The sequence below is a fragment of the Vreelandella olivaria genome, from assembly GCF_023507745.1.
Lineage (GTDB): Bacteria > Pseudomonadota > Gammaproteobacteria > Pseudomonadales > Halomonadaceae > Vreelandella > Vreelandella olivaria_A.
Genome location: NZ_JALPZO010000119.1, coordinates 1 through 47,389, shown reverse-complemented (window position 1 = coordinate 47,389; position 47,389 = coordinate 1). Strand labels below are relative to the sequence as shown.

46 protein-coding genes and 1 pseudogene are annotated in these 47,389 nt (G+C 54.2%); 29 read left to right on the top strand and 18 right to left on the bottom strand.

Annotated elements, in window-relative coordinates:
- Both HP566_RS12360 and HP566_RS21875 read right to left on the bottom strand, forming a co-directional pair.
- A partial coding sequence (locus HP566_RS12360; RefSeq protein ID WP_249977570.1) for an ESPR-type extended signal peptide-containing protein occupies positions 1 to 273 on the bottom strand: 273 nt, incomplete at its 3' end.
- Between the two features lie 89 nt (positions 274 to 362).
- A pseudogene (locus tag HP566_RS21875) lies at positions 363 to 584 on the bottom strand (POTRA domain-containing protein); the annotation flags it as partial.
- Between the two features lie 411 nt (positions 585 to 995).
- Between HP566_RS21875 and HP566_RS21625 the strand changes: the two are divergent.
- From HP566_RS21625 to HP566_RS12355, 3 genes are all read left to right on the top strand, one after another.
- Complete coding sequence (locus tag HP566_RS21625; protein ID WP_284041440.1) at positions 996 to 1,130, top strand: hypothetical protein; 135 nt, start codon at positions 996 to 998, stop codon at positions 1,128 to 1,130.
- 210 nt (positions 1,131 to 1,340) lie between these two features.
- Positions 1,341 to 1,694 carry an isocitrate lyase/phosphoenolpyruvate mutase family protein gene (locus HP566_RS21870; RefSeq protein WP_425348193.1) on the top strand — a complete coding sequence of 118 codons (354 nt, stop codon included), beginning with the start codon at positions 1,341 to 1,343 and terminating at the stop codon, positions 1,692 to 1,694.
- 67 nt (positions 1,695 to 1,761) lie between these two features.
- Positions 1,762 to 2,763, top strand: coding sequence for a class I SAM-dependent methyltransferase (locus HP566_RS12355; protein ID WP_249977569.1), 1,002 nt, complete (start codon positions 1,762 to 1,764; stop codon positions 2,761 to 2,763).
- A 161-nt stretch (positions 2,764 to 2,924) separates the two neighbouring features.
- Here HP566_RS12355 and HP566_RS12350 read toward each other — a convergent pair whose 3' ends face one another.
- Positions 2,925 to 3,830 carry a LysR family transcriptional regulator gene (locus HP566_RS12350; protein ID WP_249977568.1) on the bottom strand — a complete coding sequence of 302 codons (906 nt, stop codon included), beginning with the start codon at positions 3,828 to 3,830 and terminating at the stop codon, positions 2,925 to 2,927.
- Between the two features lie 171 nt (positions 3,831 to 4,001).
- Here HP566_RS12350 and leuC point away from each other — a divergent pair, with 171 nt between their 5' ends.
- The 18 genes from leuC to HP566_RS12260 all read left to right on the top strand — a co-directional run bounded on the left by leuC (position 4,002) and on the right by HP566_RS12260 (position 23,723).
- Positions 4,002 to 5,453 (top strand): 3-isopropylmalate dehydratase large subunit, encoded by a 1,452-nt coding sequence (leuC, locus tag HP566_RS12345; RefSeq protein WP_249977567.1) that lies wholly within the window; start codon positions 4,002 to 4,004, stop codon positions 5,451 to 5,453.
- A 3-nt stretch (positions 5,454 to 5,456) separates the two neighbouring features.
- Complete coding sequence (leuD, locus tag HP566_RS12340; protein WP_249977566.1) at positions 5,457 to 6,104, top strand: 3-isopropylmalate dehydratase small subunit; 648 nt, start codon at positions 5,457 to 5,459, stop codon at positions 6,102 to 6,104.
- 30 nt (positions 6,105 to 6,134) lie between these two features.
- Positions 6,135 to 7,220, top strand: coding sequence for a 3-isopropylmalate dehydrogenase (gene leuB, locus HP566_RS12335; RefSeq protein WP_249977565.1), 1,086 nt, complete (start codon positions 6,135 to 6,137; stop codon positions 7,218 to 7,220).
- A gap of 126 nt (positions 7,221 to 7,346) precedes the next feature.
- Positions 7,347 to 8,459, top strand: a complete 1,113-nt coding sequence (asd, locus tag HP566_RS12330) for an aspartate-semialdehyde dehydrogenase (protein ID WP_249977564.1) — start codon at positions 7,347 to 7,349, stop codon at positions 8,457 to 8,459.
- 218 nt (positions 8,460 to 8,677) lie between these two features.
- Positions 8,678 to 10,462: a type IV pilus assembly protein FimV gene (locus HP566_RS12325; protein WP_249977563.1), complete on the top strand. Its 1,785-nt coding sequence runs from the start codon at positions 8,678 to 8,680 to the stop codon at positions 10,460 to 10,462.
- Between the two features lie 28 nt (positions 10,463 to 10,490).
- Positions 10,491 to 11,426 carry a tRNA pseudouridine(38-40) synthase TruA gene (truA, locus tag HP566_RS12320; protein WP_249977562.1) on the top strand — a complete coding sequence of 312 codons (936 nt, stop codon included), beginning with the start codon at positions 10,491 to 10,493 and terminating at the stop codon, positions 11,424 to 11,426.
- Positions 11,423 to 12,055: a phosphoribosylanthranilate isomerase gene (locus HP566_RS12315; protein ID WP_249977561.1), complete on the top strand. Its 633-nt coding sequence runs from the start codon at positions 11,423 to 11,425 to the stop codon at positions 12,053 to 12,055. The genes truA and HP566_RS12315 overlap by 4 nt, the downstream gene beginning before the upstream one ends.
- Positions 12,056 to 12,146: 91 nt before the next feature.
- Positions 12,147 to 13,400 carry a tryptophan synthase subunit beta gene (gene trpB / locus HP566_RS12310; protein WP_425348192.1) on the top strand — a complete coding sequence of 418 codons (1,254 nt, stop codon included), beginning with the start codon at positions 12,147 to 12,149 and terminating at the stop codon, positions 13,398 to 13,400.
- Between the two features lie 8 nt (positions 13,401 to 13,408).
- Positions 13,409 to 14,212, top strand: coding sequence for a tryptophan synthase subunit alpha (gene trpA / locus HP566_RS12305; protein ID WP_249977560.1), 804 nt, complete (start codon positions 13,409 to 13,411; stop codon positions 14,210 to 14,212).
- Between the two features lie 92 nt (positions 14,213 to 14,304).
- Complete coding sequence (accD, locus tag HP566_RS12300) at positions 14,305 to 15,318, top strand: acetyl-CoA carboxylase, carboxyltransferase subunit beta (protein WP_249977559.1); 1,014 nt, start codon at positions 14,305 to 14,307, stop codon at positions 15,316 to 15,318.
- A complete protein-coding gene (gene folC, locus HP566_RS12295; protein WP_249977558.1) occupies positions 15,311 to 16,618 on the top strand; it encodes a bifunctional tetrahydrofolate synthase/dihydrofolate synthase in 1,308 nt (435 codons plus the stop codon). The genes accD and folC overlap by 8 nt, the downstream gene beginning before the upstream one ends.
- A 42-nt stretch (positions 16,619 to 16,660) precedes the next feature.
- On the top strand, positions 16,661 to 17,344 hold the full coding sequence (locus HP566_RS12290; RefSeq protein ID WP_249977557.1) for an SPOR domain-containing protein: 684 nt from the start codon (positions 16,661 to 16,663) through the stop codon (positions 17,342 to 17,344).
- 3 nt (positions 17,345 to 17,347) lie between these two features.
- Positions 17,348 to 17,932: a CvpA family protein gene (locus tag HP566_RS12285; RefSeq protein WP_249977556.1), complete on the top strand. Its 585-nt coding sequence runs from the start codon at positions 17,348 to 17,350 to the stop codon at positions 17,930 to 17,932.
- Positions 17,933 to 18,048: 116 nt separating this feature from the next.
- Positions 18,049 to 19,572, top strand: a complete 1,524-nt coding sequence (gene purF / locus HP566_RS12280; RefSeq protein WP_249977555.1) for an amidophosphoribosyltransferase — start codon at positions 18,049 to 18,051, stop codon at positions 19,570 to 19,572.
- 36 nt (positions 19,573 to 19,608) lie between these two features.
- Positions 19,609 to 20,808: an O-succinylhomoserine sulfhydrylase gene (locus tag HP566_RS12275; RefSeq protein WP_249977554.1), complete on the top strand. Its 1,200-nt coding sequence runs from the start codon at positions 19,609 to 19,611 to the stop codon at positions 20,806 to 20,808.
- 251 nt (positions 20,809 to 21,059) lie between these two features.
- Positions 21,060 to 21,617 (top strand): cytochrome b, encoded by a 558-nt coding sequence (locus tag HP566_RS12270; protein WP_249977553.1) that lies wholly within the window; start codon positions 21,060 to 21,062, stop codon positions 21,615 to 21,617.
- Positions 21,618 to 21,689: 72 nt separating this feature from the next.
- The gene (locus tag HP566_RS12265; protein ID WP_249977552.1) at positions 21,690 to 22,274 is read left to right on the top strand and encodes a YceI family protein; all 585 of its coding nucleotides are present in this window, start codon (positions 21,690 to 21,692) and stop codon (positions 22,272 to 22,274) included.
- A gap of 120 nt (positions 22,275 to 22,394) precedes the next feature.
- Complete coding sequence (locus HP566_RS12260; RefSeq protein ID WP_425348194.1) at positions 22,395 to 23,723, top strand: MATE family efflux transporter; 1,329 nt, start codon at positions 22,395 to 22,397, stop codon at positions 23,721 to 23,723.
- 57 nt (positions 23,724 to 23,780) lie between these two features.
- Here the strand turns inward: HP566_RS12260 and HP566_RS12255 are convergent, their stop codons facing one another.
- From HP566_RS12255 to HP566_RS12245, 3 genes are read right to left on the bottom strand one after another with little or no spacing between them, the layout of a single operon-like run.
- Positions 23,781 to 24,971, bottom strand: coding sequence for an aromatic amino acid transaminase (locus HP566_RS12255; protein ID WP_249977550.1), 1,191 nt, complete (start codon positions 24,969 to 24,971; stop codon positions 23,781 to 23,783).
- On the bottom strand, positions 24,972 to 25,310 hold the full coding sequence (locus HP566_RS12250) for a 4a-hydroxytetrahydrobiopterin dehydratase (protein WP_249977549.1): 339 nt from the start codon (positions 25,308 to 25,310) through the stop codon (positions 24,972 to 24,974).
- A gap of 24 nt (positions 25,311 to 25,334) precedes the next feature.
- Positions 25,335 to 26,234 carry a GGDEF domain-containing protein gene (locus HP566_RS12245; protein WP_249977548.1) on the bottom strand — a complete coding sequence of 300 codons (900 nt, stop codon included), beginning with the start codon at positions 26,232 to 26,234 and terminating at the stop codon, positions 25,335 to 25,337.
- Positions 26,235 to 26,546: 312 nt separating this feature from the next.
- Here HP566_RS12245 and cobA point away from each other — a divergent pair, with 312 nt between their 5' ends.
- The 4 genes from cobA (at position 26,547) to dcd (ending at position 30,155) form a co-directional block, all read left to right on the top strand.
- Complete coding sequence (gene cobA / locus HP566_RS12240; protein WP_249977571.1) at positions 26,547 to 27,332, top strand: uroporphyrinogen-III C-methyltransferase; 786 nt, start codon at positions 26,547 to 26,549, stop codon at positions 27,330 to 27,332.
- 149 nt (positions 27,333 to 27,481) lie between these two features.
- Positions 27,482 to 28,579, top strand: a complete 1,098-nt coding sequence (locus tag HP566_RS12235) for a kinesin (RefSeq protein ID WP_249977547.1) — start codon at positions 27,482 to 27,484, stop codon at positions 28,577 to 28,579.
- Positions 28,580 to 28,776: 197 nt separating this feature from the next.
- A complete protein-coding gene (apbC, locus tag HP566_RS12230; protein WP_249977546.1) occupies positions 28,777 to 29,577 on the top strand; it encodes an iron-sulfur cluster carrier protein ApbC in 801 nt (266 codons plus the stop codon).
- Positions 29,578 to 29,588: 11 nt separating this feature from the next.
- Positions 29,589 to 30,155 carry a dCTP deaminase gene (dcd, locus tag HP566_RS12225; protein ID WP_249977545.1) on the top strand — a complete coding sequence of 189 codons (567 nt, stop codon included), beginning with the start codon at positions 29,589 to 29,591 and terminating at the stop codon, positions 30,153 to 30,155.
- A gap of 105 nt (positions 30,156 to 30,260) precedes the next feature.
- On the opposite strand, the gene purN is transcribed toward dcd, so the two are convergent.
- Positions 30,261 to 31,004: a phosphoribosylglycinamide formyltransferase gene (gene purN / locus HP566_RS12220; RefSeq protein ID WP_249977544.1), complete on the bottom strand. Its 744-nt coding sequence runs from the start codon at positions 31,002 to 31,004 to the stop codon at positions 30,261 to 30,263.
- Positions 31,001 to 32,068 (bottom strand): phosphoribosylformylglycinamidine cyclo-ligase, encoded by a 1,068-nt coding sequence (gene purM, locus HP566_RS12215; protein WP_249977543.1) that lies wholly within the window; start codon positions 32,066 to 32,068, stop codon positions 31,001 to 31,003. The genes purN and purM overlap by 4 nt, the downstream gene beginning before the upstream one ends.
- Before the next feature lie 199 nt (positions 32,069 to 32,267).
- Here purM and HP566_RS12210 point away from each other — a divergent pair, with 199 nt between their 5' ends.
- Positions 32,268 to 33,380 (top strand): AI-2E family transporter, encoded by a 1,113-nt coding sequence (locus HP566_RS12210; RefSeq protein ID WP_249977542.1) that lies wholly within the window; start codon positions 32,268 to 32,270, stop codon positions 33,378 to 33,380.
- On the top strand, positions 33,377 to 34,081 hold the full coding sequence (gene hda, locus HP566_RS12205; RefSeq protein WP_249977541.1) for a DnaA regulatory inactivator Hda: 705 nt from the start codon (positions 33,377 to 33,379) through the stop codon (positions 34,079 to 34,081). Before HP566_RS12210 ends, hda begins: the two co-directional genes overlap by 4 nt.
- Before the next feature lie 61 nt (positions 34,082 to 34,142).
- On the opposite strand, the gene HP566_RS12200 is transcribed toward hda, so the two are convergent.
- A complete protein-coding gene (locus HP566_RS12200; RefSeq protein ID WP_249977540.1) occupies positions 34,143 to 34,517 on the bottom strand; it encodes a phasin family protein in 375 nt (124 codons plus the stop codon).
- A gap of 329 nt (positions 34,518 to 34,846) precedes the next feature.
- Here HP566_RS12200 and HP566_RS12195 point away from each other — a divergent pair, with 329 nt between their 5' ends.
- Positions 34,847 to 36,223, top strand: coding sequence for a class II fumarate hydratase (locus tag HP566_RS12195; RefSeq protein WP_249977539.1), 1,377 nt, complete (start codon positions 34,847 to 34,849; stop codon positions 36,221 to 36,223).
- Positions 36,224 to 36,241: 18 nt separating this feature from the next.
- Here HP566_RS12195 and HP566_RS12190 read toward each other — a convergent pair whose 3' ends face one another.
- The gene (locus HP566_RS12190; protein ID WP_249977538.1) at positions 36,242 to 37,312 is read right to left on the bottom strand and encodes an endonuclease/exonuclease/phosphatase family protein; all 1,071 of its coding nucleotides are present in this window, start codon (positions 37,310 to 37,312) and stop codon (positions 36,242 to 36,244) included.
- 296 nt (positions 37,313 to 37,608) lie between these two features.
- Between HP566_RS12190 and ubiT the strand changes: the two genes are divergently transcribed.
- Positions 37,609 to 38,106, top strand: a complete 498-nt coding sequence (ubiT, locus tag HP566_RS12185) for a ubiquinone anaerobic biosynthesis accessory factor UbiT (protein ID WP_249977537.1) — start codon at positions 37,609 to 37,611, stop codon at positions 38,104 to 38,106.
- Positions 38,107 to 38,201: 95 nt separating this feature from the next.
- Here ubiT and HP566_RS12180 read toward each other — a convergent pair whose 3' ends face one another.
- The 8 genes from HP566_RS12180 to HP566_RS12145 all read right to left on the bottom strand — a co-directional run bounded on the left by HP566_RS12180 (position 38,202) and on the right by HP566_RS12145 (position 46,856).
- Entirely contained in the window at positions 38,202 to 38,756 is a 555-nt protein-coding gene (locus HP566_RS12180) for a 4Fe-4S dicluster domain-containing protein (RefSeq protein WP_249977536.1), read from the bottom strand.
- Positions 38,753 to 39,346: a Tat proofreading chaperone DmsD gene (gene dmsD / locus HP566_RS12175; RefSeq protein ID WP_249977535.1), complete on the bottom strand. Its 594-nt coding sequence runs from the start codon at positions 39,344 to 39,346 to the stop codon at positions 38,753 to 38,755. Before dmsD ends, HP566_RS12180 begins: the two co-directional genes overlap by 4 nt.
- A gap of 8 nt (positions 39,347 to 39,354) precedes the next feature.
- Positions 39,355 to 40,197 carry a DmsC/YnfH family molybdoenzyme membrane anchor subunit gene (locus HP566_RS12170; RefSeq protein WP_249977534.1) on the bottom strand — a complete coding sequence of 281 codons (843 nt, stop codon included), beginning with the start codon at positions 40,195 to 40,197 and terminating at the stop codon, positions 39,355 to 39,357.
- 1 nt (position 40,198) lies between these two features.
- Positions 40,199 to 40,816: a DMSO/selenate family reductase complex B subunit gene (locus tag HP566_RS12165; RefSeq protein ID WP_249977533.1), complete on the bottom strand. Its 618-nt coding sequence runs from the start codon at positions 40,814 to 40,816 to the stop codon at positions 40,199 to 40,201.
- Between the two features lie 10 nt (positions 40,817 to 40,826).
- Positions 40,827 to 43,280 carry a DmsA/YnfE/YnfF family dimethyl sulfoxide reductase gene (locus HP566_RS12160; RefSeq protein ID WP_249977532.1) on the bottom strand — a complete coding sequence of 818 codons (2,454 nt, stop codon included), beginning with the start codon at positions 43,278 to 43,280 and terminating at the stop codon, positions 40,827 to 40,829.
- A 172-nt stretch (positions 43,281 to 43,452) separates the two neighbouring features.
- The gene (locus HP566_RS12155) at positions 43,453 to 44,370 is read right to left on the bottom strand and encodes a U32 family peptidase (protein ID WP_249977531.1); all 918 of its coding nucleotides are present in this window, start codon (positions 44,368 to 44,370) and stop codon (positions 43,453 to 43,455) included.
- A gap of 9 nt (positions 44,371 to 44,379) precedes the next feature.
- Positions 44,380 to 45,375 (bottom strand): ubiquinone anaerobic biosynthesis protein UbiU, encoded by a 996-nt coding sequence (gene ubiU, locus HP566_RS12150; protein WP_249977530.1) that lies wholly within the window; start codon positions 45,373 to 45,375, stop codon positions 44,380 to 44,382.
- Between the two features lie 86 nt (positions 45,376 to 45,461).
- Positions 45,462 to 46,856, bottom strand: coding sequence for a uracil-xanthine permease family protein (locus HP566_RS12145; RefSeq protein WP_249977529.1), 1,395 nt, complete (start codon positions 46,854 to 46,856; stop codon positions 45,462 to 45,464).
- Positions 46,857 to 47,389 lie beyond the last annotated feature (533 nt).

The following is a 47,389-nucleotide window of genomic DNA, read 5'->3' as shown; positions in this document are numbered from 1 at the left end:
GATTGCAGCGTTTTGACTGGATTGGTCGATGGTGAGCGTATGGTTGTGTTGGCTTAAGGCAGCATCACCCGCGACGACCGTACCGCCACTGGGTAGCTCGGCATACGCATTGGGAGTGATGAGTAGGATCCCTGCGGCTGCTACCGCAGAAGGTACCGTGCCCATGGTTAAACGGCAAAGACAGCCTCGTGCTCTGGACGCAGTCCCTCGCTCGGAAATGGCTTGCCAGACACCCTTACGATGGTTCCAGGCGGTGCGGTAACAACGATTCATGATCACGGCTCCCAGGTGGCTCCCGTGGTTCATCATCGCTGCTTGCGTGAGGAACGGGGATAACGGTAATGGAAATACTGATGAATGCTTCATCCATGCGTACGGTATTTAAGCAAGTGATGTCGTCTACCGCTATCCCTGTAATTAGGTATATTGAGATAAATGCCTGAAGGCTGCGCAGGAATAAGAGCTTGTGCAAAAGGGTAGCCGTTATCGCGGTAATACTGACTGATTCGATTTGCAATTGACGGTATGCCTGCTAAATCCTGCGGGCTGCTTATCTGGTCTTGAACGAGTTGGAGAAGCTCGTTCGTGGTGAAGCGACTGTACCTTCAAGATGAACAGCGTTCAGACTGAACCTACTGGAGCACTACGCGCGTGATGAAGCCGAAACGGAAGCCGATCTGGACCGGGAGATTCGTCGGGTCAAAATGATTCTTTCGCTAGATGCCGCCATGAACAAAGTGGATCGTTTCCTAAAGACGCACCGCCCAAGGATGAGGCGGGGGAAGCGAATCAAGGAAGGGAGGGGCGGGATCTGCCGCTTTGTAGGAGCGACATGGTCCCCTGACTGGCGTTATATGTGCACTTCAATGGCTGAATGCCGATAGTAATATTATCCAGCCAGATGACTGGCAGGGTGAATAAATTGAGACAACAGGCGGTAGAGGTGGCTCAAAATAGGTTTTTCTACAGCCTCGTTATAAGCCAGGGGGGAGGCTGTGCAGCTAGTCTTGTTCGACATAGACGGAACGGTGGTCGAGTCGTACGATTTCGATACCAAATGCTTTCAAGTGGCTGCCAAGGATGTATTGGGTGTGACCATTGGCCTGACTGGGGCCGCTATCATCATGTGACCGATTCGGGGATTCTCACTGAGGTGGTTGAAGAGTTGGGGCTTCAAAATGACAGCGCGCGAATCACAGAGGGAGTTAAAGAAAGGTTCGTGCGTCGAATAGTGGATTACATCTCGTGTCACGATGTGTCCCCGATACATTGGCTTATAATCAGGCCAAGCACAGCGACAGCTTTTTCGTTGCGGCTTCGCCTCCACTACAAAGCTGCGAGTGTTGGCGGCGCTGGGTTTCACCAAGCGTGAGCATCATCACCATGAACCAAATCCAGCGTGGCCTTCGCTTTCAGCAGTTGCACACAGCCAACGGCATCTTTCTCATGCCTACGCTTGGGACGCTGGTAGTGCTCTGATGCTTGCCTCTCTCGGCTTCCCAGCCATAGCAACAACGAGCGCTGGTGTGTCCTTCTCTCGCGGATTTCCTGATCAAGAAGCCGCAGTATGCAGGGAGACGATGCTCGACCGCGTCGGTTCCATTGCTGCGGCGACCCAGCACCGCTCGTGCAGCAGCCCTAGCGAGAGAGTCCCATGGAACATAGGTGTTGAGAACTCACGCGTTGGCGTCTAACCATCAGTTGCAGCGGGTCGTTCGTTACGCAGCCTGCTGCTGAACCGGAGCGTTAAAGAGGTCAAACATGACTGAACCCAAGCAAGAGACTGTCTCACGGTGTGGCCCTTTTGCTGCGATCATCTTCTATATCATTTGCATTCTCTTATTTCCGGCGATGGTGATTGGCTATGTATTCTGGGTTGGTAAGCTCTATGCCAAACGCAACACGGGGGTATCGGGAACAGCCCAGGGGCCGCTATCGGCACGTTGGTTTCAACACCGGCTTGGTGTCCGGTACGACGAGCCCGCGCACCGGTTGCTTATGGTGCTGCCAGGTATTTCACCGTTCGCAGTGTGGCTCCTGTTTGGCTCTCTGCAACTTGCTCATCGCCTGAGCGGCTATGTGCCGCCAATCTTTCGATACCCTTTTGAAGGCGACGTGACGTTTAGCAATCAAGTCTCCGCTCGCCAGACGTTTTATGATGGGGTTGCGGATAAGTACCTGGCTGACATGCCCCAGTTCGTCATTTTAGGCGCGGGCTTCGATACCCGCGCCTATCGATTGCCCAGGCAATGGCGTGGACGATCCTTCGAAGTGGATACGCCGGAAACCATCGCGATCAAGCAAAAGGCTTTGAAAGTTGCCGAAGTGGATTCGGCGGGCGTGACCTTCGTTGCTGCAAACTTCGAAAAAGAAGACTGGTTCAACTGTCTCGTGGAGGCGGGTTTTGATGCTGACAAACCCACCCTCTTTTTGTGGGAAGGTGTAACCCCCTATCTGGACCGGATAGCCGTTGAAGACACACTACGCAAGATTGCTGGCTGTGCACGGGGCAGCGTTGTTGCTTTCGACTATTTCACAACCGAGGTGCTCGAATCGCAATCGTTGCATCTGCGTTTGGTGAGGGCGTCGCTCCAGGCGGGTGGAGAACCGCTGAAGTTCGGTATTGATAGCACTCCGCCAACAAGCGAGCGTCTGGTTGAATTACTGCAGTCATGCGGTCTCACCCTCCGCGAGCAGCACCTCCTTGGGAAAGAGACAGCAGGGAAACGTGCTTTGGGAGGCTACGCAATTGCCGTTGTATGAACTGAGCGTCAGCTGCCAAGCCCCATGACGATATTGGCAGTTGCTCAGTGTGCCTAACCAGTTTGGCGATCTAACACCTATGGGTCTTCTGCCTGTCAATAGGCGGCAATGTTTATATTGGCCGTGCGAGTGGCCAGGACCAAGTCCCTGAGCCAGTGGTGCTAATCTGGGGGAAGGTCAGTGACACGGGTGCTTTCCAACTCTTCGATCATCTTTTTGGCAGCATTGGAGAGGGTCCGGTTGGTGTGAACCAGGTAGCCCAGGGGGCGGTAAATGGGAGCCGTATCAACGCCGATTTCCACAAGCTCGCTATCGATCATCTTTTCCGGCAGCAGGCTCCAGCCTAATCCAACGCCGCACATCATTTTGAGTGTTTCCAGGTAGTTGGTGGACATACTGACGGGCAGCGTAAGGCCCGCTTCCTCAAAGCGCTGCCCGATGAGCGTGCGGGTGAAAGTCTTGGCGCCCGGCAGTACGCAGTTGAACTCACATAGGGTGGCCAGGCTAAGTGGAGCTTCGCTCTGGCGAGTGCGTTGGGCCAGAGGGTGGTCGGCAGCGCATACAAAACAGAGTCGGTCGCGCCATAGCTCAACAACGTTCAGTTGCTCAACCGGGTGGGGGGCGAGTGTCACAATTGCCATTTCAAGTGAGCCATCACGAACGCCCTGGTAGGCTAGCTCGGAATCTATAAAGTGGAGGTCCAGTGCTACTTCCGGGTGGCGCTGGGTATACTGTTTTAATAGAGGGGGTAGCCGGTGCAGGCCGATGTGGTGGCTAGTGGCAAGGGTCAGTTTTCCTCCCACCTGACCGGAAAGGTTTGCCAGTGCCCGACGGCTATCTTCTACGTTAAATAGAATGCGTTGTGCTTTGGGTAATAGCACATTGCCCGCTTCAGTAAGCGCAATGCGCCGCCCAATACGGTCAAATAGTCGTGTGTCTAGCAGGCTTTCCAGCGTGGCGATCCGCTTACTCACGGCAGGCTGGGTAAGATGTAACTGCTCCGCCGCTCTGGAAAAACTCTGGGTTTCCGCTACGGCCAGAAATGCCTGAAGGCTTTGAGTGTCCACGCTGATTGCTTCCTCTGTGTAACTGTTCCTCTATTCCAATTTGGAATCTAAAGTATGAATAACATGAATTGCTTTTATGTGCGAGTCGGGCAACACTCGCTATACCGGTAATAAAAGCAGCACGCAGAGGCTGCCATAACGAACTAGCAGGGCACTGCCCAGGAGAGCCATATGTCAGATCAAACCCTTTACGACAAACTCTGGAATCAGCATTTGGTGAAACAGCGTGATGATGGTACCGCGCTGATTTACATCGACCGCCAGTTGCTCCACGAAGTGACTTCGCCCCAGGCGTTTGAAGGCCTGCGTTTGGCTAACCGCAAGCCATGGCGCCTGGATGCCAATCTGGCAACGCCTGACCACAACGTGCCTACTACAGTAAAAGAGCGCGCTGAGGGCAATAGCGGTATTAAAGATCCTGTGTCGTTAATTCAGGTGCAAACGCTGGACGATAACTGTCTGGCGTTTGGTATCGAAGAGTTCAAGATCAACGATCCGCGCCAGGGGATTGTGCACGTAGTGGGGCCAGAGCAGGGCGCTACCTTGCCGGGCATGACCGTTGTGTGTGGCGACTCCCACACGGCCACCCACGGTGCTTTTGCGGCCTTGGCCCATGGTATTGGTACCTCTGAGGTGGAGCACGTACTGGCAACCCAGTGTTTGCTGGCCCAGAAAATGAAGAATATGCAGGTGCGCGTGGAAGGTCAGTTGGGCCTGGGTGTTACCGCGAAGGATGTGGTGCTGGCGATTATCGGCAAAATCGGTACTGCTGGCGGTACGGGCTATGCCATTGAGTTCGCCGGTAGCGCTATCGAGTCGCTCTCTATGGAAGGGCGTATGACGGTATGCAACATGGCGATTGAGGCCGGTGCCCGGGTTGGGTTGATTGCGGTGGATGACACCACCATTAATTACCTTGCTGAACGCCCCTTTGCACCTACTGCGGAGCAGTGGGAAGCCGCCGTAGCAGACTGGCGCCAGTTGGTGTCTGACCCGGGTGCTCACTTCGATAAGGTCGTTGTGCTCCAGGCTGAGGACATTGAGCCGCAGGTTAGCTGGGGCACCAGCCCTGAAATGGTGGCAGGTATTTCAGGCCAGGTGCCTGATCCAAAAGCGGCCCAGGATGAAACCGTGCAGCGTAGCCACACCCGTGCATTGGAGTATATGGGGTTGCAGGCGAACCAGAGAATCACCGATATCAAACTAGATAAAGTCTTCATTGGCTCCTGCACCAATTCCCGCATTGAAGATTTACGTGAGGCCGCTAAGGTGGCTAAAGGTAATAAGGTTGCTGAGAGCATTAAACTTGCCATGGTGGTACCCGGCTCCGGCCTGGTGAAACGGCAGGCGGAAGCGGAAGGCCTGGATAAGATTTTTATTGAGGCAGGTTTTGAGTGGCGCGAACCTGGGTGCTCTATGTGCTTGGCCATGAATGCGGATAAGTTGGGGGCTGGTGAACATTGTGCCTCCACCTCTAATCGCAACTTTGAAGGTCGCCAGGGTTACGGCGGGCGTACCCATTTGGTTAGCCCTGCCATGGCCGCAGCTGCGGCGATTGCCGGCCATTTTGTTGATGTGCGTACTTTACCCGCTAACGATGCCAGCCATGCCCAGGAGGCCTAAGCCATGAAAAAGTTTGAACGTTTTGAAGGCGTAGTGGCGCCTCTGGACCGTGCTAACGTCGATACCGACCTGATTATTCCAAAGCAGTTTTTGAAGTCGATTAAACGCACCGGTTTTGGTGTTAACTTATTCGATGAACTGCGTTATTTAGATGAAGGCCAGCCGGGGCAGGACTGTTCTCAGCGACCATTAAACCCTGATTTTGTGTTGAATCAGGCCCGCTACCAGGGTGCTGAAGTGCTGCTGGCCCGCCGTAACTTTGGCTGCGGCAGTTCGCGGGAGCATGCCCCCTGGGCACTGGAGGATTTTGGCTTCAAAGTGGTCATTGCACCCAGCTTTGCCGATATCTTTTATAACAATGCGTTCAAGAACGGCATTCTGCTGGTGACGTTGGCAGAAGAGGAAGTTGACCGGCTGTTTGCTGAAGTCGAGGCCAATGAAGGGTATCAACTGGATGTGGATTTGGAACATCAGCGGGTGGTTACCCCGAGCGGTGAAATTCTGGAGTTCGAGGTGGATGCTTTCCGTAAACACTGCCTGCTGAACGGCCTGGATGATATTGGCATTACCCTGCAGGATGAAGATGCCATCCGTAGCTTTGAAGAGAAGCATCGCCAGCAGCGCCCATGGCTGTTCCGCCAGCCTGCGTAAGTATTCAATTATAAGTGCTAAGGATTGAGCATGACTCATAAGGTTTTACTGCTGCCCGGTGATGGTATCGGCCCGGAAATTGCGGCCCAGGCGGCGCGTTTGTTAAAAGCCTGCCAAGATGCGGGTTTGGATATTGCAGTTGAAGAGGGATTGGTGGGCGGCTCCGCCTATGATGTACACGGTGAGCCGCTGCCAGCGGAAACGCTGGAAAAAGCCAAAGCAGCCAGTGCGATTCTGCTGGGGGCCGTAGGAGGCCCCAAGTGGGACAAAATCGAAGACCTTTCCAAGCGCCCTGAGAAAGGGCTGTTGGGCCTGCGTAAAAACCTGGGGCTATTTGGCAACCTGCGCCCGGCGATGCTCTATCCGCAACTGGCCAGCGCGTCCAGCCTGAAACCGGAGCTGGTGGCCGGACTGGATATCATGATTGTGCGTGAGCTGACCGGCGGTATCTACTTCGGCCAGCCCCGCGGCATTGAAGAGCGTAACGGCGAGCGGGTTGGCTTTAACACCTACCTCTATTCCGAAAGTGAGATTGAGCGCATCGGGCGCGTGGCCTTTGAAATGGCCCAAAAGCGCAGTAAGAAGTTGTGCTCGGTAGATAAGGCCAACGTGCTTGAGGTCACAATGCTGTGGCGTGAAGTGATGGAACGCTTAGCACCTGAATACCCGGATGTTGAGCTGTCCCATATGTACGTGGATAACGCGGCTATGCAGTTGGTGCGTGCGCCGAAACAGTTCGATGTGGTCGTTACCGGTAATATGTTCGGTGATATTCTTTCTGATGCTGCCGCCATGCTGACAGGCTCCATTGGTATGCTGCCTTCGGCCTCACTGAATGAAAGTGGTCAGGGCATGTATGAGCCTTGTCACGGAAGTGCCCCTGATATCGCCGGTCAGAACATTGCCAACCCGCTGGCCATGATGCTCTCCGTGGCCATGATGCTGCGCTATTCGTTGAACGAAACCGCAATGGCTGAGCGAGTTGAGGCAGCTGTTGGGCGAGTGTTGGATGATGGACTACGCACCGCTGACATCGCTTCTGAGGGCGTACATCGCGTCTCGACTACTGAAATGGGTGACGCGGTATTAGCGGCATTTGCAGCGCTTTCCTCTTAGTAGAAAATTGGCTAACTAACTGATGCGCAACAGCATCAACTGTCGGCCACCCTTGGGGGGGGGGGGCGACGTCGTGTCTAATATTTGTGTATAATACTGATCTCATTCTTATCTGGAGGACTTCACATGTTGAAAGTCGGTTTCGTGGGATGGCGTGGCATGGTCGGCTCCGTGCTGATGCAACGCATGCAGGAAGATGGTGATTTTAACGGCATCGAGCCGGTGTTTTTCACCACTTCCCAAGTTGGCCAGCCTGGTCCCGATATCGGCGTGGATGTACCTTCACTGAAAGATGCGTTTGCGCTGAATGAACTCAAGGCGCTCGACGTTATCATCACCTGTCAGGGCGGTGATTATACCAAGCAGGTTTACGCTGACTTGCGCAAAAATGGCTGGCAAGGCTACTGGATTGACGCTGCCAGTACGTTGCGTATGGAAGATGAAGCCACTATCGTGCTTGATCCGGTGAATCGCAAGGTCATTGATGCGCAACTGGCAAAAGGCGCGAAAACCTTTGTTGGCGGTAACTGTACTGTTAGTTTGATGCTGATGGGGCTTGGTGGTCTGTTTGAAGCGGATATGGTGGAGTGGATGACCTCCATGACCTATCAGGCGGCTTCCGGCTCGGGTGCCAAGCATATGCGTGAGTTGCTGAACCAGATGGGGCAGTTGCGTGACAGTGTCAGTAGCGAGCTTGCGGACCCATCCAGTGCGATTCTGGATATTGACCGTAAAGTAACGGCGGCCATGCGTGGCAGTGATTTCCCCACCGATAACTTCGCCGCGCCGTTGGCGGGTAGCCTGCTACCGTGGATTGATACCAAGCTGGATAGCGGCCAGAGCCGTGAAGAGTGGAAGGGCAGCGTTGAGACCAATAAGATCCTGGGGCTCGACAATAACCCGATTCCCATTGATGGCCTTTGTGTACGCATCGGTGCCATGCGCTCGCATAGCCAGGCATTCACTATCAAGCTGAAGCAGGATGTGCCGCTGGATGAGATCGAAGAGCGCATTGCCAAGCATAATGAGTGGGTCAAGCTGATTCCAAACGAGAAGGATGCCACGGTTGCTGGCCTGACGCCTGCAGCTGCCACCGGCACTCTGCAAATACCAGTAGGGCGCCTGCGCAAGCTGAAAATGGGGGGGGAGTACCTGTCCGCTTTCAGTGTAGGTGACCAGTTATTGTGGGGAGCTGCGGAACCCCTCAAACGTATGCTCAAGATTTTACGCGAACAATAAGTGGTAGCGTTCGTTACTGGTAGGGCAGGCTAATAAAAGCGGGAGGCTGTGGTCAGCCTCCCGCTTTTTATGTGCTTCTGACTGGCGTGGTATGAGCGTTGATATAGGGCAATGCGCTACTACGTTAGGCATGATAAAAATAATCAATACATGATGTTGAGTGCGCCTCATAGCCGTATTACCACATCATAAGGGAACAAAAGGCAGTAGGGGCCTTCATGAAAAATAAGCTCGTTTGGTTATCATGGCTATCGCTTAGTGCGGTTAGCCCTTTGGTTCTGGCCATTGGGTTGGGGCCGGCCACGGTTAACTCCCCGCTGGATGCGCCGCTCAGCGCAACGGTGCCTTTGCTGGATACAGACCACTACGAGCTGGAGGACCTGCATATTGAGGTGGCTGATGAGGCTGCCTTTGCAGCCCTGGGTTTAGAGTGGACATCGTTGGTTGCAAATATCAGCGCGCAGTTGCAAGAGCGCTCGGGTGGGCGTCATCTGCTACTGGGTTCTTCCCGGGCCATTACGGAACCGTGGCTTGATGTACTGTTGACCATATCTTCCCCTCAAGGGGAGTACTCCCAGGCCTTTACGTTATTGTTTGATCCGCCGGAGCGGCTCGTTGCTAATGCCCCCGTAGCCGACACATCGGCTGGCAGCACGCCGACCCCCGCTCGCCAGGATACACCAGAAGCTGGGCCTGCCCAGGCCGGTAATGTGGCTGATGTGGCAAGTGGCGATACATTGTGGGGTGTGGCCCAGCGGGTAAAGCCTTCAAGCGCAAGCGTGCAGCAGATGATGGTAGCGCTGGTTGAAGCCAACCCTGATGCCTTCCCTGCGGGCAACATTGATAGTATGCGCGCTGGGCAGACGCTGACAGTGCCTGATAGTCAGGCCGTATTGGCGCGTGCCCCCAGTGAGGCTGCGCAAATGCTACAGGCCATGCGTCAGCCAGCGTCTGGTAGTAGTGGATCAACCGCTGTTGACCCGGTATTTCCCCATGTTGAGGCCCCATTGTTCCTGGCTGACTCAAGTCATAGCGAGCAGGTAAGCAGCGACAGCAGAGCGGGAGAAGCAGAGCAGCCCGAAATGGCTCCGGACAGCGAACTGGCTGGTCTTACCTTAAATGACGTGGTCGGGCAGTTACGAGAGAGTCAGGCCATGCTGCAACAGGTGCTGGATGAGCGTGAGCAACTGCGGGCTGAACTTGCTGAGTTGCGTCAGGAGGTGGCCTCCTTGACTGAAGCGCTAAACGTTTCACAGCAAGCAGCCCAGCGGGCGGTGGAGGCGGCACAAACCCTTGCTGCGGCTGCTTCGGCAACTGGGGCGGCTGACGTACCCGGTAATGCCCGTGGTATATCCGAGCGTATGTCAGCTTATCGGTGGCCCCTTGCCAGTGTAGCGCTGGCACTTTTGTTAGGTGCATTGGTATGGTCCCGTAAACGGCGCGAGCGTCAGTGGGAAACCGTCCCCGCGACCTATCCACCACCTTCTGGCGCTGCACCAGCCTCAGCCTCAGCCCCCTCCGCTCGTGAGGTTACTCCGCCCCGTACAGAACCCGTGTTGGATGAAACGCCTCCCATTGCTCCTGACCATGCTACAACCGAAGAGGCGCAGAATAATCCCTCTGACGAGCAAGAGCCGGAACACGTAGCAGTAGGTGAGAGGGAACTGGGCAGTAAGCCAATGTCCGAGGAGGAGCCATCAGCCCCGAATAAGGCGGATGCCATTGCAACCGATGAGGAAGCCCCAGCGAAGGCTGATGAAAACGAAGAGCCGATTGAAGCCGCGCCAGAGGATGGCCAGGGTGCCTACTATATTGATTACCATCCACCTACCTTGAATAGCGAAAAATCTGGCGCTACCGAGCCGAGTCAGGTTCCAACGGTAGAGTTTGAAGGCCAGGGTGAGCGTCCTGTACAGGCAGTCAAGCGGGACCGCCGTATACCAGAAGAGGAGTGGGAGATTGAAGAGGTGGCATTCGAGCCGCAACGTCGGGATAATAGCTGACCTTTAACATCCCAGACGATGTGGCTTAATGACCTTGTTCTACCACTTTGATGAAACGCAACCGCTGTCAGGCCGCCTGGCGATGGGAGTCGAATACGATGGTTCCCGCTTTTGCGGTTTTCAGCGCTTAAAGCACGCAGCCTCTATTCAGCAGGCGGTTGAAGATGCCCTGGAAAAAGTCGCCGGAGCCCCGGTGCGTATTCATGCCAGTGGGCGTACCGACTCTGGCGTACATGCGACTCGTCAGGTGATTCACTTTGACCCGCCAGTAAAGCGTACTGAAAAAGCCTGGATTTTTGGCGCCAATACCAACCTGCCCAGAGATGTTGCGATTCGCTGGGTAAAGCCCGTTTCCGATGATTTCCACTCCCGCCTTGGTGCGCTGGCACGCCGCTATCGCTATATATTGCTCAACCAGATCAGTCGCCCGGTTTTGGAGCGCAACAATGTTACCTGGTGTCGCGACCCGCTGGATGCGGGTGCAATGCATAGAGCTGCCCAGGCGTTGGTCGGTGAACATGATTTCACCAGTTTCAGGGCGGCGGGATGCCAGTCGAAAACACCCTGGCGACAAATGCACTTTGTAGAAGTGAAACGTTACGGTCCATTGGTGGTCATTGATATTCAAGGCAATGCCTTTTTGCACCATATGATTCGTAATATTGCCGGGGCGCTGGTCAGTGTAGGGCGTGGTGTGAAAGATGAGAGTTACATCAAGCACCTGCTTGAGCTGAGAAACCGTCGTAAAGGGGATGTAACCGCCCCTGCATGTGGCCTGCACTTTGTTGACTCCATTTATGATGAGCGTTTTGCGCTCCCCCAGGAGCCACTGGGGCCTAACCTGCTCGCATTTACCGGTGAATGGACAGGTGAGAGGGTGTTGCCAGAGAGCCCACGGGTGACGGCAAGGCGTAATCTGACCTTCAAAAAGCATGTTGCACCGCAGCAGGAGGCCTCTTCTTGAGCATTAGACAGGCACGTACACGAGTGAAGTTTTGCGGTTTTACGCGTCATGAAGACGTTAAGGCCGCCGTTGCATTAGGTGTTGATGCACTGGGCTTTGTGATGTGGCCTCAAAGCGCCCGTAGCGTATCGGTTCAGCAATTGGAGGTGCTGGCTGCAGCTGTGCCGGCGTTTGTCACCCGGGTAGGGCTGTTTGTGAACCAGTCGGCTGAATTTATTGAGCAGTGCTTGCCACACTTGGACCTTATCCAGTTTCATGGTGATGAACCTGCCTCGTTTTGCCAGCAGTTTGGGCGACCCTGGATCAAGGCATTGCGTATGCGTGATGGCATTGATCTTCACCAGGCGGCAGACGAATATGGTCAGTCGCAGGCGTTATTATTGGATGCCTACCGGCCAGGAATACCTGGGGGGACAGGCGAAACCTTTGATTGGTCAAGAATTCCCGCAACGCTGGCAAAACCTGTTATCCTCGCTGGCGGACTGACAGCTGATAATGTTGCCGTAGCTGTTAAGCAGGTTGCACCCTATGCCATTGATGTTTCAGGTGGAATCGAGGCATCCCATGGCTGTAAAGATGCCGATTCAATGGCATTCTTTATTCGTCAGGTGGCGTTGGCTGAGACCTGATAACGTGCTGTGTCGTTTGTCTGAAGGCGTACTGCGTCTGTAATAAGTTCATTTTTATTTGCCTGTTCTGGCGATCTTGTGAGGTACCCCTGTGACTATCTCAGCAACTGGTGTGTCTGAAACTGTTATTAAAACAAGGTTCAGCGACCTGACCCGGATGCCGGATGCCCGTGGTCATTTTGGCCCTTATGGTGGCCGTTTTGTGTCAGAGACACTGAGCTTCGCTCTGGAAGAGTTGGAGCAGACCTACCATAGTCTGCGCGATGATCGTGAGTTCCAGGCTGAGTTTGATCGTGATCTTGCCCATTACGTAGGTCGTCCGTCGCCGTTATACCATGCTGAGCGATGGTCCAAATCACTGGGTGGTGCACAGATATGGCTTAAACGTGAAGATTTGAACCATACCGGCGCGCATAAGGTTAATAACACGATTGGCCAGGCCTTACTGGCCAAAAAAGCTGGCAAGCCACGGGTTATTGCTGAGACCGGGGCAGGCCAGCATGGTGTTGCCACGGCAACCGTTGCCGCCCGGCTGGGGCTTGAATGCGATGTCTATATGGGGGCGAAAGACGTTGAGCGTCAGAAGCTGAATGTTTACCGCATGCGCTTATTAGGCGCCAGGGTAATACCCGTGGAGTCTGGTACCCGGACGCTTAAAGATGCCATGAACGAAGCGCTACGCGATTGGGTTACCAATGTTGATACCACCTTCTATATTATCGGCACGGTAGCTGGCCCTCATCCGTATCCTCAACTGGTGCGTGACTTTAATGCTGTGGTAGGGCGTGAAGCGCGCCGTCAATCACTGGAGCAAATTGGCCGCTTGCCCGATGCGCTGGTGGCATGTGTGGGCGGTGGTTCGAATGCGATTGGCCTGTTCTACCCATTTGTGCAGGATGATGCTGTGGCGATGTACGGGGTTGAAGCCGGTGGCGATGGCGTTGATACTGGCCGCCACGCAGCCCCCCTGGCCTCTAATGCCCCTCGCGGCGTACTGCATGGTAATCGGACTTATTTAATGTCGGATGAAGCGGGCCAGGTATCTGATACCCACTCGATCTCTGCTGGCCTGGACTATCCGGGGGTTGGTCCCGAGCATGCGCTCTGGAAAGATGTTGGCCGGGTTAGCTATGTGACCGCCAACGATAAAGAGGTGTTGGAAGCTTTCCGTGAGTTGACCCGGATGGAAGGTATTATGCCAGCCCTTGAGTCTGCCCATGCGCTTGCGCACGCGAAAGTGTTAGCGCCAACAATGCGGCCTGACCAGCACATCGTGGTCAATCTTTCCGGTCGTGGTGACAAAGACATCATGACAGTGGCTAAAATTGATGGCACTGAGTTTTAAGGGCAAGCATGAATCGCATCGACCAGCGTTTTTCTGAGCTAAAACAGCAGGGCCGGAAGGCTTTGATTCCCTACATCACGGCAGGTGACCCCGCGCCACAGTACACCGTTGGCTTTATGCATGCCCTGGTAGAGGCGGGGGCAGATGTCATTGAGTTGGGCGTACCATTTTCCGACCCCATGGCGGATGGCCCCGTGATTCAAAAAGCCTGTGAGCGGGCTCTGAAACAAGGCACCCGGCTAGTGGACCTGCTCGATATGGTGGCTGAGTTTCGCCAATCCGACACCACCACGCCTGTCGTGCTGATGGGCTATTTGAATCCTATTGAGCGGATCGGTTATGAGATCTTTGCTGATAAAGCGGCAAAGGTCGGTGTTGATGGTGTTCTGGTGGTGGATATGCCGCCAGAAGAGGCAGAAGAGTTAGGTCCGCTATTAAAAGCGCGTGGCTTAGCGGCAATTTTCCTCGTTGCACCTACCACTTCCAGCGTTCGAGCCGCTACAATATGCGCCCATGGTGAGGGGTACCTTTATTATGTTTCGCTTAAAGGCGTGACAGGTGCCGCGACACTGAACGCTGAGGATGTGGCTGAACATTTGGCACCGTTGCGTGAAATGACCGATCTGCCCCTGTGTGTAGGCTTCGGTATTCGCGATGGCGTCACGGCGGCGGAGGTGGCTAAAGTGGCCGACGGCGTCATCGTGGGTAGCGCACTCGTCAGCCGCATTGCTGAAAGCGTTGATACGCCTGAAACCATTGCTGGCCAGCTAAAAAGCGTATTGGCTGAAATGCGCACAGCAATGGATGCCTAGAGCATGTCCCCCATCGTCTACACTGAATTGATTGACGACACTCATCAAGCTTGGCTCTGCCAGGCATTGACGTATACGGAAGCCTTTTTGATATGAGCTGGTTAGACAAGATCGTGCCCTCAATGGGGCGTATCCAGCGTAAAGATCGTCGCGCTAGCGTGCCCGACGGTCTCTGGCGTAAATGTCCCAAGTGTGAAGCGGTTCTCTATTTGCCGGAGTTGGAGAAGCATCATAGCGTCTGCCCTAAGTGTAACCACCACTTGCGCTTGACTGCGCGCAAACGCCTGGACTGGTTCCTGGATAAACAGGGGCGCGAAGAGGTAGCGGCTGATATTGAGCCCCATGACCGCCTCAAATTCCGCGACTCTAAAAAGTATAAGGACCGCCTGACGGCTGCGCAGAAAGATACTGGCGAGAAGGATGCGCTAGTGGCGATGCGTGGTGAGTTGGATGGCCTGCCTGTGGTTGCTGTTGCATTTGAGTTTACCTTTATGGGTGGCTCCATGGGGGCCGTGGTGGGTGAGAAGTTTGTTCGCGCTGCCACCATTGCGCTTGAAGAGCGTATCCCGCTGGTATGTTTCGCCGCCTCTGGTGGTGCGCGTATGCAGGAAGCGCTGTTCTCGCTAATGCAGATGGCGAAAACCTCCGCTGCTTTGGAAAAGCTCAAACAGGCCGGTGTACCTTACATTTCCGTGCTGACTGACCCGGTATTTGGTGGTGTGTCTGCATCACTGGCGATGCTGGGTGATCTGAATATCGCTGAACCCAATGCATTGATTGGCTTTGCGGGACCGCGGGTTATCGAGCAAACCGTCCGCGAAACGCTGCCCGAAGGTTTCCAGCGCAGTGAGTTTCTGCTGGAGCACGGCACGGTGGATATGATCGTTCATCGCCATGAAATGCGCACCCGAGTGGGGGGGGTACTGCGCAAGCTAACCCACCACAGCGCAATGCCGGTTGACGATAGCATCCTTGAAGGCGCTGAGGTTGCCGAGCCTTTAGTGGATGAGGAACTGGTTGCTGATTCGGCGGAAGGTGTTACCCCCACCGATATAAACAGTGAGGCCAGCACAGCCAAGAGCGACGACTCGACACGCAATGCCTAAGTCTTTAGCCGATTGGCTACACTATCTTGAAACCCTGCACCCCGTAGGGATTGACATGGGGCTTGAGCGGGTGTCCCAGGTGGCAAAGCGGATGGGGCTGCTGGATCGCCCCATTGCCAAGCATGTGATTACGGTTGCAGGCACGAATGGCAAGGGGTCTACCCTTGCCATGATGGATGCCGTTGCCCGTGCGCACGGCCTGCGAGCAGGTACCTACACATCCCCCCATTTATTGCGATATAACGAGCGTGTCACGATCAACGGCCAGGAGGCCAGTGACCAGCAGCTCATATCAGGCTTTAGTGAAGTGGAAGTGGCCCGGCTTCAGATGCCTGAAATAAGCCTGACATATTTTGAGGCAGGTACGCTCTGTGCGCTCTGGTGTCTGGCGCAGGCCGATCTGGATGTGGCGCTGCTTGAAGTGGGGCTGGGTGGGCGTTTGGATGCGGTCAATATTATTGATGCCGACGTCAGCGTTGTTACCACGATTGCTTTGGATCATGCCAATTATCTCACCAGCGATATCGAGCAGATTGGCCGTGAAAAAGCGGGGATTTTCCGTCCGCTGAAACCTGCGGTGCTGGGAAGCCAGTCGTTGCCCATGAGCGTTCCAGAGACGGCGATTGCAATGGCCGCTACGGTTTATCGGCTCGGGATCGGCTTTAGTCATAGCGCTTCTATTGACCACTCAGGCAGTGCTGAAGTGCAAGATGGAGTGGGAGGAGCATGGTGCTGGCATGGTCTGACGGTGGAGGGCGATACTATTTCACTGGATGCTCTTCCCGATCCGGGGCTGCCGATTGATAATGCTGCCACGGCGTTGCAAGCGCTGACGCTGACAGGGGTCAAATTAAAGCCTGGGGCATGCTGCGATGCACTTCATCATGTCACGCTTCCTGGGCGGATGCAGTGGGTAGGGCAGTGGTGTCTGGATGTGGGGCATAACCCTCATGCGGCTGAGTATGTGGCAAGGCACCTGCCATTGCCACCTGATGGCGGTCGTCAATGGGCATTCATTGGTATGCTTAATGATAAAGACGCTGATGGGGTGATTGATGCCCTGCTGCCAAAGATTACCGATTGGGTATGTGTCACGCTGGAGGGAGAACGCGGTCGGTCAGCAGCCGAACTGGCAGAACGTATTACCGCCCGTGGTGGCCGGGTTCATTATTGTGCAGACACCCCTGAAGCTGGCATATCTGCCATGGCTGAGCGACTAATGCCCAATGACCGTGTGCTGGCCACCGGGTCGTTTTTTACAGTTGCGGCGCTCTTGGCAAACCCACTGCCGCAAGCCTAACAGGCCTGATCTTTGTGCTCACCAGGGCTGATGGAGAAGGATATGAAATACGGTAAAACGGAACGCATCAGTGGTATTGTGATCTTGCTCGCGCTACTGGCGATCTTTGTGCCGTGGCTAATGAGTGATCCTGCTCCCCGGGAAGAGCGCCCACAGCCCACCTTTGTTATTGAGCAGCCTGTGCAGGTGGATCGCCAGAACGTACCGGCACCGGAAATGCCGTTAACGATTAATACGCCTCCGCCATCAGAGCCGCTTCAAGGTGACGGTGTGATCAGTACGCCGATTGATGCGAATCCCCGCCAGCCGGACACTGATCAGGTTGCATCCTCTGGTGAAGCCGCTCCGGCACCCCAAGAGCCGGTGGAGGAGAGTACGCCAGTGACTGATGATCCCATCGCTGAAATTGTTGCTGCCAACACCCGTGGCAATACCTCCTCTGGCTCTGGCTCGTCTAACGCTGGTGCTAGTTCAACTGCTCCCACTGCCAGCCAGCAAGGGGAATGGGCCATACAGGTGGGAAGCTTTGGCGATGTAGCCAATGCCCAGCGTTTGAGTGAGCAACTTACCGGCGAAGGATTTAGCACCTACCAGCGCGAACGGGATAACAATCTGACCACTGTCTATGTTGGCCCTTATGCGACCTCGGAAGATGGTGAGGCCGCCATGGCACTGATTAAACAGCGTGCCAATGTGCAGGGCTTGCTAGTGAGAGTAAGAGATTAAACCATGGCGCTTACCTGGATAGACGCGCTTTTCCTGGCGGTACTCGCACTTTCGATGCTTGCTGGCTTTGTGCGTGGGTTGGTTAGAGAAGCACTAGGGCTTGCTGCCTGGGTGGTGGCATTAATGGTTGCCCGAGTGCTCGCTGAGCCGGTGGCGGATTTAATGAGCGGCTTTATTGAAAACTTCGATGCCCGCTTGGTATTGGCGTTCATTCTGGTGATTTTTGCCGTTATTTTGCTGTGTGGCATTGTTATTCGTTTGGTGCACGCGGCGGTTGAGTGGGTCGGCATGGGGTTGTTAAACCGCTTCGCTGGCGCGGCCTTTGGGGTTGCGCGTGGCGCGGTGATTTTGTTAGTGGCTACTGTGCTGATTACATTAACTCCCCTGGCAGAGTTGCAAGCCTGGCAGCAGGCGGCACTGCGACCCACCTTTATTGAGCTTAGGGACTGGACGGTCAGTCAACTTGACCAGTGGGAGCGGGAGCTACCCCAGGCGCCGGAGTCGCTACGCGATATTTCGCTTCCGGATATTCGCGCCAGACAAGAGCCTGTCCCACAACATTTACGTATTACCCCTGATGGTGAGTAGTACGCAATACGCTTTTGCAAATGCTTGCGCTGCCTCAAGCAGCTTAGGCTTATATAAGTTGGATGAACGTACGGGCTTGCCTCGGTAAGCCATGGCACTAAAGCGAGGTAACTGGAATGTGCGGTATTGTGGGCCTTCTGGCCAAGCAGGCGGTAAATCAGGGAATCTATGATGCCCTGACCGTACTTCAGCATCGGGGTCAGGACGCTGCCGGCATGATGACCTGGAGCGAGGGACGCTTCTTACTGCGCAAGAGTAATGGGCTGGTTCGTGATGTATTTCATACCCGCCATATGGCTCGCTTAAAAGGTAACCTGGGCATCGGCCACGTACGTTATCCTACAGCAGGCTCTTCAAGTGAAGCAGAGTCTCAGCCGTTTTATGTCAACTCTCCTTACGGTATTGCGCTTGCACACAACGGTAACCTGACGAACTCCGAGCAGTTGAAGCAGGAGCTATTCTCGACCGATCTTCGTCATATCAACACCAGCTCAGATTCGGAAGTGCTGCTTAACGTGTTTGCCCATGAATTAGGCAAGCAGGGGCTGCACCTGGAAGCAGAAGATATTTTTGATGCGGTGCGTAGAGTCCACCGACGCTGCAAAGGCGGCTACGCGGCGGTCGCGATCATCAACGGCTTTGGTATGGTGGCATTCCGTGACCCCTTTGGTATTCGCCCGGTGGTGTTCGGTACGCGCCAGGATGCCGATGGGCAAGAGGTCATGATTGCCTCTGAATCTGTCGCGCTGGATGTGGGTGGCTTTGAACTGGAGCGTGACCTGGCGCCCGGTGAGGCGATTTTTGTTGATATGCAGGGGCAGGTGCATACACAGGTGTGCGCAGACCGACCACAATTGCGTTCGTGCATTTTTGAACACGTGTATCTGGCTCGCCCGGATTCGATTCTGGATGGCGCCTACGTTTATGGAACACGTATGCAAATGGGGCGCAAACTGGGTGATCGCATTCTTAATGAGTGGCCCGATCACGATATCGATGTGGTAATCCCCATTCCAGATACCTCGCGTACTTCGGCACTGGAAATGGCTCAACATCTTGGCGTGACCTACCGTGAAGGGTTTATGAAAAACCGTTACATCGGTCGCACCTTTATCATGCCGGGGCAAACCCAGCGTAAAAAATCAGTGCGTCAAAAGTTGAACGCCATTGATGTGGAGTTCAAAGGTAAAAACGTTTTGCTGGTGGATGACTCCATTGTTCGCGGTACCACCTGTAAACAAATTATTCAGATGGCCCGGGATGCCGGGGCACGTAAGGTTTACTTTGCCTCCGCGGCGCCGCCGGTACGCTACCCCAATGTATATGGTATCGATATGCCTGCCGCCACCGAGCTTATTGCCCATGGCCGCACCGAAGATGAAGTGGGGCAATTGATCGGTGCAGATCGAATCTTCTATCAGGACCTGGAAGACCTGAAAAATGCCTGCCGGGAAGTTAACCCGGAAATGGAAGCGTTTGACTGCTCCGTTTTTGATGGCAACTACGTCACCGGTGACATCGATGACGCCTACCTGGCTGTTTTGGAGGCAAGTCGCAACGATGCGGCGAAAGACCAAAGTGCCGGTGATCATGCGCTGGTAGATATGCATAATCAAGATGATGACGATCTTGACGACTAGCCATGACATTGATGTTTTTGAATAAGGTATTCTGCCATGCATGATGATAGCCCACAGGATGAGTGGTCGTTAGAAACACTGGCAATTCGTGCAGGTCACCATCGCACGTTTGAACAAGAGCACTCTGAGCCTATCTTTCCAACCTCAAGTTTTGTTTATGAAAGCGCTGCTGAGGCCGCACGCAAGTTCGGTGGGCAAGAGCCGGGTAATGTGTATTCGCGGTTCACTAACCCGACGGTTCATACCTTTGAGCGCCGCTTGGCAGCGCTTGAGGGAGGAGAGCGTTGTGTAGCCACCAGCTCAGGTATGGCGGCTATTTTATCAACGGCGTTGGCACTGCTGTCTGCGGGTGATGAAATTGTGGCCTCACGCTCGCTGTTTGGCTCGACGGTCAGCCTGTTCGATAAGTACCTTGGTAAATTTGGTATTACCACCCGCTACGTTGAATTATCGAATTTAGACGCCTGGGAAGCCTCGGTAACACCCAATACCCGGCTGCTTTTTGCTGAAACACCGTCTAATCCTCTCTCTGAAGTGGCAGATATCCCTGCGTTGGCAGCCCTGGCAAAGCGCAGTGGTGCACTACTGGCCATCGATAACTGCTTTTTGACCCCTGCGCTTCAGCAGCCCATTGCTTTGGGGGCTGATTTGGTTATTCACTCAGCCACTAAGTATTTGGATGGACAGGGGCGAGCGATTGGTGGTGCAGTGGTTGGCAGGCACGACGTATTGGAAGAGGTTTTCGGTGTGGTGCGTACGTGCGGCCCTTGTCTTAGCCCTTTCAATGCGTGGATTTTTACCAAAGGATTAGAGACCCTTTCGCTGCGCATGAAGGCGCACTGCGAGAATGCACTTACGCTGGCACGCTGGCTTGATCAACACCCCGCAGTCAATAAGGTGTATTACAGCGGTCTTGAATCTCATCCTCAGCACTCTCTGGCAAAACGCCAACAGCAAGGTTTTGGTGCGGTGCTCGGGTTTGAAGTGAAAAGCGGGCAGGAGGGGGCCTGGAGGGTTATTGATGCAACACAGATGCTTTCCATAACGGGTAATTTAGGTGACGTAAAGACAACTATCACCCACCCGGCCACGACGACCCATGGCAGACTGTCCGAGGAGCAGAAAGAGGCCGCAGGAATTGCTCCAGGGTTAATACGCGTGGCAGTAGGCCTGGAGAGTCAGGCGGATATTCAGCGGGACCTCGCCCGCGGCCTGGATGCCCTGGCCACTCGTTGACCTCGCACTGCAATGCCTTGCTTGACCGGTCATCGTTGATGGCCGGTTTTTTTATGGCAGGCTGTTGACGCTTGTAATGTAATCAACGGTTTTTACGAATGGTGTATTCTGCTTTTTTCAGCGGTCATTCCATGCTTCACAGGGTATGCTGTTAATAGACGTAAATTAACGGTAAAGAGTTGTCTGGCGTGGCTAGTCAGGTTTTCATCAAGTGATGTGTCCTACGCAGTGTTATGACGGGGAATAAACGGATGTGGCGGAACACGCGAAGTGGTTGGGGTGTCATTAGTATTCTGTTTCACTGGTTGAGTGCCGTTACCATCATTGGGCTGTTTGTGTTGGGCTGGTGGATGACGGGGCTGGGCTATTACGATCCATGGTATAATCAGGCACCCTGGATTCACCGCTCAATAGGTGTGCTTCTGTTATTTGCCACCGTAGCCCGCATCGTATGGCGTCTTATCCAGCCCACGCCGGAAGCCGAGGGTAGTCGTCTGGAAAGGCTGGCTGCGCATGTGGGACACATAGGACTTTACGTTGTACTACTCTTGGTGATAGTTAGCGGCTATTTAATTTCTACTGCTAACGGCAGAGGAATTAGCGTTTTTGGTTGGTTTGATGTTCCGGCAGTACTGCACGGTTTACCTAACCAGGCAAGTCTGGCTGGCGATATTCACTGGTATAGCGCCATTGTGTTAATGCTACTGGCAGCAGGCCATGCTTTGGCCGCCATCAAGCATCATTGGCACAATCGCCATGCGACGTTGGTGCGTATGGTGAATCCGGCCTACAGCCAGAAACAAGATTAAGTTTTTTGCATGCTGCGAGGGTGGAGAGAAGCCATCGTGGTGTCTACTAGGGAAAGAAAGGAGACTTCCAATATGTTAAAGAAAACTGCGTTTGCTTCTGCGATTGCTGCAGCTGCACTGGTGCCGCTAAGCCAGGCTCAAGCCGCTGATTACCAGATTGATACAGAAGGTCAGCACGCGTTTGTGCAGTTCAAAATCAATCACCTGGGCTTTTCTTATATTCTTGGTACGTTTGAAGAGTTTGATGGTCAGTTTTCCTATGACGCGGATGATGTAGACGCTTCATCCGTTGAAATGGAAGTACAGGTTAACAGCCTGAATACTAATCATGCTGAGCGTGACCGCCACTTCCTGAGCAGTGATTTTTTGAATGCCAGCGAGTATCCCACTGCAACCTTTACGTCTACCGGGTTTGAATCAACCGGTGACAATGAAGGGGTGGTAACGGGTGACCTGACGCTACACGGTGAAACCCAGGAAATTGAAATGCCGGTCACCCTGATGGGTGAAGGTGAAGATCCCTGGGGCAACTACCGTGCAGGTTTTGAAGGCAGCACCATGCTGACCCTTAGCGATTTCGGGATTGATATGAGCGATTTCCCTGAGTCCATGCATGAGCTGGAGCTTTACGTGACATTTGAAGGTATTCGTCAGTAAGTCTGGCCTACTTTAAAAGCGCCACCACCCCTAACCGGGGTGGTGGCGCTTTTGCGTTAGTGGCACTTATATTAGTGCCATTTTTTACGCTTTGTTAAGGAGTTTTTTTTGGCAGCTGTGATGCAACAACGCGAGTTGGTAGTAACCTTATGGCGGCAAACATGGCCCATGGCCATTGGCGTGTTGGCACTATTGGGTTTTCAGCTTGTTGATAGCGCCTTTATCGCGCGATTAGGTACGGCACCGCTGGCCGCTCAGTCGTTTACCTTTCCGTTATCCTTCTTGATTATCGGCATTCAGGTTGGGATGGGAATTGCCATCGCGGCACTGATCTCGCGCGCGCTGGGCGCTGATGAACAGGCGCGCGCCAGGCGATTAAGTAGTCTGGTATTGGTGGCAGGGGGAGGAGTGATAGGAGGGCTGGTCGTTGCGCTCTGGTTGCTTCAGGTGCCGATATTTCAGTTGATTGGCGCTGATGATAATGCGCTGGGGTATATCCGCAGTTACTGGGGGCCCCAGCTATTTTCCGCTTGGCTGGGCGCACTGTTGTATTTCATCTATAGCGTGTTTCGTGCCCATGGTGACACACGAACACCGGGTAAAATAATGGTGCTGAGCAGCCTTATTAATTTAGTGCTCGATCCACTATTCATTTTTGGCGTTGGCCCTTGGGACGGCTGGGGATTACCAGGGGCTGCCTGGGCAACCGTTGTTGCCTTTTCAACAGGCCTTTTAATAACCGGTAGGCAGCTTGTTCATCGTCAATGGGTTGCTAAAGAGGGGGGCTGGCAAGAGAGCCTGCGCTCCTGGCGTCCCTTTATGGGGATCGCCGCGCCTGCTATGGTCAGTCAATTAATGCCTCCCCTGGCGGCTATGCTGGCGATTTCTACAGTTGCGGGGCTGGGAGATGCTCAGGTTGCGGCCTGGGGGCTGGCAAGCCGCCTGGAAACCCTCTCATTGATGGCGATATTGGCTTTAACGATGTCGCTCCCCCCCTGGCTTGGACGCTGCTATGGTGCTGGTGACTGGGGGCAGATACAGCAAGTGATGAGTTTGGCACTCAAGGTGGCTGTGATATGGCAATTGAGCCTGGGCGTGCTTCTGGCTTTGGGGGCACCCTGGTTGGCAATGGTGCTGGCCGGTAATCCTGAGGTTCAGGGTGAACTGACACTGCTGATCCGTTTCCTGTTGCCCAGTTATGCTGCGCTTGGCGTATGTATGCTGGTTGTATCGGCGGGCAATGCCCTGGGCTGGCCACTACGCGCCATGCTGCTGTCCAGTGCCAGGCTATTCATTTGTTACTTGCCTTGCCTCTGGCTGGGCGCGCAACTTTACGGGTGGATTGGTTTGGCTGCTGGGGCAGCGGTGGGCAACATATTGGCAGGTTTGACCGCATGGGTGCTACTGCGGCGTATCTTGTCCCGCCCGCATCGGCAGGTGGGAAGCTAATACTTGACGAAAACGCCCAGGCGCATTGCCTGGGCGTTTCGATAGCCTTGCTAACGGTTATTCGTTAACCATAGCGATGGCCTTGGCGAGGTAGGGGAGGTTCTCATGGGAGAAACCCGCCACATTGGCACGGCCAGAGCGCACCATGTAAATACCGAATTCAGCACGTAGGCGGTCTACCTGTTCAGGTGTTAAACCGGTATAGGAGAACATGCCGCGTTGTTCGGCCACGCAGGCGTACTTCTGGTCTAACCCATAGGGTTTCAGGGCTTCCACGAAATCACGGCGCAGTGTATTAATACGGTCACGCATTTCCGTCAGCTCTTCACGCCAGATTGCGGAAAGTTCGGCATCGTGCAAAATCTCACTTACAATCGCGCCGCCATGTGCGGGGGGATTGGAGTAGTTTTCACGCGCGACGATCGCTACTTGAGAGCGAACATTCTCCATTTGCTCGGCATTCCTGGCGACCATGATCAAACAGCCAGTGCGTTCGCAATAGATGCCGAAGTTTTTGGAACATGAGCTGGTGATGATGACTTCATCCAGCTTTTCAGACAATAGGCGCACGCCATAGGCGTCTTCGTCCAGGCCTTCGCCAAAGCCTTGGTAGGCAAAGTCGACCAGCGGTAACAGTTTACGATCCTGGAGTACCTCCACCACCTCCTGCCACTGTTCGTTGGAAAGATCAAACCCGGTGGGGTTGTGGCAGCAGGCGTGAAGCACAACAACATCGCCTTCGGGAATCTTTTTCAATGCGGCGAGCATGCCAGCGAAATCAAGGCGGTTGTCGGCATCAACATAGGGGTACTTGTGAAGTTTGATGCCTGCCGAGGTGAAAATACCGTGGTGGTTTGGCCATGTGGGGTCGCTGACCCAAATGCCTTTGCCAGGCATTTGACTGGCCACAAAATCTGCTGCTAGGCGAAGCGCGCCGGTGCCGCCCGGAGACTGTGTCGCGCTGGCGCGATTGGCTTCGAGGACCGGGGAGCTTGCGCCAAGTACGAGGGGAAGAACCGCTTCTCCATAAGCAGGTGCACCATGAGAGCCAATATAGGTCTTGGTGGTTTCGTTCTTGAGCAGGCGAGCTTCCGCTTCCTTGACGGCGCGCATTACCGGCGTATTGCCTTGCGAATCGCGGTATACACCCACACCCAAATCCACTTTTTGAGGATTGGTGTCTTTTTTGAAAGCTTCGATCAGCCCGAGAATGGCATCTCCAGGGACTCGCTCAATATGCTCAAACATTTATTCGGCTACCTCGTCGGTTCTGGCGGCAAGAATGAAGTCATTAAGATGCAGGCCCTTGATTTCGTGGGACCACCACGTCACGGTGGCTTTACCCCATTGGGTGATAATCACGGGGTGATGGCCAGCCTGCTCTGCTAAATCACCAATGCGCTGGGAAAATGCCATCGCGTTGGCAAAGTCACGAAACGTAAAGTGTCTCGTCAGCTTCATGATGCCATCGTGCTCGATAATCTGCCACTCTGGAAGCGTCTGAAGATGCTGTTGGCATGCACTATAACTGAGCGGTATAGCGTTACCGCTACACGGTTCGCAAGATGTTTGTGCTAGACGTGACATGGCCTATCTCCTTTCTTTATCTATTTAAGGTAGAAGGCGCACGCAGTCACGGCCAACGTCTTTAGCGCTATACAGTGCCTGGTCAGCGCGTTCAATCAAACTGACGAGCGGCTCGCCACAACGATATTCGGCAACACCAATGCTAAGGGTTACATGGCCGGATCCTATCCCAAAATCGTAATTCGCAATTGCGTCGCGGAGTCGGTCAGCAAGCTTATGACACTGCTGCAAAGGGGTTAGCGGCAGCACTACCATAAACTCCTCACCACCAAGCCGGGCCACCATATCTTCGCAGCGCAACAGCGCTTGGGTTTGTGTGGCCAGCTCTTTAAGTACGCTGTCTCCCTGTAAGTGCCCCCATTGATCATTGAATTGCTTAAAATGATCAATATCGATCATCATGATTGACAAGGGCGTGCCATGGCGAGCGCTGAGTGAGGCAAGGTGAGTTAAATGAACCATCAATTTGCGGCGGTTTGGTAACCCGGTCAGAGGATCAGTATCACACAGCTTTCGTAGCCGTTGTTCTTCTGATACCTGAGCGCTGATATCCATCATAATACCGCTCCAGCATACTCCGCTTGTGGTTGGCTCAGGATTTGCGCTTACCGCTATCCAGTGAGGTTTATCCTGTGGAAACGGCAACCTGAAGCGGGTTGTTAGCGGCAGCATCCAACGGGCAGAGCGCTCAATGGCTGACATGATTTGAGGGTGGTCATTGCCGGTTAAGTGTTTGATCAAGGGGCTGGCATCCTGGGAGAGCTGCTCCCGGTCGATGTACTCTAACGCAGCTCCACCGCCTTCAAGGTAGAGAAAGCGCATATGCCCACTATGGGATCGGTGGAATTGAAAAATTACCCCAGGGATCTGGGGAATAAAGCAATCGGCACTCTGTGGTACAGGGATGATGTCATTCACGGGCATGCGTGAATCTCCAAAACGTATGCCATTATTAAAGTTAATCGTGAAGGGTAGCCCTTTAAGCGTAATGGGGATGTAAGTTATTGCTGACAATTTGCTCTTTTTTAATAATTAATTTTTATATATAAATTTTTTTTTAGAATTTAAAGGGATTTTAAGTAACCAATATAGAAATATTGGCGCCCATGAGTAAATTTTATTACTTTTCGGTATATCAACTGTTTTTCTTATTTCTGGAGTTTTCCCTTGGGAGAAGACAGAGTGAAAGCTGTTCCAAAAGATAATACGAATATACTGGCCTCCAGCGGATACGGAATGGTCAGCCTGGTAGGTGCCGGTCCCGGTGACCCCGAGCTGTTAACGCTTAAAGCGTATAAACGGCTGATGGCAGCGGAAGTGGTGGTTTACGATAGGCTGGTAAGTGATGAAGTATTAGCCATGTTACCTTCTACGGCGACAAAGTTTTATGTCGGTAAGGTGCGTTCATCCCACAGCGTACCTCAGGAGGATATTAATCAGGCATTAATAACCTGGGCGACACAGGGTATGCGGGTTGTACGGTTAAAGGGTGGCGATCCGTTTATTTTTGGTCGCGGAGGCGAAGAGTTGGAAACACTAATGGCTGCCGGTATCAGCGTGGAAGTGGTACCGGGTATTACCGCCGCATCCGGTTGTGCGGCATACGCTGGTATCCCTTTGACCCATCGTGACCACGCCCAGTCGGTTCGCTTCGTCACCGGACACTTACAGCAGGGGGAGACTACCCTGAACTGGTCTGCACTGGCACAGCCTGGAGAGACCCTGGTGTTTTACATGGGGCTTGGTAATCTGATGAACATTTGTCAGCAGTTGATGGCCCATGGCTTGGACCCTCTGACACCTTTGGCGCTGGTTGAGCAAGGTACAACGCAACAGCAGCGCACCCATATTGGTACTTTGCGGCAGCTCCCTCCTGCTTTCCACTCTGGTGATGTTAATCCCCCTGCGCTACTGATTATCGGTGGTGTTGTTCGGTTACACGATTCGCTCTCATGGTTTGAGGCGGACCAGGGGGATGCGCTAGGCTTTCAGGATGGTAAGCATTTTCCGCCATTACAGTAGCGTCACTGATATTAGGCCATTGAATTTACTCGCAGACTGGCTAGATGCCATTAGCTGTGTATGCTTGTAAGGAAAGATCTCCAAGAGCAAGCACGCTCAAAATTCCTAACGCTGCTGGTATCGGTAGCCTAAAAAGAGAGGGACGCAGCATGTCAGAAGCAAACCACTCGGATCATCAACCGCCCGCTGACAAACCGGAGCCGTATCACAAGCCGGATATAAAAACCCTGTTTCAGGATAATCGGGTTAAAGGTATCGCAGGTATTGCCGCCATTGCGGTTATTTGGGCCATTATGGCGCAATCGAATGCCGGTACTCACAAGGATCGTGTAGAGAGGCTGGAAGGTCAACTGGCGAGCGTAGAGCAGGAAAATAGCCAACTGAGTCAGCGCTTGGCGGAGGTTGAGCAGGCCGATACGGATCTGGCTGCCATGCACGAAGAGCTGGCTTCTTTAGAAGAGCAGCAGTCGCAGGCCCAAGCCAGCCTTGAAGCGGCTCAGAGCGACGTGAATAGTGTCGAGTCCCGCCTTGAGGAGCTGGAAGCCCAGCGTAATGCTCTCCAAGAAGAAGTGGATGCCATTAATGAGCAGCTTGAGAGTGCTGAGAGTGATATACAGGCGCTACGGGATGAGCGCGACCAAGTGGTGGGTGATCGTGATGAAGCTGAAGCAGGCCTTCAGCAAGTAGAGGAAGCCCGCCAAAGCGCTGACAGTGCTCGCCAGGAAGCCGAAGCGGCTCGTCAGCAAGCAGAGGAAGAGCGTCAGCAGGCGGTGGAAGAGTTAAGTGTTGCTGAAGATGAGCTCTCTGCACTTGAGTCCCGGATTGAAGAAGCCAGTGAGCGTTTATCCGCACTGGAAGAAGAGATTTCAGCGGCCGAAAGCGAACTTGAAGAACTTCAGAGCGAGCGGGATTCTGCTGCAAGTGAGCGTGATGCGATACAGAGTGAAGTGGATTCACTGAGCGAGCTGCGCGAAGAAGAGGAGCAGAGCTTAACTCAGGTACGCACGGAAATGGATGACCTGATGGTGGCGTTGGATATTGGCCGTGAAGAAGTGGCCAATGTTGAGAGCGATATTGAAGCACGGGAAGCGCAACTGGCACGTTTGGAAGCTCAGCTTGGTGAGTGGCGTAGCGAACTTTCAGCCCTTGACGAGCGCCTGCAGGTCGATAGTGCCGCCAATGATGAAGTGCCTACGCTTGCGGGCGAGGAGGATGAAGAAGGCGATGACGAGCAAGCCGAGCAGTAATAATGCTCTAATGAACAGCGGGGATGGATGGCATTTGCTGTTTAATCCCTCCGCCACTTAGCATACCTCAGCGGATGAAGAAGCGGATACAGGGTAGCCCTGCATCCGCTTTTTTTGCAGTTGGTTTATGATTGTTGTCCTGAGGAGTATCATCTACCCCATGCTGACAACGGATGCAAATGATGGGAGTGCCATTGATGGATGGGGTTAAATATATTGTGGCAGTGGCCTCGGGTAAGGGCGGCGTCGGTAAATCGACGATCACCGTCAATCTGGCGCTGGCGCTATCGGCACAAGGGTATCGGGTAGGTGTGCTGGATGCTGACATTTATGGCCCAAGCCAGGCGCAGATGTTGGGAGTCAGGGAAGGTGTTCGGCCTCAGGCAACGGCAGATAATAAATTTTTACCATTGGAAGCGCATGGGCTTCAGGCGATGTCGATGGCTTTTATGGTTAACCCTCGGGACGCTATGGTGTGGCGGGGGCCTATGGTAGTGGGAGCGTTCCAGCAAATGTTGACGCAAACGCAATGGGACAATCTCGATTTTCTGCTGATCGATATGCCACCGGGAACCGGCGATATTCAGTTAACGCTAGCCCAGAAGGTACCGGTTTCAGGCGCTGTCATTGTTACCACTCCCCAGGATATTGCACTGCTTGATGCACGCAAGGGCATTGAGATGTTCCAGAAAGTTAATGTGCCGGTGTTGGGGGTAGTCGAGAATATGAGCCTGTACCACTGTGAGAACTGCGGTCATGAGGCGGCAATTTTCGGTACCGGCGGGGGGGAGCGCATTGCAGAAGAGTACCAAACGAGCGTATTAGGCCGCTTACCACTGACACTTTCCATTCGGGAATTGGCCGATTCCGGCCGACCCAGCGTGATTTCCGAGCCGGATAGCCCGGTCAGCCAAACGTTTGCTGACATTGCCAGCCAGGTAGCCCAGTCCGTGCGTGCCAGTGGAAATGATGGCCCCACTATTTCTTTTAGCGAGTGATGAAGTAACCGATGAGTATTAAATCTGATAAGTGGATTCGTCGCATGGCACAGAGCGATGCCATGATTGAGCCGTTTGAAGCGGAGCAGGTGCGCTACGTTAACGACCAGCGGGTGATCTCCTACGGCACTTCCAGCTACGGGTATGACGTCCGTTGTGCGGATGAATTTAAGGTATTTACCAATATTCATTCGGCAGTTGTCGACCCCAAGGCATTTGATGATAAAAGCTTTGTTGATGTGAAAGGGGACGTATGTATTATCCCTCCCAATTCCTTTGCGTTGGCACGTACGGTTGAATATTTCCGTATTCCCCGCAATGTGCTCACTATCTGCCTGGGAAAATCCACCTATGCGCGCTGTGGCATTATTGTCAATGTGACCCCTCTGGAGCCGGAGTGGGAAGGGCATGTGACATTGGAATTCTCCAACACTACCAATTTGCCGGCCAAAATTTATGCCCATGAAGGTGTGGCGCAAATGCTGTTCCTTGAGTCTGATGAAGTATGCGAAACTTCATATAAGGACCGTGGCGGAAAGTATATGGGGCAGCGCGGTGTTACCTTACCGCGTACCTAATGCTGCTTGATACAGCCACTGCTTAATATCACCATGCTGACAAATAAAAACGCCTTACATGCTATGAACAGTAAGGCGTTTTTTTATACGACTGGTAAGCCGTGATCAGTTTGCTTCTACATCCTCATCCAGCTCTTCGGCAGCATCTTCATGGGAAAGCCGCATGCCTTGAGGTGGTAGCGGATGGCCGTCCATGGTTGCTCCTTCAGCGGTGTACTGCAGCCGACCTTCCAGAAACCACCTGACGGCGATAGGGTAAATCAAATGCTCCCGGGCGTGGACTTTCTCTTTCAGTGTTTCCACTGTGTCGTCGCTGGCGACGCTTAATTCCGCCTGAAGCACCACTGGCCCGCCATCCAGCTCTTCAGTGACGAAATGAACGCTACAGCCATGGTGGGAAACGCCATCAGTCAGCGCCCGGGCATGGGTGTTCAGCCCCTGATAGGCAGGCAATAACGATGGGTGGATATTAAGCATCTTACCCAAAAAGCGCTGTACGAAGCGGGGCGTCAAGATCCGCATAAAGCCTGCCAGCACTATAAGGTCTGGTTCGTGGCGCTCAATGACTTTGATTAGTGCACCGTCATAAGCGTCACGGCTATCGTATTCGCGATGGGGCAGCACTACTGCTTCAATGCCCGCTTCGTGAGCGCGCTTCAGGCCAAAGGCATCGGGCTCGTTGGAAATGACCGCTACAACTTCGCCGCCAAGATGATCATGCTGTTGGGCATCAATCAGCGCCTGTAAATTGCTGCCGCTGCCAGAGATTAATACGACAACGCGCCTGGCCCCTGCAGGCTCCGGAGTCATATCGTTAAGGGTATCGCTATTGTAGTCGGTGCTGCTCATGCGCGAAGATTCTCCAACACCACGGCTTCTTCCTGGCGCTTGATAATCTGGCCGATCCGATAAACGGTCTCGCCTTGGGCTTGCAGGTGCGAGATGGCTTCTTCAGCGTGGCTTTCAGGTACCACCACCACCATGCCGATACCGCAATTTAGAACGCGATGCATCTCTGTTTCATCGACATTGCCTTTGGCTTGCAGCCAGTTAAAGATCTCCGGGCGTTGCCAGGTAGTGAGGTCTATGTGCGCTGCCAGGGTGTTGGGAAGTACGCGGGGAATATTTTCCAGCAAACCACCACCCGTGATATGCGAGAGTGCGTGAACCGGGATGTCCGTTCCCCGCATCATGGATAACAGCGATTTGACATAAATACGGGTAGGTGCCATTAAGGCATCGCCCAGTGGCTGACCATCAATCTGCTCATCCAGTGATACTTCGCTCACCTCCAGGATTTTGCGGATCAGTGAATAGCCGTTGGAGTGTGGGCCAGAAGAAGCCATGCCAAGTAATACATTACCTTCGGCGACTTTACTGCCATCCAGAATATCGGCTTTCTCAACGACTCCAACGCAGAAACCTGCCAGATCGTAGTCGCTGCCTTCATACATGCCGGGCATTTCAGCTGTTTCACCACCGACCAGCGCGCAACCTGCCAGCTCACAGCCTGCGCCAATACCGGTGACTACATCTGCTGCGATATCCACATCCAGCTTACCCGTGGCATAGTAGTCAAGAAATAGCAGTGGTTCGGCCCCGGCAACAATCAGGTCATTAACACACATGGCGACGAGATCAATGCCGATCGTGTCATGTTTGCCAAGGTCCATGGCAAGACGTAACTTAGTGCCAACGCCATCAGTGCCAGACACCAGAACCGGTTGCTTATAGCCTGCAGGCAGCTCACAAAGCGCACCGAAGCCGCCAAGGCCGCCCATTACTTCGGGGCGCGTGGTGCGTTTGGCAACGTGTTTAATGCGATCAACCAGCGCGTTACCGGCATCAATATCGACACCTGCGTCTTTATAGCTGAGTGAAGGAGTAGCCGGAGAAGTGGAGGTCTCGGTCATGACAGGTCCTGTGAAGCCTATAGCAGTACGGGTAGTGCTGGCGAATTGGCCAGTGCTGGGGCAATAACTGGGCGGATTGTATCACCCGGAGGCGCAAGTCGCATCGGTGTGTGGTGTTATCAGGGGCTAGAGGCGTTACTTTTGTTACTATTCAGAGCATAAGATCGCTGGTTATCTATCCAGGAAGGAGAAATGCAGAATGCGTAATTCGTGGTGGGGCGTCGTCTTATTGATAGGGCTGGTGGGCATAGTGTATTTGCTGGATGCGATGCTCATGCCGTTCATTGCTGGGATGATTCTCGCATATTTGGCAGACCCACTTGCCAACAAGTTTCAGCAATGGGGAATGAAGCGTCCATTGGCAGTATCCAGCGTGTTTTTAGTGATGCTGCTGATGCTGGTATTGTGCTTGCTAATTTTTATTCCCCTGATTGTTCAGCAGATAAAGCAACTGGGGGAGGCGGTTCCCAGTGTATTTGACTGGGTCGAGAATGTTCTGGCGCCCCAAGTGCTGGAGTGGACGGGTTACGATTTACGCACAGAACTTGGTAACGTTCAGGAAACGTTGGCTGAAAACTGGCGTGATGCCGGTGGTTATTTAGCCCAGGCTCTGGGCCAAATTGGCCGTTCGGGTATGGCGTTTGCAACCTGGGCTACCTATGTGGCGCTAATTCCGGTGGTAACGTTTTACCTGCTGCTTGATTGGAACCGCTTACTGGCAAGCATCATTGACCTTATCCCTCGCCAGTGGGTGGACGATACATCCCGCCTGGCAAAACGGTGTGACGAAGTATTGTCGGCTTTTTTGCGTGGTCAGCTGTTGGTGATGCTGTGCCTGGGCATTATTTACGCGCTGGGCTTAACCGTAATGGGGCTGAATTTTGGATTGCTGATAGGCGTAGTGTCTGGTCTGGTCAGCATCGTTCCCTTCCTGGGGTTTATCGTCGGGCTTGGGGTTGCTCTTATTGTTGCATTGTTTCAATTTGATACATGGTGGGCACTATTGGGTGTGCTGGCGGTATTTAGTATTGGCCAGGTCGCAGAGAGTGTTGTGCTCCAGCCCAAATTATTAGGCGATAAAATTGGCCTGCATCCTGTGGCGGTCATTTTTGCCGTGCTGGCCGGTGGTAACCTTTTTGGGCTGACTGGCGTATTATTGGCGCTTCCTGCTGCTGCTGTCATCATGGTCCTTTTACGCGAGGTGAAGGAGCGTTATCAGAGCAGTACCCTGTATGACGCCGAGTTAAGCTCATTAGAGCACCAACCACACCATGATGGGCTGGATCGTCACGACGAAGGGGAGTCATCATGAGTCAAGTGCCGGCACAGTTACCGCTTGGAGTAGGGTTGCGCGATGACGCGACATTCAATAATTACTATGCTTCAAGCGCTAACGCTTCATTGGTCGAGTACTTAACCTGCCAGTTGAAGCCGGGTGCTGAACCATTTGTCTATTTATGGGGCGCACCGGGTAGCGGACGTAGTCATCTTTTGCAGGCGGCGTGTCACGCTGCCTCTGACGAAGATAAACGAGCGCTCTACCTGCCGCTTGCTGATCTTGGCCATTTTCCGCCTTTGATGCTTGAAGATATTGAGCGGCTGGATTTAGTGGCCATCGATGATCTGGAATATGTCGTAGGCCGTAAACGCTGGGAGGAGGCACTATTTCACGCGTTTAACCGCCTGCGCGATGCGGGTAAGGCGCTGGTCATCGCCTCCAACGCGCCACCTCGCCAGCTTGAGGTGGTGCTGCCGGATTTGGCGTCCCGGTTGAGCTGGGGGGTTACCTTTCATTTGCATCCACTGGACGATAACGAGCGTTTGGATGCATTAAAGTTGCGTGCTAACGTACGAGGTATGCAACTTCCCGATGATGTGGGGCGTTACATATTGCATCGAGGCCCGCGAGAGTTAGGGGAATTGTGTCGTGCGTTGGAGACCCTGGATAAGGCATCTCTTTCCGCCAAGCGAAAGCTCACCATCCCTTTTGTAAAATCCGCACTACAATGGTAAACCACCCCCGCCAGCAGGCTGACGGGGGGCTTGTGACTATTTGTTGATGCAGGCAGTTTTGTTAGGCGCTTTTGCTCATTTTGGTGGCGGCAGCGCGCGCTTGCTTAACGTTATCTTCTGTCAGCTTTTGGCTTTTCTGTAAAAAATCCTGCTGTAAAGATACTACCTTATCCGCATCGCCTTTCACGCGTTCAGCAAGGTCTTTGGCGACTTTTTGCTGGCCTTCCATGTAGCTGCGCAGGCCATCAGCGTCTTTGATGCTGAGTAACTGGCGTGCTTGGGCAATGCCGGTATCTATATAAGCCTTGTTAGCTTCTAGCTGTGCATTCAGCAGCTTTTCAGAGTAGTCGATGCTGAGCGCTGTATAAGCACGTACAGGCGCCATAAAAAGGTTATCGAATTGTTGCGTTATTTCATTGGTGTTGAACGTAGGCATAGTGAACACTCCTGTGCTGTTACTCACTCATCGGAATGGCAAATCGATCAGCGCTGGTTAGTCAGTAGCGGTGACTGCCAAACACTCCCCGCTGCTGATATCTGTTTATCTTGCATTGCAGCATAGCAACTGTTTTTGTGCGGTGCAACATAGATGTGTCTTAAACATAACCGTGTCTTGAATATGTCTTTATCGAGTTCGGCGGATCTACCACTGCACATGCATATTTACCTAATACTCATTTACCTAATGCTCAAGGGCAGCTAATCTAAAAGATAGAGAGAAGCGTTATCACTTGAGTGTTTATTATCTGCATAAGGGGAGCGAGGATGGAAACACGTATTGAACGAGATAGCATGGGAGAGCTTGAGGTACCTGCCAAGGCTCTTTATGGTGCGCAAACCCAGCGAGCCATCAATAATTTTCCAGTATCCGGCAGGCCGATGCCTGTGGCTTTTATTCATGCGGTTACCCGGATCAAGCTGGCGGCCGCCCGTACGAATCTAACATTGGGATTGCTTGATGAGGCGCGTGCCAGCGCGATTGAAAAGGCGGCTCTGGCTGTGATTGATGGTCAGTATGATGAACATTTCCCGATTGATGTATATCAAACCGGATCGGGCACCTCTACGAATATGAATGTCAATGAGGTGTTGGCGACGCTAGCGAGCAGAGAAGGTATTGAAGTCGGCCCTAATGATCACGTAAATATGGGGCAGTCGAGCAATGACGTTATTCCTACGGCAATCCATCTTTCGGCAGCGATTGCGGTGAATGAGCAACTGCGCCCAGCACTGGCCATATTGCAAGATGCCATTGATAAACGGGCAAGTGAGCTGGCGCATGTGGTTAAAACTGGCCGTACCCATTTGATGGATGCGATGCCACTGCGTATGGACCAGGAGCTTGGGGCCTGGTCTAGTCAGGTAAATCAGGCGGTAGAGCGAATTGATAGTGCCATGGAGCGGTTATGCCGATTAGCCCAGGGGGGGACGGCAGTGGGTACTGGCATTAATGCGCCTGAGGGATTTGCTGCAAAAATGGCGGATGAGCTTAGTCAGCAAACAGGTTTAACGTTCACCCCGAACGACAGTTTTTTTGCCAGTTTAGCTTCCCAGGACGCCGCGGTGGAGTTATCAGGGCAGCTTAAAGGGCTCGCCTGTGTGGTTATGAAAATTGCCAATGACCTACGCTGGATGAACTCTGGGCCGCTGGCAGGATTGGGTGAAATTGAGCTTGAGGCGTTGCAGCCGGGCAGTTCTATTATGCCTGGGAAAGTCAATCCGGTAATCCCTGAGTCGGCAGCACAGGCAGCAGCGCAGGTAATCGGGCTGGATACGGCGATCACCGTGGCGGGGCAAAGTGGCAATTTCCAGCTTAATGTCATGCTGCCGCTGGTGGCATCCAATCTGCTGACATCCATTACCCTAATGAGCAGTACCGCCAAGCTGCTCGCCGAGCGTGCCATTGCGACCTTTAAAGTGCGGGAAGATAATTTACAGGGGCCGTTGGCGCGCAACCCTATTCTGGTCACTGCGCTGAATAGTGTGATCGGCTACAACGCCGCCGCCGCTATTGCCAAAAAGGCCTACCAGGCTGGCAGGCCGATTATCGACGTGGCAGAAGAGGAAACAGACCTTGATCGTGCCACTCTAGAGCGCTTACTGGACCCCACCGTACTTACCAAAGGGGGAGTGCCCCATTAAGCCAGCGGGTGGGTAAACCTAAGTTTGTTGCTTTTCCGTTTTACCCTGCTGGATGGTTTCGTTGGCTTGCTGTCGCTCTTCCTGTGTTGCATTGGGTGTATCGTGCTCATGCTTTCGGGATGGGCGATAACAAAAGGAGGCTAGAATAGGAAAGTGATCGGAGCCAAATGCTTCCAGGCGCCGCATTTCCAGCAGGGTAAAGTGTTCGCTTACAAATACATGATCAAGTGGCCAGCGCAGTGGAAGGTATTTGGCGTGGAAAGTGCTGAACATCCCGCGCCCCCGGCGTGGGTCCAGCATTCCTCCTATACGGCAGAAATGCCGTGTGGTTCGTGACCAGGCAACATCATTCAGGTCACCGGCCACCAGTGTTGCTTTAGGCTGTTCGTGTATTTCCTTCCCTATCCATAGCAGTTCTGCATCTCGCCATAGTGATTTTTCGCTTTCTCCCGGCGCTGGTGGACGTGGGTGCACCGCATAAAACCGAATTGTGTCGCCACTGTTAAGTGTGACATGGGTATGGATAGAGGGAATATCATCTTGAATCAGCCACTTAACTGAGGTATCGCTGAGCGGCAAGCGTGAGTAAAGGTGGATACCATAGAGATTATCCAGGGGCACTTTGACACTATGGGGCCACTTGGCATCCAGCTCTTGATCAAGCTGTTCCTGCCACCATTGGTCTGACTCCAGTGTTAAAACAATATCGGGTTGGTGGTGTCTGATCATGCTCATCAGGCCTTCTGTCTGACGATTTGGAGTCAGCACGTTGGCGATAAGCAAGGTAACTGTTTGGTCAGGCGGTGGATTTTCAGCTGTTTTCACCTCTACTGGCCACCAGCGTGTCCAGGGCAGTATGTAGCGGGCCTGAAGCAGCAGAGTCACTAATGCCGCAATACCTGCCACGGACCGCCATGTGCCGGGTTCAAGCAGAAAGAGCGCGGCCACTCCGTTGATTAACGCCAGTACGGCAATTTGAAGGCGGGGAAATTCAAAGCTGCGTATCCACCACCAGCGTAGGCGTATGCGGGCGACAAGTGTGGCAAGCAGTAGCGCAATGGCAGTGCATCCTAGCAGGGACCCGAGCAAAGCCTTTCTCCTTATAAAATAGCTGAGGTACTTAAATCTATGTTGAGATTAGCTACCTAATGTAAGCGCGTAGCGGATTGAACACACTCTTGTGGGATATTTGGCACCTAATCAAGTGGTGTTAGCCGCCGTTCATCATCCCTCCTTCCTGGTTAGCATGAGTAGAGCGGGTAAATCGCAATGGCCATGAGTTGGATTATTTTGTCTCTACTGATGCATATCAGTTTGCAACGCAAGAGCAGGACTTAGCATAGACCATAGCGTTTACTGTTGATGCTTTTACTTAGGAGTGTGTTGTGTCGTTGCTACCTTTTGCCGTTCCCGTGCCGTCTGCGTTACTGCCTCTACCTGTAAACCCTGAGCATCTGATTCGTATTCTTGACCCCAAAGTGCCTTTCGTTATCAAGCGGCGCCTGGTGGAGCCCTTGCTCAACCGGACGTTCTCAGTGCCTCTTCAAGAGGGTGAGTTCGATGTCCTGGAGGGGCGGCGTATTACCCTGGCTATCGGTGATTTAGGGGTAACGCTAAGTCTGACGCTGGAGGCGCAGCGCCTGATATTGTGCCGTGAGAAGGGTGAGGCAACCATTCGGGGGGGCTGGCGTGAATTTCTTTGCCTGGCTACACGACGTGAAGATCCTGACAGCCTGTTTTTCCAGCGTCGCTTAGTCATGGAAGGGGACACGGAGCTGGGGTTGATGCTCAAGAATCTTCTTGATGGTTGCGAGGACGACCTTGCTCAGGGGCGTTTGGGTGAAGTGCTGCTGGGGCTGGAACGGTTGGCGCGCAGGGCGTAATTTGGCATCGCTGCAAGTTTTAATAGGAGGCTTGGGCAGGCTGCCCTGCGTACGGTAGGGTGTCGAATAGGTATCGAAAGAGCTAAGGGGCGCTTCTATACAGGCAGGGGATGCATATGACAGCCCGAGGCGTAGCAGGATTGTACGCACCGGGAACATCCCTGGCAGTACTCTGCGGACACCAGAGGCAGCCCTGTGGCAGGCAAGGTGATGGCCTGGCCGGGGCACGCCTGCTGGCACAACGTGCAAGATTCGCCATAGCTCAAGACGCAATTGTCATTGAACTCCGGGATGAGCCCGGTCATAGCTGGTAGTTCAGGAGCGAGGGCGCGTGTCTCGCAGGCGGCCGTGCAAGCCAGGCATAGGTCGCAATGGTTGTGCTCCAGATTTAAGCGTGGGAGCCCGTGTTCCATGCTGATGATCTGGTTGGAACAGACGGTGGCACAGGCACCGCAGCCGCTACATAGCCGGGCAAGAAGAGTTTCCTCTTGAGCCTGGGGTGGACGGGGTGTCTCGCGTTGCTGGCGGGGCGGTGGCGTCGCGGCGAAAGACGCGGTGACCGGGTGCAGTAATCCCCGTAGCAGTTCCCGGCGGCTGAGACGGGTATGGTCGAGGCGGGCACGCAGATAGCGTTCGTCGATACGGCTCATCGGTAGAGCCTCAATAGCTGCGGGGTGATACCCCGCTCTGTTTGCCACTGGCCCAGGGTTATCGTGCCCAGTTGGGCCAGGGCGCGATAGAAGGGGTGGGGAGCGTGCTCCTCCAACTGTTCAAGATAACGCCCGCTCCAGGGTAGGAGAAATTCCCCGAGTAGCCGATCGACACCAGCCTCGCGTCCTTCCATCGCCAACTGGCCGAGAAGCAGAACCAGAAGGCCGAAGTGGTCGAGCGGCTCGCGTCGGGCGGTCGCCAGTGATATCCCCTCTTCCTGTTCCAGGAAGCGCTTGAGTGTCTGGTGAGAGTCGCCAAAGACCACTTGTTCGGGGTCAAGGTAGACCGAGCCCCAGGGCGGCGCGGCAAGTGCCTCCGGGCCGACGAACAGCTGCTGGTAGGCCTCCTCGCACAGTGGTTGCCGGTATGCTTCACTCAGCGTCGTGAGCCAATGGCCCACATCGTAGGGCCATGCTTCGGCCAGGCTGCCATCACCGAGATGCTGGTTCAACTGCTCCAGGGCTGGTGCGTCCGGCGGGTAGTAGAACCAAGCACCCAGCAGGCGTGCGGAGTGGGCGAGTGATTGCATAGAGTGCCTCACAAACCGACGGTCATGTATAGGTTGTAGAAGAGATTGCGTCCCAGCATTTCCGCCGCCAGCACCACCACAAAGCTGAGGCTCAGCATTAGCGTCTGGTGGCGCTGGCTACGCAGGGCGAACAACCACAATGCCAATACGGTGGCCAGCAACGTCAAGCGAATGAGCAGTAAACTCTGGTAGTGGGGTATCAGGTCGACCGCTGACTGGATGGCACTCTGAATGCCCGCCAGGCTCATGGCGTGGGCTACGCTGGAGCCCAGTGCCACCGCTAACGCCAGGGCTCCCAGCCACGGCAGTAAACGTGCCAGCAGGCGGTGCCCCTGGTCACTCAGGCTGAGCAATAACTGGGCGAGCAAGGCACCTCCTATAACACTGGTCAGGAAAAAGCCCAGCGGAGTGAAGGGGGTATTCCAGGTTGGCACAGTGGGAATCATATAGACACGGATGGTCGCGTACATGAAGGCAATGCCGAACAGCATGGCAATGCCGAGCAGCACCATGCGCAGCAGAGGCGTGCCCTTGTCGAGCAGGGTTAGCAGCCAGAACAGCCCACCGAGGGCAAAGAAAAGGCTGCCGAAGAAAATTTCGTTGCTTAGCCAGGAGCCGCCCAGGCGCAACAAAGCATTAGGCGCGCGCAACGGTGACCCTAAATGCAGTGTCGAAGCGGCGAAGGCCACGCCCATCAGCACCCAAATGATCAGCATCGGGCGATTAAGACGGCGCAGCGTTGCCCCTTCCAATCTTCCCGAGAGCATTAGCGCACCAAGCAGAATGAAAGCGCCCACGGCACATTGTGCCAGGACGGTGAATACCACCAGGGGAAGTTCGTGCCAGCCCATGTCACACCTCCTTGGGATTGGCGAGGAAGCCGGTGGTGTCGCCCACTGGACGGGCATTGCGGTTCGGCTTGATCACGATGTTAGGGCCGGTCAGCAACGCCGTTGGAAGTGGTGCAATCTCGGCAAGGGTTCCGTAGCGCTCACGCAACTCCTCAATGGGGGCGAAATCCAGCGCACGCAGGGGGCAGGACTCCACGCAGACTGGCTTGAGTCCCTCGGCGACCCGTTCGTAGCAGCCATCGCACTTGGTCATGTAACCCTTGCGCGAACTGTACTGGGGCGCGCCGTAGGGGCAGGCCATGGCACAGGATTTACAGCCGATGCAGACATCGGTATCCACCACTACCAGACCATCCTCGCTGCGCTTGTGCATGGCGCCACTGGGGCAGACGGACACGCAGGGTGGTGCAGCACAGTGGTTGCAGGCGATGGACAGGTAGTAGGAAAAGATCGACGGCTGCCAGGTATCGCCGTCGGCCTGCCAGGAACCCCCCGCGTACTCGTAGATACGCCGGTAGTTCACCTCGACATCAAGATCCTTGTAATCCTTGCATGCCAGCTGGCAGGTTTTGCACCCGGTACATTTGCTGGAGTCTATGTAGAAGCCGTATTGCGTCATGACGCCCTCCTCAGGCCTTATGCACGTCGACCAGGTTGGTATGCGAAGGATTGCCCTTGGCCAGCGGCGAGGGTCGTTGAGTAGTTAGCACGTTGATGCTGCCGGCCAGATCCGTGCCGTGGTGGTTGGGGGTGTACCAGGCACCCTGGGAGAGGGCTACCACGCCGGGTAGGATGCGCGGGGTGACGTTGGCGGCGATGTGTATCCGGCCACGGTCGTTGAATATTTCCACACTGTCACCATTAGCGATTCCTCTGGCCTGTGCGTCGATGGGGTTGATCCACACTTCCTGGCGGACGGCGGCCTTGAGCACTGCGACGTTACCGTAGGTGGAGTGAGTGCGTGACTTGCAATGAAAGCCGATAAGTTGCAATGGATACTGCACGCGCTCCGGTGCATCCCACCCCTCGAAAGCGGAGACGTGAATCGGCAGCGGGTCGATGACATCACCCTCCTCAAGTTCCCACTCGGCCGCTATTCTGGCCAGCGCCGCGGAGTAGATCTCGATCTTGCCGGAGGGCGTAGTGAGCGGGTTAGCCTCGGGATCACGCCGGAAGTCGCGGTAGGCCACGAAGTGCCCGTCAGGATCCTGGCGCTTATAAATACCCATTTCGCGAAACGCCTCGAAATCGGGTAGGTTAGGGTCGCGCCGCCGGTTCTGTGCCAGTAGGAAACGTAGCCACTCCTCTTGGGTGCGGCCTTCGGTGAAGGCCTCGCCGACACCCATGCGTGCGGCGATTTCACTACACATTTCGTAGATCGACTTGCACTCGAACAGAGGCTCGATGACCTGATCGGCGAAGATCAGGTAGTTCATGTTGCCAGCGTTGGCATCCATGGCGAAATCCATCTGCTCGGAGGTGGTCAGGTCGGGCAGCAGGAGGTCGGCGTAGCGTGCCGAGGAGGTCATATGGTTGTCGATCACCACGATCATCTCGCATAGATTTTCATCGGCGAGGATCTCATGGGTGCGGTTGATCTCGGAGTGCTGGTTCACCAGACAGTTGCTCGCATAGTTCCAGATGAACTTGATCGGGACATCGAGTTTTTCTTTGCCACGTACGCCGTCCCGGGTGGCGGTCATTTCGGGGCCACGGATAATGGCATCGGTCCAGGTGAACATGGAGATGCTGGTGTCGATGGGATTTTCCAGGGTGGGGAAACGCTCGAAAGGGATGGCGTAACCACTCTCGCGGGCCCCGCTGTTGCCGCCAGGGATGCCGACATTACCGGTAAGAATGGCCAGCATGGCGATGGCGCGTGATATCAACTCGCCATTGGCGTGACGCTGTGGCCCCCAACCCTGGACGATACAGCATGGTTTGGTCGAACCGATCTCCCGGGCGAGCTGGACGATACGCCGGGCGGGAATGCCGGTGATACGCGAGGCCCATTCAGGGGTCTTGGCGATGCCGTCCGGCCCGTCGCCGAGAATATACGCCTTGTAGTGGCCGTTAGCCGGTGCACCTTCGGGCAGGGTGCGCTCATCATAGCCGACGCAGTAGCGATCCAGGAACGGCTGGTCGACCAGATCCTCGCTGATCAGTACATGGGCAAGGCCTGCCGCCAAGGCAGCGTCGGTGCCGGGGCGAATGGGGAGCCATTCGTCCTCGCGACCGCTGGCGGTGTCGTTGTAGCGCGGATCGATGATGATCATCCGGGCGTCTGAGCGTTGCCGGGCTTCCTCGAGATGGTAGACGATTCCGCCGCCACTCATACGTGTTTCGGCGGGGTTGTTGCCGAACATCACCAGCAGGCGGGTGTTGGCAATGTCGGAGACACTATTGCCGGCGGCCCAGCCGCCATAGGTGTAGTTGAGTCCGGCGGCAATCTGCGCGGTGCTGTAGTCGCCGTAATGGTTGAGGTAGCCGCCACAAAGATTCATCAGGCGCGCCACCAGAGACGAGGCGGGTGGCCAGGACTTGGTGACAGTGCCGCCCAGAGTGCCGGTACCGTAATTGAGGTAGACGGCCTCGTTGCCGTACTCGGCGATAATACGTTTGAGGTTGTCGGTGAGCAGTTGATAGGCCTCGTCCCAGCTGATGCGGGCGAACTTGCCCTCGCCGCGGGCGCCGACACGTTTCATGGGATACTTCAGGCGGTCGGGGTTGTAGACACGACGGCGCATCGAACGACCGCGCAGGCAAGCGCGAACCTGATGCTTGCCATACTCGTCAAGCCCGGTATTGTCGGTTTCCACCCAGGTGATCTCGCCGTTGCGCACATGCATACGTAAGGGGCAGCGACTGCCGCAGTTAACCGTGCAGGCGCTCCATACCACACGCTCCTCAGAGGCGGCTACTGAAGCTCCCTGAGCGGCAGCCTCGGACGATATGAAGGGAAGCGGGATTGAGCCCGCCACCAGGGCCAGGGTACCGGCGGAGCCGGTCTTCAATACATCCCTACGGCTTACGGCCGGATTGAAAGCCTGATGGAAGAGGCTGTTCGAAGACTCGTTTGCCATTGCCGGTGCCCCCTATAGAATCATGTTATTTCACTATAGGATCGGGGCTGGAACTTGAGTTGTCCCGCATCAATCTTTTGTCACTTAGTCCTTGTTTGTAAATGAGTTTTCTTGACACTTGAGGTTGAATCTCTTTACGCTCGGTAGTGCCAGCGTGAAGGTTTGGGGGATGTCAAATGGCCCCAGTGCGGGTATTGTCCATGCCCGGTTGGCCGTACCAATAGCCATCGCAGGTCTCGGCATCTACCAGCGTTAATGGACTGGGTGAGGGCAGTCTGCCGTGGCGGGCCTGGTTAAAGGCATTGACCACTTCAGCCATGCCTTCTGCCCGTGGGCTTAGGCGTGCTACTGAAACGCCCATATCCGCCATCACTGACAGTTCATGGCGAAGATCCTGGCAGGCGCCTGAAAGGGTCTGAATACCGTTCAGGGTGAAAACATCGCGGGACTCTTGTGAGCGTAGCATCAAGCCTTCGGGGTATTGTTGGCAGACGAACTGGCAGCGGTCCTTGGGTTTTTGGTGGCGCCGTGCGGTAAAACAACGAGACGACCAGGCCAAGGGGAGATGCCCATACGCGAATACTTCGCAAGGCTGGGGCACACCCGCCTGGTGGCAGTCCTTAATCAACTGAGCTAAGTCTTGCTGTGACATTTCCACGGGCGCTTGCCAACGCTGCATACCGACGCGTGCCATTACTCCCAGGGTGGCGGGGTTGTAGAGGTTTAGCGCGGCCCCAGCTATGAAGGGTAACCTGGCACTGGATAGACGCTGCAGGGCACTCTGGTCGTTGGCTTCAACGATGAAGTCGCCGTTGTCACAAAGCTTACGCAAATCGCGGAGATCGGCCTCGGACTCAATCAAGGTCTGGCTAGCGAGAACCACCTGTTTGCCCGCTTGGGTGAGCTCGCGACCAATACCCAGCCAGTCGTCCAACTTCATGTCACGGCGCCGCGAGCAGACCGTCTCTCCCAGGGTGACGATCTCCACTGGCCAGTCGGCTGCCTGACGGTAGAATTCGGCGTAGCGCTCCCGGGTCCAGTAGAAGAGTACCGGGCCCAGCGACAGTTGCAGGGTAGGGGATTCAGACATGATGAGTTCCTATTTCCAGCGGCGCTCATAGGCGCCCAATGTGGTGGTGGCACCTTCGGAAAGCTCAGCAAGACCGGCCATCCAGGCGTGTTCTGGATGAAAACGTCCGGGAGCGTCTTCGAGACGGTCCAGCGCCTGACGCCAAATGCCAGCTACCTTTGACACATAAGCGGGGCTGCGCTGGCGTCCCTCAATTTTTACCGCGCTAATACCCAGCTCACGCAGTTCTGGTAAGAGCTCCAGCGTATTGAGGCTGGTGGGTTCCTCAATGGCGTGATAGGTCTCGCCTGTTACCTCAAAGCGCCCCTTGCACAGGGTGGGGTAGCCTGCGCGTTCGCCTTCGGCGTAGCGATCAATGAGGACATTGTTAAGTCGCGACTCCAGACCTTGAGACGTCTCTTCCCAGCGAACATGAGCCGCGGGCGAGCAGACCCCCCGCGTATTGGGCGACTCGCCGGTGAGGTAGGAGGAGAGGTAGCAGCGCCCTTCGGCCATGATACACAGGCTACCAAAGGCAAAAACTTCGAGTTCTACCGGCGTTTGCCTGGCTAAGTCACGCACCTGGGTAATCGATAACACCCGGGGCAGGACGGCACGCTTGATGCCAAAGTGCTCGTGGTAGAAACGCAGCGCTTCATGACTGGTCGCCGACCCTTGTACCGAAAGGTGTCGTGCCACGTCAGGATGGTGCTGAGTGGCGTAGTCGAGCAGCCCCATATCGGCGAGAATCAAGGCATCCACGCCCAGGTCGGCTGCTTGGTCTACGGCGCGGGTCCACTGCTGCCAGCGATTGGGTTGGGGGTAGGTATTAATCGCGCAGAATACCCGTTTATCGTACTTGTGGGCGTAGTCGATACCCTTACGGGCGCGCTTTTCTGCGAAATTCAGCCCAGCAAACTGGCGCGCGTTTGTAGCGTTCTGGAAACCGAAATAGACGGCATCGGCGCCATCATCCACGGCACGCTTCAGGGCGGGCAAGTTGCCCGCAGGGCACACAAGCTCCATTGCGCAGACTCCTTAAGATGAAAATCCGAGCATCTTAGTCGCCTACTTATTGCCGCCCTTTGACTCAGATCATTATAGGAAGGCTTTCAAAGAGTATCCGCTTTGGCAATGGCCTCGCGCTCAGCAGCTTCATCGGATAGCGATTTATTGGGCAGTAAAATATTGAGTGTAAAGGCGGTAATGGCGGCTACCACAATAGGAGCACCCCCGATCAGGTCTTTAAGTATTGATGGGAACTGATCAATGGAAGCGGGAACCGATGCGATACCCAGGCTGAGTGCAAGTGCGAGTCCCACTATGGTCATATTACGGGCGGAGAGTTCATCTTTGATGAGTAACTGGATGCCGGTCATGGTGATCATGCCAAATACCGTAATCGTTGCTCCTCCTAATACAGGGTAGGGAATGGTCGTCATAATCGCCCCGAACTTAGGGCTGAGACCGGCGAGAATCATGAATAAACCAGCTATTACCAGAACGTAACGACTAATCACCTTGGTCATCGCGACGATACCAACATTCTGGCTGAACGTGGAAGTGGGGAGGGCGCCAAAGAAAGCGCTAATGGTGGTGGTTAACCCATTACCAAGTAAGCCCCCTGTCAACTCTTTGGTCTTTAGTTCGCGGTTCATGCCGCCAACGGTGGTTGCCGATAAATCACCAATTGTTTGCACGGAGTTGATGACGCAGATGACGACCATTGAGGCGATAGCGGCAGCATGAAACTGCATCTCAAATGGCATTGCTCTGGGTCTGGCGATCCAGGATGCACTTGCCACATTGCTGAAGTTGACCATTCCTAATGCGAGTGACAGCAGGTAACCCACCAGGATACCTACAATAATGGCTGAAAGTTTGATAACTCCTCTGCCAAACTGAGCGGCGACCAATACGGTTAATAACGTGACCATTGCCACTATCCAGTTAATCGGGTCACCGAAATCAGGGGCGTCCACGTTGCCGCCGCCTGCCATGTAGCGAATGGCAATGTCGTATAGGGATAAACCAATGACTAACACGACTGTACCCGCCACGACGGGAGGAAAAAGATGACGTATATACTGGATGAAGTAGCCCACCACTACCATCGTTATGCCGCCTATCAATTGGGCGCCTAATATCCCTTCAATGCCGTACTGCGCTCCAATCGCTACCAAGGTGGGCACATAGGCAAAACCTACACCAAAAATGGCAGGTAAACGCGCACCGAATTTCCAGACCCCGTATAGATGGAAAACCGTGCATACACCTGATGCCAGGACGGCAATCTGAATCAGTAGTAATTTTTCCTCTATGCTTGCACCTACTGTGCCAGCAACAATGATGGGGGGCGTAATAACACCTGCAATCATCGCCAGCAAATGCTGAAGCGATAGTGGGAGAGCCTTGGCAAAACGGGGTTTTCCATAGAAATCAAATAGAGAGGTATTCCTCGCGTTCTCTCGCTTCCTCTGTCCAGTAGAGGCTAAGGCTTCGTTCATGAAAAACTCTCCTTGTTATTGTACGCACTGCTTCAAATGTAGTGTTTACTATAGCTGATGGTACTGTACACAAAAATAACTCAGAAAATAAATGTTTTGCCCTATACTCCTCCTCATTGCTTACCCATACATACTTTAAATCTCCATCTTTCTGGAGTGCGCAGGACCAGGTTTTATAAAACCTTGTTTTTGTATAATAAAAATATTACTTTCAATAAGTTATGTATTTTTTATGTGTTGATATATTCACTCTATAGTCATTCATCAAGCGATGTGTGACATGCTATTACCACTAAAGTTTTATTTACTTTTTTGTTAATAATTAACGTATACAAAATGTTAGAGAGGAGGGCTGTGAGAGGGTGGCGAAGGTGTTGTTAATACTTTGCATTACCCCTCCGTACCGCTGGAGGTAGAGGTATCGGTATTGTCTTGATGCAGGCCCTTGGCGACTTCCAGATCATACAGCCGGGTGGTGGGACCATCCGGGTGGCAACGTTCTTTAACCAGCGGCTGCCACTGGTGGGTAGCGG

Bases quoted from the DNA above. Each gene is read 5' to 3' on its own strand.
- HP566_RS12355 (WP_249977569.1), top strand. From the start codon at position 1,762: ATGACTGAACCCAAGCAAGAGACTGTCTCACGGTGTGGCCCTTTTGCT.
- leuC (WP_249977567.1), top strand. From the start codon at position 4,002: ATGTCAGATCAAACCCTTTACGACAAACTCTGGAATCAGCATTTGGTG.
- leuD (WP_249977566.1), top strand. From the start codon at position 5,457: ATGAAAAAGTTTGAACGTTTTGAAGGCGTAGTGGCGCCTCTGGACCGT.
- leuB (WP_249977565.1), top strand. From the start codon at position 6,135: ATGACTCATAAGGTTTTACTGCTGCCCGGTGATGGTATCGGCCCGGAA.
- asd (WP_249977564.1), top strand. From the start codon at position 7,347: ATGTTGAAAGTCGGTTTCGTGGGATGGCGTGGCATGGTCGGCTCCGTG.
- HP566_RS12325 (WP_249977563.1), top strand. From the start codon at position 8,678: ATGAAAAATAAGCTCGTTTGGTTATCATGGCTATCGCTTAGTGCGGTT.
- truA (WP_249977562.1), top strand. From the start codon at position 10,491: ATGACCTTGTTCTACCACTTTGATGAAACGCAACCGCTGTCAGGCCGC.
- trpA (WP_249977560.1), top strand. From the start codon at position 13,409: ATGAATCGCATCGACCAGCGTTTTTCTGAGCTAAAACAGCAGGGCCGG.
- accD (WP_249977559.1), top strand. From the start codon at position 14,305: ATGAGCTGGTTAGACAAGATCGTGCCCTCAATGGGGCGTATCCAGCGT.
- folC (WP_249977558.1), top strand. From the start codon at position 15,311: ATGCCTAAGTCTTTAGCCGATTGGCTACACTATCTTGAAACCCTGCAC.
- HP566_RS12290 (WP_249977557.1), top strand. From the start codon at position 16,661: ATGAAATACGGTAAAACGGAACGCATCAGTGGTATTGTGATCTTGCTC.
- HP566_RS12285 (WP_249977556.1), top strand. From the start codon at position 17,348: ATGGCGCTTACCTGGATAGACGCGCTTTTCCTGGCGGTACTCGCACTT.
- purF (WP_249977555.1), top strand. From the start codon at position 18,049: ATGTGCGGTATTGTGGGCCTTCTGGCCAAGCAGGCGGTAAATCAGGGA.
- HP566_RS12275 (WP_249977554.1), top strand. From the start codon at position 19,609: ATGCATGATGATAGCCCACAGGATGAGTGGTCGTTAGAAACACTGGCA.
- HP566_RS12270 (WP_249977553.1), top strand. From the start codon at position 21,060: ATGTGGCGGAACACGCGAAGTGGTTGGGGTGTCATTAGTATTCTGTTT.
- HP566_RS12265 (WP_249977552.1), top strand. From the start codon at position 21,690: ATGTTAAAGAAAACTGCGTTTGCTTCTGCGATTGCTGCAGCTGCACTG.
- HP566_RS12260 (WP_425348194.1), top strand. From the start codon at position 22,395: ATGCAACAACGCGAGTTGGTAGTAACCTTATGGCGGCAAACATGGCCC.
- HP566_RS12255 (WP_249977550.1), bottom strand. From the start codon at position 24,971: ATGTTTGAGCATATTGAGCGAGTCCCTGGAGATGCCATTCTCGGGCTG.
- HP566_RS12250 (WP_249977549.1), bottom strand. From the start codon at position 25,310: ATGTCACGTCTAGCACAAACATCTTGCGAACCGTGTAGCGGTAACGCT.
- HP566_RS12245 (WP_249977548.1), bottom strand. From the start codon at position 26,234: ATGCCCGTGAATGACATCATCCCTGTACCACAGAGTGCCGATTGCTTT.
- cobA (WP_249977571.1), top strand. From the start codon at position 26,547: ATGGTCAGCCTGGTAGGTGCCGGTCCCGGTGACCCCGAGCTGTTAACG.
- HP566_RS12235 (WP_249977547.1), top strand. From the start codon at position 27,482: ATGTCAGAAGCAAACCACTCGGATCATCAACCGCCCGCTGACAAACCG.
- apbC (WP_249977546.1), top strand. From the start codon at position 28,777: ATGGATGGGGTTAAATATATTGTGGCAGTGGCCTCGGGTAAGGGCGGC.
- dcd (WP_249977545.1), top strand. From the start codon at position 29,589: ATGAGTATTAAATCTGATAAGTGGATTCGTCGCATGGCACAGAGCGAT.
- purN (WP_249977544.1), bottom strand. From the start codon at position 31,004: ATGAGCAGCACCGACTACAATAGCGATACCCTTAACGATATGACTCCG.
- purM (WP_249977543.1), bottom strand. From the start codon at position 32,068: ATGACCGAGACCTCCACTTCTCCGGCTACTCCTTCACTCAGCTATAAA.
- HP566_RS12210 (WP_249977542.1), top strand. From the start codon at position 32,268: ATGCGTAATTCGTGGTGGGGCGTCGTCTTATTGATAGGGCTGGTGGGC.
- hda (WP_249977541.1), top strand. From the start codon at position 33,377: ATGAGTCAAGTGCCGGCACAGTTACCGCTTGGAGTAGGGTTGCGCGAT.
- HP566_RS12200 (WP_249977540.1), bottom strand. From the start codon at position 34,517: ATGCCTACGTTCAACACCAATGAAATAACGCAACAATTCGATAACCTT.
- HP566_RS12195 (WP_249977539.1), top strand. From the start codon at position 34,847: ATGGAAACACGTATTGAACGAGATAGCATGGGAGAGCTTGAGGTACCT.
- HP566_RS12180 (WP_249977536.1), bottom strand. From the start codon at position 38,756: ATGAGCCGTATCGACGAACGCTATCTGCGTGCCCGCCTCGACCATACC.
- dmsD (WP_249977535.1), bottom strand. From the start codon at position 39,346: ATGCAATCACTCGCCCACTCCGCACGCCTGCTGGGTGCTTGGTTCTAC.
- HP566_RS12170 (WP_249977534.1), bottom strand. From the start codon at position 40,197: ATGGGCTGGCACGAACTTCCCCTGGTGGTATTCACCGTCCTGGCACAA.
- HP566_RS12165 (WP_249977533.1), bottom strand. From the start codon at position 40,816: ATGACGCAATACGGCTTCTACATAGACTCCAGCAAATGTACCGGGTGC.
- HP566_RS12160 (WP_249977532.1), bottom strand. From the start codon at position 43,280: ATGGCAAACGAGTCTTCGAACAGCCTCTTCCATCAGGCTTTCAATCCG.
- HP566_RS12155 (WP_249977531.1), bottom strand. From the start codon at position 44,370: ATGTCTGAATCCCCTACCCTGCAACTGTCGCTGGGCCCGGTACTCTTC.
- ubiU (WP_249977530.1), bottom strand. From the start codon at position 45,375: ATGGAGCTTGTGTGCCCTGCGGGCAACTTGCCCGCCCTGAAGCGTGCC.
- HP566_RS12145 (WP_249977529.1), bottom strand. From the start codon at position 46,856: ATGAACGAAGCCTTAGCCTCTACTGGACAGAGGAAGCGAGAGAACGCG.